Annotated in this window: 49 protein-coding genes and 1 tRNA gene (1 of these 50 running past the window's edge); 28 read left to right on the forward strand and 22 right to left on the reverse strand. The window is 55.3% G+C overall.

Features of this window, described 5'->3' with window-relative positions; all coding sequences use genetic code 11:
* Nucleotides 1–738: hypothetical protein (locus VNX88_24390; GenBank protein ID HWY71829.1), on the forward strand; the 738-nt coding region annotated here is incomplete at its 5' end.
* Nucleotides 739–998: 260 nt separating this feature from the next.
* On the opposite strand, the gene soxR is transcribed toward VNX88_24390, so the two are convergent.
* Nucleotides 999–1,463, reverse strand: a complete 465-nt coding sequence (soxR, locus tag VNX88_24395) for a redox-sensitive transcriptional activator SoxR (protein HWY71830.1) — start codon at nt 1,461–1,463, stop codon at nt 999–1,001.
* 95 nt (nt 1,464–1,558) lie between these two features.
* Here soxR and VNX88_24400 point away from each other — a divergent pair, with 95 nt between their 5' ends.
* From VNX88_24400 to VNX88_24415, 4 genes are all read left to right on the forward strand, one after another.
* Nucleotides 1,559–2,323 (forward strand): SDR family oxidoreductase, encoded by a 765-nt coding sequence (locus VNX88_24400; protein HWY71831.1) that lies wholly within the window; start codon nt 1,559–1,561, stop codon nt 2,321–2,323.
* Complete coding sequence (locus tag VNX88_24405) at nt 2,320–3,534, forward strand: S-adenosylmethionine:tRNA ribosyltransferase-isomerase (protein HWY71832.1); 1,215 nt, start codon at nt 2,320–2,322, stop codon at nt 3,532–3,534. The genes VNX88_24400 and VNX88_24405 overlap by 4 nt, the downstream gene beginning before the upstream one ends.
* Nucleotides 3,535–3,575: 41 nt before the next feature.
* Nucleotides 3,576–4,832 carry a hypothetical protein gene (locus tag VNX88_24410; GenBank protein HWY71833.1) on the forward strand — a complete coding sequence of 419 codons (1,257 nt, stop codon included), beginning with the start codon at nt 3,576–3,578 and terminating at the stop codon, nt 4,830–4,832.
* Nucleotides 4,833–5,031: 199 nt separating this feature from the next.
* Nucleotides 5,032–5,598 carry a hypothetical protein gene (locus VNX88_24415; protein HWY71834.1) on the forward strand — a complete coding sequence of 189 codons (567 nt, stop codon included), beginning with the start codon at nt 5,032–5,034 and terminating at the stop codon, nt 5,596–5,598.
* 48 nt (nt 5,599–5,646) lie between these two features.
* Here the strand turns inward: VNX88_24415 and VNX88_24420 are convergent.
* Nucleotides 5,647–5,721, reverse strand: a tRNA-Asn gene (locus VNX88_24420).
* A gap of 129 nt (nt 5,722–5,850) precedes the next feature.
* Here VNX88_24420 and VNX88_24425 point away from each other — a divergent pair.
* Nucleotides 5,851–7,965: a prolyl oligopeptidase family serine peptidase gene (locus VNX88_24425; GenBank protein HWY71835.1), complete on the forward strand. Its 2,115-nt coding sequence runs from the start codon at nt 5,851–5,853 to the stop codon at nt 7,963–7,965.
* Between the two features lie 164 nt (nt 7,966–8,129).
* On the opposite strand, the gene VNX88_24430 is transcribed toward VNX88_24425, so the two are convergent.
* Both VNX88_24430 and VNX88_24435 read right to left on the reverse strand, forming a co-directional pair.
* A complete protein-coding gene (locus tag VNX88_24430; protein HWY71836.1) occupies nt 8,130–9,491 on the reverse strand; it encodes a replication-associated recombination protein A in 1,362 nt (453 codons plus the stop codon).
* On the reverse strand, nt 9,488–10,345 hold the full coding sequence (locus VNX88_24435; protein HWY71837.1) for an RNA methyltransferase: 858 nt from the start codon (nt 10,343–10,345) through the stop codon (nt 9,488–9,490). The genes VNX88_24430 and VNX88_24435 overlap by 4 nt, the downstream gene beginning before the upstream one ends.
* A 112-nt stretch (nt 10,346–10,457) precedes the next feature.
* On the opposite strand from VNX88_24435, the gene VNX88_24440 reads away from it, so the two are divergent.
* Together VNX88_24440 and VNX88_24445 are read left to right on the forward strand one after the other, a co-directional pair.
* A complete protein-coding gene (locus VNX88_24440) occupies nt 10,458–11,102 on the forward strand; it encodes an L-threonylcarbamoyladenylate synthase (protein HWY71838.1) in 645 nt (214 codons plus the stop codon).
* Entirely contained in the window at nt 11,102–11,701 is a 600-nt protein-coding gene (locus VNX88_24445; GenBank protein HWY71839.1) for a YdcF family protein, read from the forward strand. The genes VNX88_24440 and VNX88_24445 overlap by 1 nt, the downstream gene beginning before the upstream one ends.
* Before the next feature lie 265 nt (nt 11,702–11,966).
* On the opposite strand, the gene VNX88_24450 is transcribed toward VNX88_24445, so the two are convergent.
* The 3 genes from VNX88_24450 to VNX88_24460 all read right to left on the reverse strand — a co-directional run bounded on the left by VNX88_24450 (nt 11,967) and on the right by VNX88_24460 (nt 15,525).
* Nucleotides 11,967–12,611, reverse strand: coding sequence for a cyclase family protein (locus VNX88_24450; GenBank protein HWY71840.1), 645 nt, complete (start codon nt 12,609–12,611; stop codon nt 11,967–11,969).
* 139 nt (nt 12,612–12,750) lie between these two features.
* Nucleotides 12,751–14,715, reverse strand: a complete 1,965-nt coding sequence (locus VNX88_24455; GenBank protein ID HWY71841.1) for an amidohydrolase family protein — start codon at nt 14,713–14,715, stop codon at nt 12,751–12,753.
* Nucleotides 14,716–14,766: 51 nt separating this feature from the next.
* Nucleotides 14,767–15,525, reverse strand: coding sequence for a DUF92 domain-containing protein (locus VNX88_24460; GenBank protein HWY71842.1), 759 nt, complete (start codon nt 15,523–15,525; stop codon nt 14,767–14,769).
* 201 nt (nt 15,526–15,726) lie between these two features.
* Between VNX88_24460 and VNX88_24465 the strand changes: the two genes are divergently transcribed.
* The gene (locus VNX88_24465; GenBank protein ID HWY71843.1) at nt 15,727–16,608 is read left to right on the forward strand and encodes a Ku protein; all 882 of its coding nucleotides are present in this window, start codon (nt 15,727–15,729) and stop codon (nt 16,606–16,608) included.
* Nucleotides 16,609–16,805: 197 nt separating this feature from the next.
* Nucleotides 16,806–17,912, forward strand: coding sequence for a tRNA 2-thiouridine(34) synthase MnmA (gene mnmA / locus VNX88_24470; protein ID HWY71844.1), 1,107 nt, complete (start codon nt 16,806–16,808; stop codon nt 17,910–17,912).
* A 269-nt stretch (nt 17,913–18,181) separates the two neighbouring features.
* Here mnmA and VNX88_24475 read toward each other — a convergent pair whose 3' ends face one another.
* From VNX88_24475 to uvrA, 8 genes are all read right to left on the reverse strand, one after another.
* Complete coding sequence (locus tag VNX88_24475; GenBank protein ID HWY71845.1) at nt 18,182–18,697, reverse strand: hypothetical protein; 516 nt, start codon at nt 18,695–18,697, stop codon at nt 18,182–18,184.
* A gap of 49 nt (nt 18,698–18,746) precedes the next feature.
* Complete coding sequence (locus VNX88_24480) at nt 18,747–19,040, reverse strand: YtxH domain-containing protein (protein ID HWY71846.1); 294 nt, start codon at nt 19,038–19,040, stop codon at nt 18,747–18,749.
* Nucleotides 19,041–19,185: 145 nt separating this feature from the next.
* Nucleotides 19,186–20,559 (reverse strand): dipeptidase, encoded by a 1,374-nt coding sequence (locus tag VNX88_24485; protein HWY71847.1) that lies wholly within the window; start codon nt 20,557–20,559, stop codon nt 19,186–19,188.
* A gap of 104 nt (nt 20,560–20,663) precedes the next feature.
* Nucleotides 20,664–21,215: a hypothetical protein gene (locus VNX88_24490; protein ID HWY71848.1), complete on the reverse strand. Its 552-nt coding sequence runs from the start codon at nt 21,213–21,215 to the stop codon at nt 20,664–20,666.
* 206 nt (nt 21,216–21,421) lie between these two features.
* Nucleotides 21,422–21,961 (reverse strand): hypothetical protein, encoded by a 540-nt coding sequence (locus VNX88_24495; protein HWY71849.1) that lies wholly within the window; start codon nt 21,959–21,961, stop codon nt 21,422–21,424.
* An 8-nt stretch (nt 21,962–21,969) separates the two neighbouring features.
* On the reverse strand, nt 21,970–22,422 hold the full coding sequence (locus VNX88_24500) for a hypothetical protein (GenBank protein ID HWY71850.1): 453 nt from the start codon (nt 22,420–22,422) through the stop codon (nt 21,970–21,972).
* Nucleotides 22,419–23,744, reverse strand: coding sequence for a tetratricopeptide repeat protein (locus tag VNX88_24505; protein HWY71851.1), 1,326 nt, complete (start codon nt 23,742–23,744; stop codon nt 22,419–22,421). The genes VNX88_24500 and VNX88_24505 overlap by 4 nt, the downstream gene beginning before the upstream one ends.
* The gene (uvrA, locus tag VNX88_24510; protein ID HWY71852.1) at nt 23,722–26,673 is read right to left on the reverse strand and encodes an excinuclease ABC subunit UvrA; all 2,952 of its coding nucleotides are present in this window, start codon (nt 26,671–26,673) and stop codon (nt 23,722–23,724) included. The genes VNX88_24505 and uvrA overlap by 23 nt, the downstream gene beginning before the upstream one ends.
* A gap of 445 nt (nt 26,674–27,118) precedes the next feature.
* On the opposite strand from uvrA, the gene VNX88_24515 reads away from it, so the two are divergent.
* From VNX88_24515 to VNX88_24580, 14 genes are all read left to right on the forward strand, one after another.
* Entirely contained in the window at nt 27,119–28,555 is a 1,437-nt protein-coding gene (locus VNX88_24515; protein ID HWY71853.1) for a sigma-54 dependent transcriptional regulator, read from the forward strand.
* Nucleotides 28,556–28,740: 185 nt separating this feature from the next.
* Complete coding sequence (locus VNX88_24520) at nt 28,741–29,580, forward strand: TIGR04290 family methyltransferase (protein ID HWY71854.1); 840 nt, start codon at nt 28,741–28,743, stop codon at nt 29,578–29,580.
* Between the two features lie 25 nt (nt 29,581–29,605).
* Nucleotides 29,606–30,556 carry a hypothetical protein gene (locus tag VNX88_24525; GenBank protein ID HWY71855.1) on the forward strand — a complete coding sequence of 317 codons (951 nt, stop codon included), beginning with the start codon at nt 29,606–29,608 and terminating at the stop codon, nt 30,554–30,556.
* A gap of 40 nt (nt 30,557–30,596) precedes the next feature.
* A complete protein-coding gene (locus VNX88_24530) occupies nt 30,597–31,718 on the forward strand; it encodes an NAD-dependent epimerase/dehydratase family protein (protein ID HWY71856.1) in 1,122 nt (373 codons plus the stop codon).
* Nucleotides 31,719–31,754: 36 nt separating this feature from the next.
* A complete protein-coding gene (locus VNX88_24535; protein HWY71857.1) occupies nt 31,755–32,864 on the forward strand; it encodes a GDP-mannose 4,6-dehydratase in 1,110 nt (369 codons plus the stop codon).
* Entirely contained in the window at nt 32,864–34,153 is a 1,290-nt protein-coding gene (locus VNX88_24540; protein ID HWY71858.1) for a TIGR04295 family B12-binding domain-containing radical SAM protein, read from the forward strand. The genes VNX88_24535 and VNX88_24540 overlap by 1 nt, the downstream gene beginning before the upstream one ends.
* The gene (locus VNX88_24545; protein HWY71859.1) at nt 34,153–35,247 is read left to right on the forward strand and encodes a glycosyltransferase family 4 protein; all 1,095 of its coding nucleotides are present in this window, start codon (nt 34,153–34,155) and stop codon (nt 35,245–35,247) included. Before VNX88_24540 ends, VNX88_24545 begins: the two co-directional genes overlap by 1 nt.
* Complete coding sequence (locus VNX88_24550) at nt 35,244–36,362, forward strand: glycosyltransferase (GenBank protein HWY71860.1); 1,119 nt, start codon at nt 35,244–35,246, stop codon at nt 36,360–36,362. Before VNX88_24545 ends, VNX88_24550 begins: the two co-directional genes overlap by 4 nt.
* Complete coding sequence (locus VNX88_24555) at nt 36,359–37,444, forward strand: glycosyltransferase (GenBank protein HWY71861.1); 1,086 nt, start codon at nt 36,359–36,361, stop codon at nt 37,442–37,444. The genes VNX88_24550 and VNX88_24555 overlap by 4 nt, the downstream gene beginning before the upstream one ends.
* Nucleotides 37,445–37,452: 8 nt before the next feature.
* On the forward strand, nt 37,453–38,580 hold the full coding sequence (locus tag VNX88_24560; protein HWY71862.1) for a glycosyltransferase: 1,128 nt from the start codon (nt 37,453–37,455) through the stop codon (nt 38,578–38,580).
* A 115-nt stretch (nt 38,581–38,695) separates the two neighbouring features.
* Nucleotides 38,696–39,772, forward strand: coding sequence for a glycosyltransferase family 4 protein (locus tag VNX88_24565; protein ID HWY71863.1), 1,077 nt, complete (start codon nt 38,696–38,698; stop codon nt 39,770–39,772).
* A complete protein-coding gene (locus tag VNX88_24570; protein ID HWY71864.1) occupies nt 39,769–41,982 on the forward strand; it encodes a glycogen debranching N-terminal domain-containing protein in 2,214 nt (737 codons plus the stop codon). The genes VNX88_24565 and VNX88_24570 overlap by 4 nt, the downstream gene beginning before the upstream one ends.
* Before the next feature lie 180 nt (nt 41,983–42,162).
* A complete protein-coding gene (locus VNX88_24575; GenBank protein ID HWY71865.1) occupies nt 42,163–42,408 on the forward strand; it encodes a CDGSH iron-sulfur domain-containing protein in 246 nt (81 codons plus the stop codon).
* Between the two features lie 520 nt (nt 42,409–42,928).
* Entirely contained in the window at nt 42,929–43,933 is a 1,005-nt protein-coding gene (locus VNX88_24580) for a radical SAM protein (protein ID HWY71866.1), read from the forward strand.
* A gap of 3 nt (nt 43,934–43,936) precedes the next feature.
* On the opposite strand, the gene VNX88_24585 is transcribed toward VNX88_24580, so the two are convergent.
* The 4 genes from VNX88_24585 to VNX88_24600 all read right to left on the reverse strand — a co-directional run bounded on the left by VNX88_24585 (nt 43,937) and on the right by VNX88_24600 (nt 47,696).
* The gene (locus VNX88_24585) at nt 43,937–45,244 is read right to left on the reverse strand and encodes an amidohydrolase family protein (GenBank protein ID HWY71867.1); all 1,308 of its coding nucleotides are present in this window, start codon (nt 45,242–45,244) and stop codon (nt 43,937–43,939) included.
* Between the two features lie 137 nt (nt 45,245–45,381).
* Entirely contained in the window at nt 45,382–46,029 is a 648-nt protein-coding gene (locus tag VNX88_24590; protein ID HWY71868.1) for a zf-HC2 domain-containing protein, read from the reverse strand.
* Nucleotides 46,029–46,736 carry a sigma-70 family RNA polymerase sigma factor gene (locus tag VNX88_24595; protein HWY71869.1) on the reverse strand — a complete coding sequence of 236 codons (708 nt, stop codon included), beginning with the start codon at nt 46,734–46,736 and terminating at the stop codon, nt 46,029–46,031. Before VNX88_24595 ends, VNX88_24590 begins: the two co-directional genes overlap by 1 nt.
* A 225-nt stretch (nt 46,737–46,961) precedes the next feature.
* Nucleotides 46,962–47,696, reverse strand: a complete 735-nt coding sequence (locus VNX88_24600) for a hypothetical protein (protein ID HWY71870.1) — start codon at nt 47,694–47,696, stop codon at nt 46,962–46,964.
* Nucleotides 47,697–48,784: 1,088 nt separating this feature from the next.
* Here VNX88_24600 and VNX88_24605 point away from each other — a divergent pair.
* Entirely contained in the window at nt 48,785–49,705 is a 921-nt protein-coding gene (locus tag VNX88_24605; GenBank protein ID HWY71871.1) for an OmpA family protein, read from the forward strand.
* Between the two features lie 241 nt (nt 49,706–49,946).
* Here VNX88_24605 and VNX88_24610 read toward each other — a convergent pair whose 3' ends face one another.
* Entirely contained in the window at nt 49,947–50,765 is an 819-nt protein-coding gene (locus VNX88_24610; protein ID HWY71872.1) for a hypothetical protein, read from the reverse strand.
* A gap of 592 nt (nt 50,766–51,357) precedes the next feature.
* Here VNX88_24610 and VNX88_24615 point away from each other — a divergent pair.
* Nucleotides 51,358–52,272 carry a hypothetical protein gene (locus VNX88_24615; protein ID HWY71873.1) on the forward strand — a complete coding sequence of 305 codons (915 nt, stop codon included), beginning with the start codon at nt 51,358–51,360 and terminating at the stop codon, nt 52,270–52,272.
* A 255-nt stretch (nt 52,273–52,527) separates the two neighbouring features.
* Here the strand turns inward: VNX88_24615 and VNX88_24620 are convergent, their stop codons facing one another.
* Nucleotides 52,528–53,214, reverse strand: coding sequence for a hypothetical protein (locus VNX88_24620; GenBank protein ID HWY71874.1), 687 nt, complete (start codon nt 53,212–53,214; stop codon nt 52,528–52,530).
* 539 nt (nt 53,215–53,753) lie between these two features.
* On the opposite strand from VNX88_24620, the gene VNX88_24625 reads away from it, so the two are divergent.
* Together VNX88_24625 and VNX88_24630 are read left to right on the forward strand one after the other, a co-directional pair.
* Nucleotides 53,754–54,812, forward strand: a complete 1,059-nt coding sequence (locus tag VNX88_24625; GenBank protein HWY71875.1) for a DUF481 domain-containing protein — start codon at nt 53,754–53,756, stop codon at nt 54,810–54,812.
* A 1-nt stretch (nt 54,813) separates the two neighbouring features.
* Nucleotides 54,814–57,015, forward strand: coding sequence for a patatin-like phospholipase family protein (locus VNX88_24630; GenBank protein HWY71876.1), 2,202 nt, complete (start codon nt 54,814–54,816; stop codon nt 57,013–57,015).
* A 266-nt stretch (nt 57,016–57,281) separates the two neighbouring features.
* On the opposite strand, the gene VNX88_24635 is transcribed toward VNX88_24630, so the two are convergent.
* On the reverse strand, nt 57,282–57,671 hold the end of the coding sequence (locus VNX88_24635; GenBank protein HWY71877.1) for a mechanosensitive ion channel domain-containing protein. It continues 1,218 nt past the right edge of the window; only the last 390 of its 1,608 coding nucleotides appear in the window; its start codon lies beyond the right edge, outside the window; its stop codon occupies nt 57,282–57,284.

The raw sequence follows: 57,671 nt of genomic DNA on the forward strand, positions 1-57,671 counted from the left end.
GGCTACACCTGGGGCAAATCGCTGGATGATGTCAGCGGCATTATCGGAGGAACAGGATCCACCGGGGCTGTGACGTTGTTTAGTCCGCAAAACCCGTTCGATACACGAGCGGAAAGAGGGCCGTCAAGCTTTGATGTGACGCACGCCTTCACGTTGAGCGCCGCCCAGGACTTGCATTTCGAGCGTTTGGGACTCCAGTCGGATCGAACCCAATTATTGACGAAAGGCTGGCAGTTGTTGAGCATCTCGACGATCACCGGTGGTTCGCCGTTTACCGTTTATTCGGGGATCCAGCAAACGGGCGCGGGAACGATTGGCGCGGACCGGCCCGACCAGATCGGAACGCCGGATCTCTCGAGCGCCGGCAGTTCAATGCGACCGCGCGACGACTATTTTGGGCGGGGGGCGCACAACGCGAGCTTCTTTTCCATTCCCACCGGGATCGCAGGCGGGACTGGACCAAACTCCGGGCGCTTTGGAGCGCTCGGCCGTAATACATTTCGCGGACCGGCATATTACGATTTCGATTTTGCGCTCATCAAGACGACTCCGATTGGCCACAGCGAAAGCGGTTCGGAGCGAGCGGACCTGCAATTCCGCGCAGAGATATTTAACCTGTTCAACATCGTCAACATGGGCCTACCCGCGAACCTCATCGAGGGTACAGGGTTTGGCATGATCAGCAAGACCGCGGGAACCTCACGGCAAATTCAATTTTCGCTAAAGCTCATCTATTGAGGCGCGTCCTGCAGCGACGCAACTCCGAGATCACGGGCAACCCGGAAGTCATTGCGGGCCATAAGTCGGCTTGTGGGAAGTTTCACCACATCGGTAACGATAAACGCGCTTGTGTTTACGAATATCGCGTCACCTCCCGGATGTCGGCAATCCGGAAGTCATCCAGCGTGTTCAGAGAACCCAACCTATGCCAGCAGAAGTTTGGGGTCTGAGCCTAACGGTCGACGGATTCTTCCGACCTTCTGATGCTCCTGGACCGCCTATCGCTCCGGATGCTGTTTGTTGTTTTTGCCGATCCAGTATCTCGGGCCAGAACCCAAACGAGAGACGCGATCTCCTGGATTCGCAAGCTGGCACTGTTCCAGTGACAGACATCCACATCCGATGCACTGGGTTATCCCTGCGCGCAGGCGCTCCAGCTCAGCAATTCGCTCGTCGATGCGACTGGTCCAGGTGCCGGATAGCTTCGCCCAATCCGCGCGCTCTGGAACATGGTTCTTCGGCAGCTTGGACAACTCTTTCGCGATTTCATCCAGAGTCAGGCCGACCTTTTGCGCAAATACGATAAAGGCGATTCGACGAAGCACGGCCCGCTGATAGCGACGATGGCCGGTCGATCCCGTTCGCTCCGAATCGATTAATCCTTTGTCTTCGTAAAACCGCAGGGCGGAGGACGCCACGCCGCTGCGCCGCGAGATCTCGGAAATTGTGAGCAGATCGGCCATGGGTCTCTAATCCCAAAACTTTTTGAATCTCAAGTTAACTTTAACTTGCATCTTGTGCAGTGTCAATGAACGACGGATATCGATTGGAGAGACCGGTGGCAAAGCACAAAGTGGAAGCATCAGAAAAGACAGCGGCTGACCCGACAAGCGTTTGGAACGACAGGCGGGTGGTGATTACAGGGGGAACCTCCGGTCTGGGCAAGGCGATGGCGGTTTCGCTGCATGACTCTGGAGCCAAGGTAGCTATTGTTGCCCGTAATCGAGCACACATCGAAGACCTGGTCCGCGAGACTCCGGCACTGCATGGAGTCGCCGGCGACGTTTCGTCTAAAGGCGATATTTATCCCATAACGATCCAGCTACTTGGCGCGCTGGGGGGAGTAGACGTCCTCATCAATAATGCCTCTGCGTTGGGCCCGGTCCCGCTCGTGCCTCTTGCCGATACGAACTGTGAAGACCTTGAACTCGCACTGCAGACTAATCTGCTCGGTCCGTTTCGCCTGACCAAGGCGTTGCTTGGATCTCTGGCTGCTTCCGCACGCGAGGGGCGTAGTCCGCTTGTTCTGAACATCTCCAGCGACGCTGCGATTAATCCTTATCCCAAATGGGGAGCCTATGGCGCGAGCAAGGCGGCACTGCATCACCTGAGCCAAATCTGGGATCAGGAACTTTCCCTGCAAGGCATCCGCGTTCTTTCTCTGGATCCCGGAGATATGGACACGCCGCTGCACACACTCGCGGTGCCGGACGCAGATCGCTCCACACTCAAGAGTCCCGCAACCTCAGCTCGAGAAGTGCTCGCAACCCTCCAGAATCTGCTTGTGACAACGGACAACGCTCAGCCGGAAGCACGCCAATGATCGCTGCTACGGTTCCGGTTCAGCGTCCTCCGGACGCAAAGCTTGTTGCGATCGATGCCGCGGGGCAAATCACGCACTTTCCACGATCGAACTTTCCCAACCTGCTGCGCGCAGGAGACGTTGTGATTGCAAACGACGCAGCCACTGTGCCTGCGAGCCTCTTCGGGATACACATTCGTACTGGAGCTACTATCGAAGTCCGCCTCGCCGGAAGACGGTCGCTCGAGCCTGAAGCTGTGAGACATTTTTCTGCAATTGTCTTTGGCGAGGGGAACTACCGCACGCCAACCGAACATCGTCAGAGTCCGCCCGAGCTGCGTCCCGGCGATGGTCTTCGGCTCGGCTCTCTTCGCGCGAGTGTGGTTTGCTTACTGGATCATCCTCGGCTCGTACTTCTTAGTTTCGAAGGCTCCTCGGAGGAGATCTGGCGTGGGATAGTTCGGCACGGCAGGCCCATCCAGTACGCCCATGTTCCCGTGCCACTTGAGATTTGGGACACATGGACTGCGATAGCAGGACCACTCGCCGCATATGAGCCGCCATCAGCGAGCTTCATCCTGAATTGGAGCACTCTCGATCTCATGATTCGTCGCGGAGTCTACTTCGGCACCGTGACTCATGCAGCCGGAATCTCATCGACCGGAGATCCGAAGCTCGACGCACGTCTTCCATTCGACGAGCCGTATCGGATTCCACAATCTACGACGAGGCTAGTCCAGGGGGCTAGGGAGCGTGGCGGACGCGTGATCGCTATTGGCACAACGGTAGTACGGGCTCTCGAGCAAGCTGTAGGAACCGACGGCGTGCTGCGAGCAGGCGAGGGACTGGCAACTCAGAGAATCAGTAGGGAAACGAGACTGCGAATTGTGGATGCGGTCTTTTCCGGAACGCATGAACCTGGGACCAGCCATTACGAACTCTTGCGTGCATTCGTCAGCAATGAGGTACTTGAAAACATGAATAAGGAGTTGGAGGAACACAGTTACCGCACTCACGAGTTCGGGGATTCGATTTTTTTCGAACGGATGAATTTAGCGGGAGCGAATGTTAATTCCAAGAAATCAGAAGGATGCGGCACTCTCGGACTCCCTACACAATTTGCGAACAACGGACGCAAATACCGTCGTTCTACCCTTCGTAAGTCATTGAATCCCCGTCAACTTTCCACAATATTTTCCTTTGACTCCGCTTACAGTCGCATGGTTCCATAATGGTCTGGGTATAGGCGAAGATAAGGAGAATACAGTCCGTTATGAATGAGCTTCATAAAGTCATGGTGCACACCGTTCAGGTTGGCGGGAAAGACATCAACCTCAAGATCGAAGAGGACTATGCGCCCGGAAACATGGACCAGCCGATCGCTGTTCGGGTGATTGGTCCGAATGGCCTTCAATCCACCAGCGTGGAAGGAATGCTCAAGCTGCTGGAGGTGGCTCCGCGATATCTGCTGTCCGAGGAGAGTGGGGAGCGCCCGGCGTCCACCACTTCTTCCGGGACGGCGTCTACTGGACAACTCTCGCTAGGCGATGCCACTCCGCTTCCCGAAACGGAACCGTCGCGGAGCAGCAAAGACGCATTTGATTCAAGGCAAAACTCTTCCACAGTCAAGCAGACCGACGACGAATGGCCATCGTATGTCCACGCAACCGTGAAGCATCGACGCTCAGTGCGGGTTGGCAAACAAGATGTCGAGATTTCCGAGTGCTGGTATTGGCCGCAAAAGGAAGGGCAGGGACGGCACTGGTTCGAGACGGCTAATGGAGTTAGGGCCGCCACATACCGCGAGATGTGTAAAAAGCTTGGCGGACGGTCCACGCCGCGCTTGCCAGAAGACGAGCATCGTCCAACTCAAGCTGTGGACGACAGCTCTCACGCGGTGGCGAGCGATGCCATTCCTGGATCGGGAATGTCAGGGCTTGCGGAAATTGGCTTCGATCTCGCCGACGCAAGTGGCGATGCGAAGTGTTCGGAGCGACGTCGCGATTGGGAGCCTTTCGATCCTGCGCAGGCAGTGAAAACAGATCCCTGGACTCTCGACGAAAGGAGCCTGGATGAACTCAGCGAAGACGAACTTACGATGCGCATGATCTGGGATGTCGAGCAGATCAAACAATCTGATCCGGAGCTGTACGAGGCGGCACTCGATTCTGGGAAGCGTCAGGCGTACCTGGATCAGCTCGAAAGAGAAGAGAAGCTCGCGGCCGACATGGCGCCACGCTGCCAATACATCAAGGCCGATGGTGAGCCGTGCGGTTCGCCGGCACTCAAAAAACGTCGGTATTGCTATTTCCACATCCGCACCAGCGAGGAACGCAAGAAGACAAAAGAGGTTCAGCTTCCAGTACTCGAAGACGACCTCGCGATTCAAATGGCGGTAACAAATGTGTGCCGCGGCCTGCTGAAAGGGAGTCTGGAACCAAAGTGTGCGTCCACGCTGCTGTATGGACTGCAGGTGGCTTCGGTAGCAGTGCGGAAAGTGGCTGTTGCCAGAGCGCGCGCCAGGGAGTGATCCGCAAGATGTTGCGGATCACGCATAGTTAATCCGGCACATCTTGCGGATCGAAAATGAAGAAGCAGGATCAAAGCGTGGCTAAGTTGTTTCATTCAGGGATTTTGACCGCAAGGTGCGCAGGGAGGGCGGAGGGTATAGCAGGGAACACGGTAACGCAGTAGATGATCGAGTAGAGTTAACGTCGCCGGAGATTCGAGTGAATGAAACGGAACGAAATTGGAAGCAAGGGATTGTGAACATGCGAAGATTCTTCCTGTTGTTTGAAATAGTTGCATTTCTGTGCATCGGAACAGGAGTTAACGCTCAATCCAATGAAGACAAACGACACCAATGCCGAATCCACGAACTCTTGAACTCAGACGGATGGGAGATTCCCGGGGCGTCAGAGATAGTTGTCAAACTTCATGCCCGTTACTCAGCGGAGGGCACACCCCCAAATGTATTCGTTGATGTGATCGAGTCCCATAAACCACAAGCAGTGTTTACATATGTTGGTCTTGAATCGTGCGACACCGCGCGTCTCGTTAGAAAATCCATTGACGTGGAAAAGATCGAAAGATTTGCGGTAAAAGGTCGGGTCTTCGGTTACCTCGTTACCGGCGTCCTTGCAGGCAATGACACGAAGGGACACCGAATCCATTTCGGAAGTGAGGAGCGGGCTTACTACTATGATCCAGATGCATCAGGCAAGTTCACCAGGATGCGCTACGACACCGGTGATCTCATCTTCAAAATCGTCGTCCCAGACTGGGTAGAACGATGAAACACCAAGAACCTAAGAAGGCTCGAAGTGAGCGATAGACATCAAAAATGGCTCCTCAGGTAGGACTCGAACCTACAACCCTCCGGTTAACAGCCGGATGCTCTGCCATTGAGCTACTGAGGAGTATCGTTTGCGGCCAGGACGGCCGACGGCGGTTAAGTTGTCTTTCCTTTATAGCATAGCCGGTCGCCGGCGGCTACTTGGTTGGGACGTGAGATTCGGGGAGCTGACGCTGCTTGTTAGGCTGAGCTTATGGAATTGATATCCGGTTTGATGAAGGCTCCAGTTTTGGAGGAACGGATTGTCGAAGAGACGATGCATGGGATCACGATTCGTGATCCCTTCCGTTACCTCGAAGATGCCGGCGATCCTCGAACGCAACGTTTTGTCGAGGAACAAAATGCGTGGACGCGAAGTTTGCTTGATCAGGTGCCTGGACGTGAGCACATTCGTCCACGTTTGGAGCAGTTGCTGAGTATCGGCAGCATCGGTGCGCCGCAGATTGGTGGTCCCTATTACTTCTATACAAAGCGCGAAGGCATGCAGAACCAGGCGGTGCTGTATGTGCGCGAGGGCCTTAAGGGCGCTGATTGGGCTTTGGTGGACGTGAATACCTGGGATGCCGCCGGGACGACGGCGCTCGACTGGTGGTATCCGAGTCACGATGGGAGGTACGTTTGTTTTGGAACATCGGAGAACGGATCAGAGATCAGTGATCTTCAGGTTGTTGAGACGGCTACTGGCAAATTGCTGCCCTTGAAGATCAGGCGCACTCGCGCTGCGAGCGTGGCGTGGAGGCACGATAACTCGGGATTCTTCTATACGCGATATCCCAATCCGGGAGAGGTGCCGCCGGGCGAAGAGGTTTACTACCGCAAAGTCTTCTATCACTCGCTAGGCGATGCGGACGATGGCTCGAAAGATAAGTTGATTTTCCTCTACGACAAGGATCCGCAAGGCTGGCCCAATATCACCATTGCTGATGATGACCGCTGGTTGCTCATGGCAGTGAGCCAGGGCTGGACGCGCGTGAACCTGTTTCTGCTGGATCTGCTCTCCGATACTCCTCCGATCGAGATCACCGAGGGCAAGAACTTTCTTTACGCTGGCGAGATCTATCGCGGATCCATCTACCTGACCAGCAATGAGGATGCGCCTCGCTTCCGCGTATTCAAAGTCGATGTCACCAGACCCGCACGTGAGCATTGGCGCGAGATTATTCCGCAGAGTCCTGGCGCGCGCGATGCAGTTCTGCAGGGCGCTCATGTGATCGGCGGAAAACTATTGGTGACCTTCGAAAAGGACGTTACCGCCGAGATCGAAGTATTCGATCTCGAAGGAAAGTTTCTGGGGAATGTCGCGATGCCCGGACTAGGCTCGCTTGCCGGCGTTGGAGGTAACTACGATAGCGAGGAAGCTTTCTTCGATTTCCAGTCGTTCACTGTACCCACGACTGTCTATCGAATCGACATGAAATCCCGAGGTGCGGATATCTCATTATGGGAATCATTGCGCGGAATCGCTGACTGCCAGCAATACGTCGTTACACAGGTGTTTTACCCGTCCAAAGATGGCACGCAGATTCCGATGTTCATTGTGCACGGCAAGAACGTGAAGTTCGATGGTCAAAATCCAACCTGGCTCAGCGGATATGGAGGCTTCAACGTCAGCAACTCTCCCACGTTTCGCGCTTCAGTGCTCTTGTGGCTGGAGCAGGGCGGGATCTTCGCGCTGGCCAACATTCGCGGTGGCTCGGAATACGGGGAAGAGTGGCATCGCGCCGGCATGCTCGAGCACAAGCAGAATGTTTTTGACGACTTCATTGCTGCCGCCGAGCATTTGATCGCTGAGAAGTGCACAAGCCCGAATCGACTGGCGATTCAGGGCGGCAGCAACGGCGGGCTACTGGTTGGTGCGGCTCTCACGCAGCGTCCGGATCTGTTTCGCGCCGTGATCTGCCAAGTGCCTCTGCTGGACATGCTGCGATATCAGAATTTCCAGATCGCGAAACTTTGGATTCCGGAATATGGATCGGCCGAAGATCCTGAGCAATTTCGCTGGCTCTACAAGTATTCGCCGTACCACCGTGTGAAAGCTGGCGCCGACTATCCGGCGGTCATGTTCATGACAGCGGATACTGATACGCGTGTTGATCCAATGCACGCGAAGAAGATGACTGCGCTATTGCAGACGCAGGCCGCAAATGGCCAGAGCCCGGAGCGTCCAATCCTGCTCCGACTTGATGTGAAGGCGGGACACGGAGCAGGGAAGCCAGTGTCGAAGCAAGTGGATGAGCTTACAGATATGTTTTCGTTTTTGTTTTGGCAGCTGGAAGTCAGAAAATCGGGTGATCGGGCCATCGGGTGAAGCAAAGACCACGGCTGTAGTTAAGGGCACTGTGGGAGCAGCCCTCGGCTGTGTCTCTGTTACGACCCGCATAGTGAACGCTTGCTTGAAGGTTTTCCGCCGGGAAAGCCAACCCGCTCGAGGGCGCGCGTCGCTCTTTCGAGTTGGACGTACTCGAATGATTGTCAGGACTCGGTGTCGGACTGTTTAGCTTGCGCCTTTGCGCGACCAATCTCTTCCATGCGCTTTCGTAGCTCGCGCTCGAAGCCTTCATCCGTTGGATGAAAGTAGCGGCGGTCGCGAAGATTGTCGGGCAGGCATTGCATGTCTGCGATTTTTGATTCGAGATCGTGGGCGTATTGATACCCCTTGCCGTAACCGAATGCTTTCATCAGTCGGGTGGGCGCGTTGCGCAGGGGCAGCGGGACAGGATCGGCAGCGGTTTTCTCGACATCTTCCTGGACCTCGCCGAACGCTTTGTAAATGGCGTTCGATTTTGGGGCGAGTGCCAGATACGCGACGGCCTGCGCCAGCGCGAGCTCGCCTTCCGGAGTGCCGAGAAAATCGTAGGCATCGCGAGCGGCGAGACTAATGCTGAGAGCCTGGGGAGACGCGAGTCCGATGTCTTCTACGGCCATGCGAACCACGCGGCGCGCGATGTAGAGCGGATCCTCGCCTGATGCGAGCATGCGTCCAAGCCAGTAGAGCGATGCGTCCACGTCGCTGTTTCGCACGCTTTTGTGCAGCGCGGAGATGAGGTTGAAGTGCTCTTCGCCAGACTTGTCGTAGAGCAGAATGCGCTTTTGCACGGCATCGGCAACGAGATCGGAAGTGATGATCGGAGCCTGTCCCGTTTTAGCTCGGTCTTGTGCGAGCTTAGCGGAGATCTCGAGCACGTTATATGCGGAGCGCGCGTCTCCACTGGAGTAGGCCGCGATTTTGGCAAGGGCATCATCGTCGATGGTCACTCCCATTTCTCCCAAGCCGCGTTCTTTGTCGGCAAGAGCGCGACGCAGGAGCGTGATGATGTGCTCCTCGGTAAGCGGTCTAAGCACATAAACGCGCGTGCGCGAGAGCAACGCGGAGATGATTTCGAAGGAAGGATTCTCGGTGGTTGCGCCAATCAGGCGAATGTTGCCCTTTTCTACGTGCGGAAGAAACGCGTCCTGCTGGGCTTTATTGAAGCGATGAATCTCGTCCACAAAGACGATCGTCCGTGTGCCGAAGTCACGAGCCTTCGCGGCGTCGGCCATAACCTGCTTGATTTCCTTGATCCCGCTCAGCACGGCGGAGAACTCAATGAAGTCCGCTTTCGTGACACTAGCGATAATCTGGGCAAGGGTGGTCTTTCCCACTCCGGGAGGACCCCAGAAGATGATCGAACCTGGATCGTCGCGCTCGATCTGCAAACGCAATGGCTTTCCGGGCGCGAGCAGGTGCTCTTGTCCGACGACTTCATCGAGAGATCGCGGGCGCATCCGCTCTGCGAGAGGAGTCGAGGCAGCCTTGGATATTTCCCGCTCCGGGAGAGAGGAGAAGAGACTCATCGTGCTGCGCTCCGCTGACGCTGAGCTTCGTACAGCGCAATCGAGGCCGCGACTCCCGCGTTTAGGGATTCGACTCGCGACTGCGGAATGGCGACAAACTGGTCCATATGAGTTAGCAGTTCGCGGGGCACTCCAGCGCCCTCGTTGCCGACGAACAGTGCGCAGGCGCCGGCGAGGTCTGCATCCGGTAATCGAAGAGGCGAGCGTGGGCTGCTGCCATCGCCGACGCTGGACTTACCTTCGCCATGCGGGGCAACTAAGGCTAGAGCTCTCACGCGTCGGTTTTGCACTTCAGCGAGCAATTCCGTAGCGGAGGTTTTGAGCACGGGCAAACGAAAGATCGATCCGGCGGACGCCCTGACGGTCTTCGGATTCCAGTGGTTCACAGTACCTTCGATGCCGACGACGCCGGTGGCACCGAAGGCTTCGGCGGAACGGACCAGGGTCCCGAAGTTGCCAGGATCCTGAATCGCCGCTGCGACGATTACCAGCGCAGGTGCTGCACCAAAAACCGATTGCAAGTCATGGTCAGCTACCTTTATTAGTGCGGCGATGCCTTGCGGATGTTCGGTGAGCACCGCGCTGTCGAAGACGCGATCGGGCAGGAGCACAGCATCGGCATGCTTCGTGAGCTGGTCCAGGATCCTTGGCGCCTTGGCCTGCGCGGATTCGCGCACGAACAATGTCTGAATCCTGAGGCGGCTGCGGATGGCTTCTTCAATCAACCGTACGCCTTCAACGGCGCACAGACCGTCAATGGCCTGTCCCTGGTTGAAGGCTTGCCGAAGCTCTTTCACGAGAGCGTTCTGGGCACTGGTTATTGGCCGGAGTCGGGTTGACGCAAGTGCTGGCATGCGCTCAGGCAATTGTATTCCGTGACTTTGGCTGCCCCCGCGGATGACGCTCTTGCAACGATGATTTATGCTTACCTTCGCGTTTTCACACTTCGTTCATAAGAGGGCACCTTTGCCGGCAGAACTTCTGAAGATCAACAGCAGCCAGCCGGAACAAAAGCTTGTAAGTTACGCTGCTGATCGCATTCGCCAGGGACAAGTGCTGGGGATGCCGACCGACACTTTTTATGGCCTTGCTGCCGATCCGGTGAACCTCCGCGCCGTCGAGCGGATCTACGAGATTAAGAGCCGCTCGCGTCACAAGCCACTGTCCCTGCTGGTAGAGAGCGTTGACCAGGCAGAAGAACTTTCGCGCAACCCGCCAGACGTGTTCCATCAGTTGGCGGACAAATATTGGCCTGGGCCGCTTACGATCATCGTCAAAGCCAGTTCGCGCTTGCCCCTGAAGGTGACCGCAAATACGGGCAACGTCGCGCTGCGGGTACCGTCGGCCGCGATTCCGGTTGCTATCATTCGCGAGATCGGATTTCCCATTACGGCTACTTCGGCAAATTTGCTCGGAGCGTCGGAGTGTACGACGGCAGAGTGTGTTCGCGACCAGATGGGCGATCGCATTTCGATCATCGTTAACGGCGGCCCCACTGAGCGTGACACACCGACGACCATCGTCGACTTGAGTGGCGATATGACGCAGTGGCAGATCATCCGGGAGGGCGCAATTCCGGCAGAAGAGATTTCGCAGATCCTCTGGCACTGATGTCGCGTACTCGTCGGCCTCGAATCTGGTGGCGGCTCCTTCTCGCTCTCTTTGCGGGAGCTCTGGCTTGGGTGGTGGCGATCTTTTGGCTCATCAGTCGCCAAGCTGGTCGCGATGAATCTCGCAAGGCAGATGCCATCGTTGTCTTTGGCGCTGCGGAGTACGCTGGTCGTCCATCGCCTATCTATCGGGCACGCCTCGATCACGCATATACGTTGTTCAGGAGCGGATTCGCTCCGCTGATCATTACCAGCGGGGGAGCGGCCGATGATCCGAACTTCACCGAGGGAGGAGTTGGCAGAGATTACCTTGTCTCGCGCGGCGTGCCGGATGGTGCAGTAATCGCTGAGACACAAAGTGGAGACACCAGCGAATCGGCCGCGCGCATTGCCAATATTTTCCGGACAAATCGGCTGCATACCTGCCTCGCAGTGAGTGACGGCTATCACATGTTTCGCGTGAAGCGGATGCTGGAACGCGAAGGCCTGACCGCATACGCATCGCCACGGCCGGATTCTCGTTCATCCAGTCACTGGCAGCGGACCAAAGTGAAGCTGCGGGAGGTTATGAGCTATACAGCGTGGAAGTTGGGTTTTTGAGGAACGGCCAAAAATCCGGGAGCCAACCAAGAACTGGGGAAAAAACAGGGAGATTTTCGGATCGATGCCGGAAATCGTCAAATTCTGCCCAAAATACGCGAAATTCTCGCAAAACCAGGGAATTAACAGGGAATTCTGTGGATTTCTCTGCAAGCCTCGAGTTACGAAACAATTAGAGCTATTTGCGCGAGGATTCAAAAAAAGAACAGGGAATTATCAGGGATTGAACATCGCCTAAGGACGCTTCCGCAGACTGTTTGCCCGGCTATCTGACCAAAGCCATCAGCCGGACAGGTCCTTCCTCGGCTCCATCGATCTTTTCCGGGGCTGCAATCGCTATGCCTCCCGACTGAGGTACCAGGGAGAGATTCGCTACATTCTCCAGCTCGTAGATGCCCCGATTGGCAAGGTATGGCTTCTCGCTAGCTGGAGCCGCCGCTGTACCGGCACTCCCAATTCCAACGATGTTGCGGGCCTCGGCCAGAAAGTGCAGTGCGTCCTCGCTGAACTGCGGCGTGTGTTGTTTCTTTGACGTCAGGAGGACGATCGCTCCTTGCGGCACAGCGCCGTGATCGCGCTCATAGTCAGCTACGTCATTCATCGTGACCAGGGATTCCGAATCAGGAAAGTTCTTGCGTTGTGCTTCGATCACGGCGAGCGGCGCAACCAGACGTGTTGCGGGAAGGGTATCGACCGTCCAGACTCCTCCGCTCTTCGCCGGAGCTACCAGAATCGTATTACGCGACGAACTCAGATCGACTCTAAGCGTTGTCGACGCGGTGAGGTCCACCACCGCCCGAAACTGCGGTCCTGTTCCAAGGCTATGTGTTTGGGCTGCAAACAGCAGGATCGCGATGGAAAGCGTTGCTGCCACTACGCAAGCCTGAATCTTTAACACTCTCAAATTCATGAACTACTCTCAAAACCTAGTACGTAAGTCCAGCGTCTGGAGTTGCACGCCAGCGACTCATCTTATGAGATGCATGTAGTTACCATCCGTTGCAGCAGCTCAGGTTAAAAATCTGTGATGGACTGCCTGCAACTTGGGCCTAATTGGTTCTTTCTAGCGCAAAGCCAAACCACAGCGGATTCGATCCGTTGTAGTTGAGGGTGCGCTTCTGCGACGTGAACCCCATGCGAGCCGCGCTGAGTGCACAGTTCTCACATGACTGCTCCAACGGGATTTCGTATTTGCCTTCTCGTCCTGAAGTCGCGCTCCCGACCTCCCTACCCGAGGTATCGGTCAGGACAATTTTTGTACGAGGCAAGGGCCAACCGTCGGTATCGCTTACGAATCCTCTGACGCTGCCACGCGGCGCGAGTCCTTCGGGAGCGATTGCTCTCGCCTGGTAAGCAGGCCCGCGTAGAGGACGGCCGCCATACTCTCCAGTCACCTTCTCGTGCTCGAGCGCGAGCGTTCCGTTTACGAACACATACTCGATTCCCACACTGGGACGATTCGGCAATTCGAACGTCGCAACATCGAGTACTTTCGCCGGATTGAAGATGGTGATGTCGGCAAAGTAGTCCTCGCGTAGAAGGCCGCGATGGTCGAGGCGCACACGCTGGGCGGGAAGGGAAGTGAACTTGCGAATCGCATCTTCCAGCCGGAGTAAATGTTCCTCGCGAACATATTTGCCGAGGATTCGAGCGAAACTTCCGTAGGCTCGCGGATGCGACTTCGACTCACCGAGAAGGCCATCGGGCGCTACCTCGCCGTAATCGGTGCCGACGCTTACCCAGGGCTGCTGCATTGCGAGGCGGACATCGTTTTCCTGCATGCTGAAGTAGGCTGCGCCGATGCCATCTTTGCTCTGGATCAGGAGATCGCAAATGGCATCGAACGGCTGCTTGTTCTGCGTGCGAGCCACGTCCGCGACGGTGCGTCCTTCATATTGTTTCAGTTCGGGAACAATGGTGGAGACGAGCATGACGCCTTCCGGTCCGCCAACTCCGCGCCACATGTTTTCGTAACCCTTGCCTCCCTCAAGCTCCTGGCGGATGGCTTCTTTTGTCTTCGGGTCCTTCAACCGCGCGACCAGTGCTTCTGATCCACCTTCGTGATACTTCGGGGGAATGAGGGCGCCAAGCGATGTGGCGGAGGCGGTATAGGGATACTGATCAGCAGTAACGTCAATGCCATTGGTACGAGCGTCTTCAATCTTGGAGACGACCTGCGGCATCTTCCCCCAGTTCTGTTTTCCCGAAACCTTCAAGTGGAAAATCTCAACCGGAATATTCGCTTCGCGCGAGATTCGGAAGGCTTCATCGAGTGCCTGCATCTCCTCGTCGCCTTCGTTACGCATGTGGGTGACGTAGATTCCGCCGTACTTTGAGGCGATCTTCGCAAGCGCGATCAGCTCATCGGTTTGGGCATAGTTCGAGGGCGCGTAGATCAATGCCGTCGAGATTCCCATCGCTCCGTCGAGCATGGCGTCGCCCACGAACTCTTCCATATCTTTTAACTCGTCGGGAGTTGGTGCGCGATTTACCTGACCTAGAACCTTCTTGCGGACTTGACCGGCTCCAACGTACGTGCCTAGATTGATGGCCGAACCTTGCTTGGCCAGCCGGTTGAAATACTGGTCGAGACTCTCCCAGTCGACGGTCAGATGAAAGTGCTCGAGGAAGTCCTTCTGTTCTACCAAGTCGGATTTCGCAAACGGAGCGACGGACTCCCCTTCGCCCGTGATTTCGGTGGTAATGCCTTGTGTCAGCTTGCTAATCGCGCGTTTGTCGATCAGCAGGTTCGTCTCCGATTGCCCAAGCATGTCGATAAAGCCAGGGGCAACGGCCAGTCCGGTAGCATCGACTGTGCGCTTAGCCTTCACATCGGTGGCGGCGTGTCCGATAAACGCGATGCGGTCGCCGATGATCCCCACGTCTCCGTAGAACCAGGGATTGCCGCTGCCGTCAACGATCTTGCCGTTGCGAATGAGGGTGTCGTACTGCTGGGAGAAGGCTGATGCCGTGAAGATTCCGGAGAGGAAAATCAGCAGAATTCTAGTTTTCATGAGCGATGGACGGTGAGCTCCGTGGGTGTCGGACTAAAAGTGTGTACTGGTTTACCACGCAACAATCGTCGCAAGCAAAGCGGCTGCAAATGTGGAGAGGAGATTTACTGTGTTGTTGCTCAGCCGGCCGCGTCGCTCTAGCGTTGCGCCAAGCAGGCTATCCAGAAGCATTCCGACGATTGCCGCCATGGCGACCACGACAGCGCGACGCAGATCCAGTATGCCAGTGAGGAGTGCTTCCAGTGCGACCAAAGCAGCCGCGACCGCTCCCAGCAGCGTTCCCGGAATGCTGATAGCTCCGTCGGTTCCCGCCGGCACGATCCTTCCTGAACTGACTAGCCGCGCCTCAACTGCCAGCGCTTTGCCGGTCTCACTCGAAACCGTGTCGCAGGCTGCCTCAGCAAGGGCGGCGAGGCTTCCGACGATCAGAGGCAAACGATAAGGAGCAATTGCAGACAGAGCTGCGAACATTGCAGAGATTCCGACATTCGCCAGCACCTGTGCTCCATCGCGTCCACCGGCACGTTCGGCTATGGTCAATAGTTGCTTCCGCGTTCTTCCGAACTTAGTGGCTGCCAGCGTGAGGACAAAAACCAGAAGCACGGCAACGAAAATTGCCGGTCCACAGGAGAGGAATAGCAGCCCGGTAACCAGAAAGCCCGCGGCCGCGCCGGACCGGGTCACTCCGCGTAAGCTCGTGGCCACTAGAGCAAAGCCAAGCGTAATCAGGAGGGCTGGCAAGAGTCGCGTGCGGAAAGGAACCCTCAGGGCAATAACAGCGACCAGACCTAGCAGGACGAGTGCAAACACTATCCAGGCGCTCACTTTGCTGGTGCGAAGTGGTGCGGAAGCGTGAGAGACCGCGCCCGTGGATGGTGGTGGCAAGGACGGCACCTGCTGGGGGTACCTGCATCGTAACAAACGCGACCGTTTGTAATCTTGAATTTACGAGCTCCGAAGGTAGAATTACGCTCCTACGCTGTTGGGCCCTGTTGAGACAAAGGAATAACTATGGCTGCCTCCGTTTGGACTGGATATCTGACGTTTGGCCTTATCTCGATGCCCGTGCGGTTGTTTTCTGGCGCTCGCCCTAATCATGTCTCTTTTCACATGTTGCATCGCGACGATCATGTGCGGGTGAAGCAGCAGCTCATCTGCCCGGAAGAGGACAAAGTGATCGGCCGCGACGAGATCGTGAAGGGATACGAGTTCCGCAAGGGCGAGTACGTGATCATCGAGCCCGAAGAGCTCAAGAGGATCGAGCCGAAGACGGCAAAGACGATGGAGATTCTGGAGTTCGTCAAGGCCGAAGAGATTGATCCAATCTATTTCGAGTCGTCTTACTACCTCATGCCGGAAGAAGCAGGTAAGCGTCCGTACGCACTGTTGCAGAAGGCCCTTGAGGATAGCAAACATGTGGCGGTGGCGAAGCTCGCGATGCACAACCGCGAGTACACGGTGTTTTTACGGCCATATACCGGCGGCATGATGCTGCACACCATGTACTACCAGGACGAAATCCGCGAGGTTGAGAATTTCGGCAAGAGCGATGTTGAGATCAAAGATGCTGAGTTAAAGGTCGCGCATCAACTTGTGCAGGCGCTCGCCGCGGACTGGGATCCGAAGAAGTATTACGACACTTTCGAAACCAACGTTAAAGAGCTAATCAAGGCGCATCTCGAAGGCAAGCACGTGGTCGGCGTGGAGAAACCGAAAAAAGCCGCGCCAGTTGTCGATTTGATGGACGCGCTTAAGCAAAGCCTGGCACAGATGGAAGGCAAGAAGAAAGGTCCGCAGCGGGCGATCGAGTATCAGCGCGAGAATCAGGTGCGCATCAGCGACGAACCACAGGCTGTCGCGAAGAAAGTGGCCAAGAAGAAAAAGAGCGCGTAGAGCAAACACCCCAGTAGAGACGCAGCATGCTGCGTCTCCTCCATTGCGGCATAGGCTTCCACAAGATTGTCTTCCACCATGGTGCATCGTGAAGACGCAGCGTGCTGCGTCTCTACCTGATAAACCTCATATAATTGGATTGTCAGTCCCTCCTTAAGCCTCCCTGGCTTGCTGTTGTGACTGCATCCAGCTCATTTATGACCAAGCCAACCATCGCCGTAGCCATGTCTGGAGGAGTGGACTCCTCCACCGTCGCGGCCATGCTGCGGGCGGATGGCCATTCCGTGGTCGGGTTGACAATGCAGCTTTGGAATCAGCGACGACTGGCTGGGCGCGAGGGAATGCCGGAGCAGGTGCAAGGGCGATGCTGCTCGATCGAGGACGTTTACGATGCACGCCACGTCGCCGAACATCTTGAGATTCCGTACTACGTAGTTAACCATCAAGATCGCTTCGAGAGAGATGTAGTGCGACCGTTCGTTGACGAGTATCTCTCTGGCCGCACACCGATTCCGTGCAGTCTCTGCAACAATCATTTGAAGTTTGATCAGCTGCTGATCACCGCCCAGCAGATCGGTGCTGACCTACTTGCGACTGGACATTACGCGCGCGTTGAATATTCCCAGGAGCGCGGTCGATGGTTTCTGCTGCGGGGCCGCGATCTGAGTAAGGACCAAAGCTACTTCCTCTTTGGACTTACGCAGGAGCAACTGAGCCGCACGTTGTTTCCTTTAGGGAATATGTCAAAGCCAGAGGTTCGCGATTTGGCACACCAGCACGGTCTGGCGCTGGCAGAGAAGCCCGACTCGCAGGAGATTTGTTTCGTTCCCGGCGGGGATTACAAGCGGTTCATCGATGCATACCTTGATGAGCAGGGCGAACAACTGCCTGATACGTCGGGCGAACTGGTAACGACTTCCGGCGAAGTCGTCGGCACCCACGCCGGCATTCACAATTTCACTGTGGGACAGCGAAAGGGACTGGGAATTGCGACTGGATCTCCCCTTTACGTGATCGAGTTGCGCGGCGACAAGCGACAAGTGGTCGTTGGAGCAGGCGATGATTTGCGTTCGCAAACGCTGCGAGCGCATCGTCTGAACTGGATCGCTTTCGAGAATCTCGATCGGCCAGTGCGTGTGAAGGCCAAGATTCGCCATCGTCATGAGCCGGCAGATGCGGAAGTCAGAATGGACGGCGATTACGCGCTGGTTACTTTTGACGAGCCACAGAGGGCGATCACGCCTGGACAGGCGGTTGTGTTTTACGACAGGGACATTGTGGTGGGCGGCGGTTGGATCTGCTGATCTCTGAGCCCCATGGAAGCGATTCCAAAACGAATCCCCCTACTGGGCTGTCATCCTGAGCCCATCTTTTGGGCGAAGGATCTCCCGAGATGCGTCAGGCTCAAATGCATAGTCGCGGCTCTTTCACGAGACTCTTGGCCAAAGAGCCGACAAATTAATCCGATCATATCGCGGGAGATCCTTCGGCCAACATCGGGCCTCAGGATGACAGCGTGTAAGGATGGCGGCGGAGCAATGTAGGAATAATCGCTTTGGTGTGCCGCCCTGCCCTAGACGAACATTCCTTCATCATTCGTGCTGCGCTTACGCTCTTCGCGGACCTCGCGCTTCTGGTTCAGGAAGGCTCCGATTCCCACGCTGATTCCCTGAAGGATGCCGTTCACGCGGCGAACCGGCAAGAGAACCGAATCGTGCACTGCTCCGGTGGTCCTCTCTACACGTTCGAGCGTTCGCGTCATCATGTCATCAGCCAGCATGACTTTGTTTTTGGCGCGGAGGGCCATCTCTACCGCCGTGTCTCCGAGTGTAGCTGCCTGCTTCTTCAGCGTTGCCGACGCCTCGGTGAGATTCAAAGTAATCTCCTTCACCTTGGGCGTGGCGTCGGCCAGGATATCCCTTGCATTTTCTATCAAGGGCGTCGTTCGACGCTGAAAGTCGAGCGCGATGCCATGCGCTTGCGAACTAGTTCGGCGCACCTCGAGGTAGATGCCGAGAAGAATCAGCATCTGTAGCACTATAGCCACAGAGGTGATTGCAATGAAGGCGGTCAGTAGGTTGGAGTTCATGGGCATGCTCTCGGTCCACCGCTCTGAGCGATGGACCGGAGTAGCTGTTTTAGGCTTTGGGTTCGACCGCGTCGCGATAGGCTTGACGTCCGGCTTCAACCGCCGAAGTGATCTGATCTTTGGACCGGTTCAGAGTCTCTTTGCCCTTCTGGACGTACTGGTTAACCTGACCCTTGAATTCCTGGCTGCGGTTATTGAGGTATTCGCGACCCTCGTTTGCGGATTGCAGAATAGTATCGCGAGTCTCTTTTCCCGATTTTGGAGCGTAAAGCACCCCGACGAGCGCGCCGAGGCCCAACCCGGCGAGGAACCATCCAATGCTGCTGCTGTCGTTGTCTGCCATAACCTATGTGCCTCCCAGCAAAGATTGCTAAGAAGGCGATGTTAGCACAAGGGGCTTCTAAGCTGCTTAGCTCCTAAGCTGCTGAACTTTCGAAGCATTTGTTTGAAAAATTTTGCCCGGCACTCAAAGTCGGCGATGCAGGAGCTTAGCGGCTTAGAAGCTGGAAGAACCTGATTATCGACTCAATCCCGCGATAAAAATTTGGAATGTGGAATTTCTCGTTGGGAGCGTGGAGGTTGTCGTCAGGTAGTCCGAATCCCATCATCACTGAGGGAATGTGAAGATGCTTCTCGAAGTCGGCTACAACGGGAATCGATCCGCCACTACGAATAAAGACTGTGTCCTTGCCGAAGACTTCTTTCATCGCGTCTTTTGCGGCCTGCACGTAGTGATTATCGGTTCGGATCAGCATGGGATCGGCGCCGCTGAGCAGGCGAATGCTGATCTGAATGCCGCGAGGTGTGATCGACTTCACGTAATCTAAGTAGAGTTTGAATATTTCCTCGGGGTTCTGATTCGGGACGAGGCGCATCGAGATCTTCGCCGATGCTTTGGAAGGTATCACCGTCTTGGCTCCGGCGCCGATGAACCCCCCGGGCATGCCGTGAACGTCCATGCTTGGACGTGCCCAGGTTCGCTCAGCTACGGAATATCCTGATTCACCCGTAAGTTCAGTGCTGCCGACTTCATGCTCCAGATAATCCTTTTCGTCAAAGGGGAGCGATTTCCAACTGCGCAATTCGTCCGTGGAAGGCGTAGTGACGCGGTCGTAGAATCCCGGAATGAGAATGCGGCCATTCTCGTCTTTTAGTTTCGCAATGATCTGTGCCAGCGCGACGAACGGATTCGGAGCTGCTCCGCCGTACATTCCCGAGTGCAGATCAACCTTCGCCCCGCGAGCCTCGACCTCGGTGTAAACCAAACCGCGGAGCCCCACGCATAGCGTGGGCAAGTCGGGCGCATACATCTCCGTGTCAGAGACCAGAGCAAAGTCGGCCTTGAGTTTCTGAGGATTCTCTTTTACGTACTTGGCAATCGCTTCACCGCCGACTTCTTCTTCTCCTTCAAGCAACAGGCGGACGTTGATAGGGAGTTTGGAGCCTCCGCTCTTCATCAGCGACTCGAGCGCTTTGAGGTGCATGAACATCTGGCCTTTGTCGTCGACTGCGCCGCGTGCATAGAGGTTTTGGTTACGTTCAGTCGGTTCAAAGGGCGGAGTTGTCCATTCGTTCAACGGATCAGGAGGTTGTACGTCGTAGTGTCCGTAGCAAAGCGCCGTGGGCTTGCCTGTGGCATGTAGCCAGTCCGCATAGACGAGAGGATGGCCGGCGGTCTTGATGACCTCAACATGCTCAAGGCCGATTGCGCGCATTTGAGCCGCAAGAAAGTCGGCGGCGCGTTCGATGTCGCTCTTGTGCTGGGGAAGAGTGCTGACGCTGGGAATGCGGAGCAGGTCTTTCAGCTCTGCAAGGAAACGCGGCTGGTTCTGGCGCGCGTATTCAACAGCCGGAGAAGACATGTCAGCAACCTCCTTCTTCGAGCAGATTGTCGCGGCGAAACAATTCAGTATAGCAGCGGTAACTGATGAGGTTTTCTAAAACGGACCGCCGGGCGCTCTGTTGCTTACAAGCGCTTCAGTAGCTCCTTCGCTTGCTCCAACTCCGGAAAGAGCCGTTCCTCTTCCTGGAAGGCTTTCGGATGCACACAGCGACGGCTACCGTTTAGTTTCACTGGGTGCTTCAGGTGAAGCATCTCGTGATACACGAGATATTCCACTGCATATCTCGGCATGTCTGCGCGATCGAATACCCGGCTGATCACGATCGTATTGTGCGCAGGATCGTAATGACCGAGGCTTTGCCGCGAGGCATTGCGGCTCCAGGTCATCAATGGTCTGGCGAGTAATCCGTGGAAGAAGCGCCGATTTAGATCCTCAAATATTATTTCCAGGTCGTAGTGCCTGCCCTGAGGTGATAGCAGCACCTTTCGCCCTCGCTGCTGTCGTAGTAAGTGCGCTTTGCCGGACACATCTCTCCGTCCGAGGTATCGCCGATATCTCGTCGCATGCCGTCTCTCAATTTCCTTGCGGTAGAGCTTAGCCAGCAGAATGTGCGCGATCGCGTGCAGTACGTCTCTAGGTGCACCCGAGAGCAAGTCAGAGATTCGTACTAACACTCTTCCTTCGCGGAGCCGGATGGTGTTGTTGATGTTGGAAAAAGGGAAAAACTGGACATGGAACTCAGGGAAGGGAGCTCGTGGACGTAATTCGCGATACGCCTCCGAAAAAATTTCCTGGAGCTTCGGGGTCACCTAAATCGAATTTAGCACGCTAGTGCAACCGAGACGCAGCATGCTGCGCCTTTGTATCATTCAGCTTGAAGCTACGACTTCTTCTTTTTCGCAAATTTGACGTTCTGTTCCTCGAGCAATTTGCGTGTGGCATCGGCGCTTCGGTTTACGGAGTCAATCGCATCTTCCAGAGAAAATTTGTAGTCGGCGGCCTCGTCCACATGCTTGGGGTCCGCGGATGCGATCTTTAACTCCCGTAGCTTGCCTTGGAACTCGCTGTCCATCTCCACAACTTGCTTAAGGGGCTTGCGCAAATCCGCGCTGCGCTCGTTATAGTTCTGCACGTTGTCATCCACTTCATCTACGAGACTGGCAATGTCCTCCAGCAGATCATGAATCTTCTGACCGCGGTCCTTGGCCATTTTGGGATCAGAACGCACTTGCTCGATGGCTACCATGCGTGCCTTGGTGAAGTCCACCATCAGCTTTAGGCGCTTTTCCGGCTCAATAGCGGTTTCGCGCAGTTGATCCACCTCTTTTTCAGTGAGGGGATCGCGATCTCGAACTTGTGCGCGCAGAGGAAGAGCGACCAGCAACGTGAGAACGAAATAGATGAGAGGACGAGTGCGCATAACTCTACCTAATGCTTGAAAAGTTGGTTCAGGATCTCATCGTCCGCGGCCTCGATGCGCTTCACGATCTCCATGATTGCAGCACGATTCTCTACAGCCGTGGATTGAGCAATATCGGCCAGGCGGCGCGATGCCTTATGCAGAGTTAGCTCGGCTTGCTTCAGTTTGTGCTTCGTGTTTTTAGAGCCATCACGTGCTTTGTCTGCGTAGGTGCCGATGTCGGTGAGAGCTTGCTGCGCCGGTTCCAATTTGCTGGCATTCATTTGCGTATCGAACTGCTCAACCAATTCACGGACCAATTCCGCAGCATCGATGCACAAGTCGCGCTCCGAATCGCGAGCGACTCTTTGCTTTAATTCCTCGATCCTCGCGGAGGCTTGCTGTTCCGGAATGTCCTTCTTGTCGGCAGCGAAACCGAATGAAACCGAGCATAACAACGGAATGAGGAACAGTCGTTTCACTTCAGCTTTTCGATCGCGATTAGTCGGTGCCGCGCCTTCCATTCCTCATCGGGATACTTGCCACTGGCCGTCGCCAGGAACTGTTTGTAATTCTGCGTGGCTTCAGGATAGCGTCGCAGGTGGTCCAAGGCGGTTGCCCTTAGGAAGTATGTTCCCGGATTGTCGCCTAGTAGCTTAGTGCGGATGTCGAGTGCCTTCAAGACCAAGTCGTAATGTTGATTCTGGTTGGCAGCTATGGCCACGTCGCCATATGCACTTGCCAGGTTGGGATTAAGCTTTACCGCAGCCAACAGTTGCCCTTCAGCTTCTGGCCATTGGTGCTGACGCATCAACAACAAGCCATACTGGTAACGAAGCTGGGAGTCATTTGCGTTCTCCTCCACGAGCTGTTTATAGACGGGCAGAGCCTCGGCGTCTCGGCTTACTGCCATCAACAATCCTGCCTTCTCTCGCAAAACCTGAGGATTGTTGTCGTTGCTGGCTCCGCTGAGTTGCGCGAGGGCCTCTTCGTTCTTTCCCTGTGCTGCTAACAGGCGGCCTAGCAGAAGGCGAGCTTGAGCGTCCGCAGGGTTGGTCGCGAGATACTCACGAACGCTCTTCTCCGCTTCGCCATATTGCTTGGACGCGACGGAAACATTCACTAATCCGCGAAGTGCTTGCGCACGAGCTTCGCCCTGGGTTCCAGCGAGTGCCCTCTGATACTCAGTGCTCGCCGCGCCGAACTTGCCGGAGCTTTCGTAAAGTTCACCGAGCAGTAGGTGTGGCTCAGGATCCGCGGGAACAAGCTTCGCAGCTTCAGCAAGGGCCAGTTCGGCCTCCGCAGGTTTGCTCGCGAGTTGGAGTTTGCCGAGAGCAAGCCAGGCGTCCTCCTTCGATCGCTCGGGATGGCTGGCCGGTTGAAGTTGGGTTGCGGCCTGAAGATAACGGATCGCTTGATCGGGCTGTCCGGAATTTGCCAGAAGCAGGCCGAGGTTCAGATTTGTCTCGAAGATATTCGGGTTAATCTCTAGCGACTTCCCGTATGCAGTCAAGGCTTCAGCATCGTGATTCAGTGCTTGCTGGCAATACCCGAGGTCGTACCAGGCCTGATAGCTTTTGGGATCCTTTGCAGTCGTTTGCTGAAGCAACGGCAGGGCCGCAAGGTGGTTGCCTTTGGCAAGCAGTGCTTCCGCTTGATCGAGCAAAGTAGATGCGGGCGAAGGAGCCGATTCGGCAGCGGGATGGTGGCGAACAGTTCGATGTGTATCCTGAGCGAGGGCGGCGCTCAGGCTAACGAAGAGAACAGTGCCACAGAAACATTTATTGAAGTGCAGAGCCCTCATTGGATTGCGAATTCCCGTTTTTGGACAAGATGCGTGATAGCCATTGTCCCGTGTAGGACTTGTTGTTCCTTGCGATTGCCTCCGGAGTACCCACGGAAACTACCTCTCCGCCGCCCGCCCCACCCTCTGGGCCCAGATCAATTACCCAATCAGCGGCTTTTACTACGTCCAAATTGTGCTCAATCACAATGAGAGAGCCGCCCGCCTCGATTAATCGCCGAAAGGCCGCTAGCAGTTTGCTTACGTCGTCGAAGTGAAGGCCAGTGGTCGGTTCGTCAAATATGTATAACGTTCGCAGTGGCGACGATTTGCGCAACGTTCTGCCGCCGTTGTTGCCCTCCTGCTGTGGCGCGCGTTCGTCGCGTGAACGCGGAGTCAAGTGCGCTGCCAGCTTCATGCGCTGAGCTTCGCCGCCACTCAAGGTGGTCGCCGATTGCCCAAGGCGGAGATATCCCAGTCCGACTTCTTCGAGAACGCGCAACTTGTCAGTGATTTTGGGCACGCCGGAGAAGAAATGCAGAGCTTCTTTGACGGTTAGATTTAGCACATCGTGGATGTTCTTACCCTTGTAACGGACATCGAGAACAGATGCCTTGTAGCGCGTGCCTCGGCACTCTTCACAGATGAGTTCCACGTCGGCGAGGAACTGCATTTCAACCGTTACCGTTCCATCACCCTGGCAGGCTTCACAACGGCCTCCGGGAACATTGAACGAGAAGTGCCCGGCGGCATAGCCGCGCTTCTGCGCCTCCGGCAAGGAGGCAAAGAGCTCACGAATGGCATCGAAAGCCTTGATGTAGGTAACCGGATTCGAGCGTGGTGTTCGGCCAATCGGAGATTGGTCGACCAGAATTACCTCTTTGATCTGCTCACCGCCCTCAAGCCGCTGGAATAATCCTGCGGCACTGCCGGCGTCAGTGCTGCCAGTCGTGGCGGCCACCGCCTTGTAGAGAACGTCATGAACAAGCGTGGATTTGCCTGATCCAGAAACGCCCGTAATCACCGCCAGCACGCCCAGAGGAATGGTGACGTTCACATTCTTGAGGTTATTGGCTCGTGCCCCGATTAGGCGCAACTCGCCCCGAGCTTTGCGACGCGCAGAAGGGATCGGAATTGCCAGATTATGGCTAAGATATCGGCCGGTCAATGAGTGGGCGTTGCGCGAGATCTCGTCGTAAGTTCCGGTCGCAACTATTTTCCCCCCAAGTTCGCCCGCACCGGGGCCAAGATCGACGATGTGATCTGAAGCGGCCATGACTTCCGAGTCGTGCTCCACTACCAGGATTGTGTTTCCGAGGTCACGGAGTTCGTGCAGTATCCGGACCAGGCGGTCCGTATCGCGGCTATGAAGGCCGATCGATGGCTCATCCAGCACATACAAAGCGCCTACTAGACGTGAGCCTAACGATGTAGCCAATTGAATCCTTTGGGATTCCCCTCCTGAGAGGGTTGAAGCAGTGCGATCGAGAGTCAAGTATTCGAGCCCCACGCTGTTTAAGAACCCGAGCCGGTCGCGAACCTCTTCCAGAATCTTCTCGGCAATTGCAGCCTGTTGCGGGGTCAACTCTACCTCGGCGATGAATCGAGCTGCCTGTTCGACTGTCATCGCTGTGATCTCGCAGATGTTTTTGCCTTGAATCTTTACAGTGCGGGCCTCGGCCCTGAGCCTCTGGCCCTGACAGTCCTGGCACGTGGCATATCCACGATAGCGGCTCAGGAACACGCGGACGTGCAGCTTGTACTTCTTTCGTTCGAGCAGAGCAAAAAACCCCGTAATGCCCGGAAATTTGCCGTCGCCTTGGAGAATTAGGGCACGCTGATCACTTTCAAGGTCGCACCACGGCACGTTCATGGGAATGCCATGCACCTTGGCAAAACGCTTCAGTTCGGCCTGAAAAGCCTTGTACTTGGGCTTTGTCCAGGGCTCAATTGCCCCTTCGTTGAGAGTCAACAGCGGATTTGGAACCACCAGGTTTATGTCGAAATCGATGGTGTTCCCGAATCCCTGGCAGCGCTGGCAGGCTCCATAAGGATTATTGAACGAGAAAAGCCGCGGTTCCGGCTCCTCATATTTGCGTCCGCAGTTCTTGCACTCGAAACGCTGGGAAAAACGAAGCTGCCGCCACGGCGAGTCGTCGCGAGGCACAATTTCAAAAACTGCCTCCCCGGACTCGCGGTATCCGATCTCGAGCGCGTCCACAATCCGTGCGCGCTGGTCTGGCGCGAAGGCTATCCGATCAACCAGCACAAACAGAGGCTGTGCGAAGTTGATCTCCAGTAAGGACTCAGGCGTAGAAAACTCGTAGATGTTTCCGTTCTGATACAGCCGGTTAAAGCCCCGGCGGCGGAGTTCTCCGAGACGCTCTTTCAGTAGATCGCTTAACTCTGATTTTTGAGGAGCCGATGTTTTGACCCTGCCGCGGGCCTTCTTCGTCTGCGCCGCCTGGGAAGCAGTGGCTGAGACGGGAAACAGAACATTCAATCGAGTGCCTTCCGGCAGTTGACTTAGGGCCGCAAAGACTTCGTCAACTGTGTCTTTCTTCACCTCGATACCGCAATTCACGCAATAGGTGCGGCCAATGCGGGCGAAAAGGAGACGCAGATAGTCATAAATCTCGGTGGCCGTGGCGACCGTCGAGCGGGGATTGCGCGTACTGTTCTTCTGACGAATCGCTATGGCAGGTGATATGCCATCAATCAGGTCTACGTCCGGTTTCTCAATTCTTTCCAGAAACTGGCGGGCATAGGCTGATAAAGACTCCACATAGCGCCGCTGGCCCTCAGCATAGATGGTGTCGAACGCCAGGGAAGACTTGCCCGAACCGGAGACTCCGGTGACCACAGTCAGGGTATTGTGAGGGATCTCAAAGTCCACATTCTTCAGGTTGTGAACCCGCGCACCCCGTACAACAATGCTCTCGTTTGACATCCCAGGCAGACAGTCCCAGCCGCTCAGAAGGCTCTCGGTGAGGTTCAGAAGGAGCTGCGGAATCCTTCATTATAGCTGAATGGAAAGAACCCTCGCCGGACTCGACAAAGCTGGGAATCTGAGGGGCAAGTCTGATCGACGTCGAATCTTCCCTAAATGGGAATCAGATCCAAATCAGGAGCCGAATGGATCGTTTAGCTTTCACTAAGAGAATCTGCTACATGCATTGCATCTCCCCTTGATTCTGCAAGCGCTCTGTCCCAAAAAGGTCAGAATTCGAAAAGAACGTGGCCAAAACGGAACCTGCATGTTTGTAATCACTTAAGCCTAAATCTAGTTTTGGAAGAGCGTCTGCAGTGTGCGGATAAGTGCTCCTCGTCGCCTCCCAAGACATTCTCAAGCAAGTCCTTCATTCAGGGACTCAGGGACTGCGGGCGAACGGCTGATGAAAGCCGGAGGGAGCTCCCCGCCTGTATCTGAACTGCTGGTCGCAGACTCTGACCCTCAATCAGCGGAGTTGAGCCGGGACATAGCCGTTGCTGCCAGTCTCACGCTTCGTACCACTCAAGACTCTGAAACCACGCTCGACCTGTTGGAGTCAGGGTTGGTGGATGTCCTCCTACTCAGTGAGCAGCTTCCAGGAGGATCGGATCTTGAACTATTGAGGCACATTCACTATTGGTATCCCGAGACTCAAGTGATCATGCTTTCTGAGAGTCCGAGCTATGCCTCGGCGGTCCAAGCAATCAAATTGGGGGCATTTGACTATCTGCCTAAGCCCTTGGATAGCCAGGTTCTTGAAGCTACAATCGAGCGCGCTATGGAGCACCGCCGGACGGAGATGGGTCGTGCCGCTTTGCGGGAGCCAACAGATGCCGAGACAGCCTACGGCATCGTGGGTACAACAGCTGTGATGTGGAAGCTCTACAAAGTCATCGGGAAAGTCTCAGCAAACATCCATCCTGTCCTCATTCTGGGCGAGAGTGGCACAGGCAAGGAGCTTGTCGCCCGAGCGATTCACTTTAGCGGCACACGGAGAGAGCGGCCATTCATTCCCGTAGATTGCGGCGCGCTGGTTCCCACCCTGATGGAAAGCGAGTTGTTTGGTCACGAACGAGGATCATTCACCGGAGCGGAACGGTCGAAGGAGGGACTACTAAGAATTGCCGAAGGTGGGACAGTCTTTCTCGACGAGATTGGCGAACTTCCAGTAGAAGTTCAAGGAAAGCTTCTGCGAGCCGTGCAAGAGAAGGAGATCCGCCCTGTTGGAAGCACCAAGCGCATTCGTATCGATGTTCGCGTAATTGCGGCTACAAATCGGAACTTGGAGAAGGAGATCAGCGAGGGTCGTTTTCGCAAGGATCTCTACTTTCGCCTGAATGTCGTCACGATTAAGGCCCCGCCTCTGCGTGACCGGATAGACGATATCGAACCCTTGGTCAATGCGTTCCTCGACAGGATTGCGAGAAATACTGGACAGCCCAGAAGGAAGATCTCTCGCGAAGCAGTGCGGATGCTAAAGACGTATTCGTGGCCGGGAAACGTCCGCGAATTGGAAAACTTTATCGAGCGCGCCGTAGCGCTGGGCAGCCGAGACACGTTGGAACCAATCGACTTCCCCAGTCAGCTTAGCGCTCACATGAAGCTACCTCAATTCTCCACGAGCGAACCCGCGCGACGTTTGGGCCGCGTGCTTCCCATCGCCGAAGTCGAACGTCACGCAATCCTGAATGCGGTTGCTGAAGCTAAGGGAGACAAATTGCTGGCAGCTCGTATGCTGGGAATTGGTAAGACCACTCTCTACCGAAAGCTCCGCCAATACGAGAGTCAAGGATCACAATTCCTGCTGTCGTCGAGCTCCCCGACAACTACTGCATCCTAAAACGGATTCATCTCGCTGATAGCAAAGAATTTCTGGCGCGCTTTGACGCAGTGACATAGGCATCCTAAGTGGTGCGCCTTTGTTCTAACTGCTCACCCGCTTGTTGCTGGTTCCCATTAAGCCAAAACCATCGTGGTTCGGAACGCACCCAAGGGTGCCGGCAGTCGAGAAAGAGGAGATCAGCGTTGCAAGGTGACGAAGGCAACCTGCTAATGGATGCGAACAGTGCAGTTCGGTCCCACAATGGACGCCCAGCCGGAGATCACGAAGATCCTACGCAAGCTCAACTAACAGAACAAATATTCACGCTAGGAGATTGGTTTCACAACATTAATATCAACGGAGTTTGGACCGCTCCAAATCATTTCCTGGGTGACTTTCCCAACGTCAAGTGGAAGCAAATCTCGAAGGCCTTTCCGGAGGATCTCCGGGGAGCTTCTGTCCTGGACATTGGCTGCAACGGAGGCTTTTACTCGATTGCCCTGAAACAGCGCGGTGCGAGTAGGGTACTGGGCGTAGATGTCGACGACAGGTACTTGAGTCAGGCCCGCTTCGCCGCTGACACCCTTGGACTAAATATCGAGTTCCAGAAACGGTCCGTTTACGATGTCGATCAGATTCTCGGCCAATTCGACTACGTCCTCTTTCTGGGAGTCTTCTACCATCTGCGCTATCCGCTGTTCGCCCTCGACAAGATCGTTAAGAAGGTCGGAGGAAAGCTCTTCTTCCAAAGCATGATCCGTGGATCTAAGGAAGAACGAACATGGAAAGAGGATTACGAATTCTGGGACATGAAACCATTTCAGGATCCTGATTTCCCACGCATGTATTTCGTCGAAAACCGGTACGCGAATGATTACACCAACTGGTGGATCCCCAATCGCGGGGCCGTTGAGGGGATGCTGCGCAGTTCAGGCCTGGAAATCGTTGCACATCCAGAGGATGAAACTTACGTGTGTGAGCCGCGCCGAGTGCAACGCGACGGCAAATACTTGCTTGACCTTGAACTGTCAGGGACGTTGTAAACCTAAACGACAGAGGAACTCACGAATGGTTGAAGCAGTAATGCTGTGGAACGAACCGAACAATCTTTCCCATTGGGATTTCAAAATTGATCCTGAGTGGAAGATGTTCGCCCAAATGACGATTGCTGCAGCCAACGCCATCCGCAAAGTCAATTCGGAGTTACCGATTGTACTCGGCGGGATTTCGCCTATTGATCCTAACTTCATTCAGCTCATGGGCTCACACGGTGTGCTCGACGCGGTGGATGTCGTTGCTATCCATGGTTTTCCGCTGGATTGGAATCACTGGAATGTGAATGATTGGCCGGCAAAGGTCGAAGAAATTAGAGCGGTGACCAGGCTGCCGGTCTGGATTTCGGAAGTCGGCGCCTCGTCCTTTGGTGCGGAAGAGGTACAGTCCTTTGGCCTGCAAAGGATGTCGGAGATGCTGCTGGGGAACGTGGAAAGAATTCACTGGTACAGCCTGTTTGACCTGCCGGCTTCTTGGACTGCTACGACTCGCCACAAGGAAGCGGAAGGCAGCGCCTACTACCGTCATTACTACATGGGACTGCTGCGTGAGGATGGAACTCCGAAGATGGCCGCTGCCGAATTTCCCAAGGGGCTGGGAATTTGTCAGTGGTTCCACTACGAGGATCATCGCCTCGATCCGGCGGTTGAATGGTTTCGCAGGCTCAAAGTTCGCTACGTACGCACCGGCATGAGCTGGGCAGATAGTTTTCGTGAGAACGCCGAGGCCTGGTTCGATCGTCAGATGAGCGCTCTGGAACCCTTCGACACGACACTCACACTGTGCTTCACTCCTGAGCATCTTGGAATTGCTTCCCACTACACGAGTCCACCGAAAGATCCGAATACCTTTGCGGAGTTCGCGGAATGGGCAGTGAAGAGATATGCGGCGCCCAGAGCCAGGAATCTACTAGAGGTTCCAGACGCGGCCCAGCAACAAGTTCTTGAACCTTCGGTAGTCCGGTGACACGCAGCAAGAAAAAGAACTGGAAAGTGGATTGAGGCAGATGACTAGAAAGAAAGTCTTGATTACCGGCGGCGCTGGGTTTGTAGGTTCGCACTTGGCGGATGCCCTGATCAGCGTGGGCAGCGACGTTCGAGTCTTCGACAACCTGTCCCCGCAGATACACGGAAACGGAGCTCCGTCCTATCTCGCCGCCGATGTCGAATTCATGTTGGGAGACATGCGTGATCCCGCCGCCGTCAGCAAGGCGATCGAGGGAGTCGACGTGATCTTTCACCTAGCCGCCGCCGTAGGTGTGGGGCAATCGATGTACCAGATTTATGACTACATGGGCGTAAACACTCAGGGAACTGCCGTGCTCCTGCAAGCTTTGCTCGACCGCAGAGCACAAGTGGAGAAGCTCGTGGTGGCGTCCTCAATGTCGATTTATGGAGAGGGACAGTACTTATGCGCTAATTGCGGCGATTGCGCCCCAGGGCCCCGACCTTCCGAGCAGTTGGCGGGGAAACGGTGGGAGGTCTTGTGTCCGGATTGTGGCGCAGAGCTTACCCCGGTTCCCACTGCGGAGAGCAAGCCGTTACAATGCACCTCCGTTTACGCCCTCTCAAAAAAAGATCAGGAAGAAATCTGCTTACTCTATGGGCGGACCTATGGTTTGCCTGTAGTTGCCCTCCGGTATTTCAATATCTACGGAACAAGACAGGCGCTCTCGAACCCTTACACCGGAGTTGCTGCGATCTTTGCATCACGCCTGCTGCATCTGAAGGCCCCTCTTGTTTTCGAAGACGGATGCCAGATGCGCGACTTCGTCAGCGTGCACGATGTGGTCAGTGCAAACCTGCTGGCCATGGAGTCAAAGAGAGCCGACGGTCGCGCAATCAATATTGGCTCAGGCATGCCGATTTCAATTCGGGAAGTCGCTTCAGCACTTTCCCGCGCCCTGGGCTTGCAGGTTTTCTGTGAAATCACCGGTAAGTATCGAGCTGGTGACATTCGCCATTGCTTCGGGGACATTTCCAAGGCTCGGGAACTAGTTGGATATGAACCACGAGTGCGGTTTGAGGATGGCGTCGCAGAGTTGGTCGAGTGGTTGCGAGAGCAGAGCCCTGAGGACAAGGCAGAACGCATGGTTGCCGAGTTACAGACGTTTGGGCTTACGGCATAGAGGAATTTTTAAATCTAGGACACGAGACGGATAGTCATGGACAGTAAACGTTCAGAGAAGCGATCGGCGTTAATTTTTGGGGGTGCTGGCTTCATAGGTGCGAACCTTGCGCGCCATCTGCTGATTGAGACTGATGCAAGTGTGCATGTCTTCGACAATCTTTCCCGTCGCAGTGTGCAGCATAACTTGGCGCTGCTGAAAAGAGCAGCAGGATCATCGGGAAGACTGCGGGTCACGATTGGTGACGTGCGGAATGCATCGGCGGTTGAGCGGGCCTGCATAGACGCGACCGAAATCTATCAATTCGCGGCTCAAGTTGCGGTTACAGGCTCAACTACTGATCCGAGATATGACTTCGAGACAAATGCGATGGGGACTTTCAACGTCCTCGAAGGTGCCCGCAGTTCCGGCAATCAACCCTTCGTGCTATTTACCTCGACGAATAAGGTCTACGGAGAGATGATCAATGAGCCGCTCCAGCTTCGTGGCCGACGTTACGCATACGTGAATCGGGAGTGCGTTTCTGAAGAACAGCCACTCGACTTCCACTCTCCCTATGGCTGCTCCAAGGGCGCAGCGGATCAATACGTTCGAGAGTATTCCCGAATGTATGGACTACCAACGGTAGTGTTCCGCATGTCCTGTATTGCTGGCGAAATGCAATACGGCAATGAAGATCAGGGCTGGTTAGCTCACTTCCTTTACAGCACATTGCGGCGCGATCCGCTCGTAATCTACGGAGACGGCTGTCAAGTTCGCGATGTGCTTCATGTAGGTGATCTCGTGCGCGCCTTTGCTGCGGTCAGAGCATCGCTCCCCAGATCGTCGGGTCAGATTTACAACGTGGGCGGCGGCTCGGAGAACGCGATTTCTCTTTTGGAACTGATGGACGAGATCGAAGGTCTGACAGGCGAGCGCATCCGGTACACAACCAGTTCGCGTCGACCCGGAGACCAGCTCATATACGTAAGCGACTACTCCAAGTTCGCAAGTCACACCGGGTGGAAACCGCGCTCGTCGGTTCGCGAGACATTAGCAGCTATTTACTCATTCTGGCAAGATCACCGCGAGCTATTTGGCGGAGTTCCCGCTCACCACAAGATCGAGCAGCCATTACCGGCTGCCCTGCTTGAGAGCGCGGCATAATGAGGTACGCGTTTGTTAACCCAAATTGGGACTTCGGCGGTTCCACATATTTCGGCTGCCAGGAGCCACACTACCCGTTAGAGCTGTTGTTCGCCTTTGATCAAGTAGTCGCGGCAGGGGGCGAAGCCTTATTACTCGACGCTCAGGTCGAGAATTTCAGCACAACTGACGTTGCGCCCCGTGTTCGCGACTTCCGGCCTGACTTCCTGGTAATTCCGACGGCGCCATCGTACTTGTTCTGGCGCTGCCCGCCCCCGGAACTTCGTGTCCCGCAGGAGTGGTTCGCAGCCCTGCAACGGTCTGGCGTAACAGTGGCGATCGGTCCTCACCCTTCCGCAACACCAAGCGCCACCATGCGCAAGACGAAATGCGAAGTGGCCTTGCGCGGAGAACCAGATCAGACTTTGCCGCAGCTTGCTGTTAAACCTTGGCACGAGATCTCAGGGTGTTGCTGGCGTGATAGCAAGGGCGAACATATTAGTTCCGACCTGGGGGTAACAGACATGAAGGCTCTTGGTGCGCTGGACTTCCACAATTACCCAGTGGAACTCCATGCCCATCGCCATCATGTTTTCAGCGGCCATGGACGTGGAGCCGAGCTGGAATTCGCGCGCGGATGTCCGTGGTCCTGTACCTTCTGCAATAAGACGCTATTCCGCGACAAGTTCCGTGAGCGCTCGGTTGAGGTCGTTCTGGCGGAGATCGATTGCTTGATCTCCCGTGGCGTGGATTACATCTATTTCATCGACGAAATATTTGGGGTAGGGAAGGACGTTTTGCGTTTACTCGAAGGTATCGCAGAACGACATGTGAAGATTGGCTTCCAATCCCGAATCGATCTCTGGACCGAGGAGACGCTGGACCTTCTCGGCCGCGCGCATTGCATCTCCATGGAGTGCGGGATTGAATCGATTACTGAACAGGGCAGGGAAGGGCTGAAAAAGAATTGCCGAATCGATACGCGCCGGATTGGCGAGCTATTAATCTATGCGCGCCAACGAATCCCATGGGTACAGGCAAATCTAATTTTGACGCAGCACGATAACAAGGCTCAAATTCGTCAGTGGCAGGATCAGCTGAAATCGCATGATGTATGGGTTAGCGAACCTGTCCCGATGTTCCCGTTTCCTGGCAGTCCACTGTTTGTGCAAACGTTTGGTGAGTCGCCCGACGATAATGCATGGGAGCGAGCGCACCACTTCTACATGTCGCAATTTCAGGACAAGGGCTTCAGCGATATTCAGGAGCAGCAGCCGGCCGCTATCGAGGATCTCGAATGCATGTATTGATGACTGCAGATACGATCGGAGGGGTCTGGACCTATACCCGCGAACTGGTCACGCAGCTTTCTCGCCTTGGCCTCAGGATCACGTTGGTGAGCTTTGGGGAGATCCCATCGGCAGAGCAATCAGAGTGGCTGGAGGACCTTCCGGCGGTGTCGTACTACCCGACTGCATTCCGTCTGGAATGGATGCAGGACGCGCAATCCGATCTAGAGCAGTCGGCCGAATTCCTCAGATCTCTTGTCGCTGAAACTAAGCCCGATTTACTGCACTTCAACCAGTTCTATTATGGGACACTCGATTGCGAGCAACCGCGAGTTGTTGTAGCGCACAGCGATGTCGTCAGCTGGTGGGTTGCCGTGCACGGCGTCGAGCCGCCGGCAAACGATTGGATTCGGCATTACCGCGAGAATGTGATTCGCGGCCTAAACCGAGCCGACCTCGTTGTTGCTCCTACGCGATGGATGCTGGACCAGGTCTGTCTCCATTACAGTGAACCCCTGAAGGCTGCGGTCGTGTACAACGGCCGTGACCCGCGACTGTTTGACTCCGATATCACAAAGCAGAATTACATCCTTTCAATCGGACGCCTTTGGGACGCGGGCAAGCAAGCTACGTTGTTGTTGCGAGATGATCTGCCGTGGCAGACGATCTTGGTGGGCTCCGAGCAAAGTCCTGAAGGAGCCATAGCCTCGGCACAATCCATGGGACGCCTAGCCAAACTTCGCGCAATCGGGCAGCAATCTGAGAAGCAACTTCGGCAATTACTTGCAGGCGCTTCGATGTATCTGGCCACCTCTCGGTACGAGCCGTTTGGACTCGCGCCTCTGGAAGCCGCGTTCTCCGGCTGTCCGATTGTCGCAAACGACCTTGCTAGCTTCCGGGAAATATGGGGGGAGGACGCCATCTATTTTGAGCGCAACAATCCTCAGAGCCTGGTATTCACAATTCAGGAACTTGCATCTAACCCCTTGCGGCGTTCGGAATATGGACAACGTGTCCTCCACCGAGCGCGCACGAAGTTCAGGTCCGAAAAGATGGCAGAGAATTATCTAACCCATTACCGTCGCCTAATTCATTCGGAGGTTGCAGCCGCTTGAATGGCAAGCTGCGAATTGGGATCTTCGCGCATTCGCTCGTATCTGACTGGAACCATGGCAACGCGCATTTCCTCCGTGGTTTATCGCGAGCATTGGTGCGTCTTGGTCATCGGGTTCGCTCATTTGAAGAGCTTGGAGCATGGTCACTTGCCAATCTGATCCGCCATGAGGGTGAAACAGCGATTGAGGCGGTCGACGATTTCCGACGGATCTATCCAGAACTCGACATCCACTTCTATAGAAACGACACGACACTGGGTGGCTATCTGGAAGAGGAGCTCAAGGACGTGGATCTGGTTCTCATCCACGAGTGGAACGAGCCCTCCGTTGCGAATAAGGTTCTTGCGCTCAAGGAGAAGTACGGGTTCAGAGCTCTGTTTCACGACACACATCACCGTGCGTACACGCGTCCCGGAGAGATCTTGAGATTCCACTTGCACAAGGTCGATGGCGTACTGGCTTTCGGCGAAGCGATTCGGCGCATCTACGCCGAAGGCTTTGGTGTAACGCGTGTGTGGACGTTTCACGAAGCTGCAGACACCGATGTGTTTGCCCCGCAACTCGCCAAGCGAGATATCGATGTCCTGTGGATTGGGAATTGGGGTGACGATGAGCGCACCCGAGAGCTAACCGAATTTTTCTTGGGACCGGCCAGCACATTGCAGGGGCGACGTATTGTGGCATATGGAGTCCGTTATCCGGAAAGCGTTCTCGAACATTTGCGCCAGTCTGGAGTCGAATATCGCGGATACCTGCCAAATCTAAAGGCTCCGGCGGCCTATAGTAAGAGCGCTCTTACACTGCACATTCCCCGACGTCAATACGCGAATGGCCTGAGCGGGATTCCGACGATCCGCGTCTTTGAGGCACTTGCCTGTGGCACCCCGCTGCTTTGTTCCCCATGGGCAGACACTGAGAACATGTTTCGGCCCGGACAGGATTTCCTGTGCGTGCCTGATGGTCGAAGGATGTGCGCGGCGATCCAGGACCTTCTCAAAGATGCTGGCGCCCGTGATCAGCTCGGGGCAAATGGGCGTGACACGGTTCAGAAGCGCCATACCTGTACGCATCGCGCCGAGCAGTTGATCGGTATCTACGAGGAGAGTCTGCGGTGAAGATCTTCGTCTTCGGTTCCAGCATCACGTCTTCGTACTGGAACGGAGCCGCGACCTACTACCGCGGAATTTATAGCAATCTTGCCCGCCTCGGACACGAGATCACCTTTGCTGAGCCGGATGCGTACGACCGGCAGCAGCACCGCGATTCTGGCGACTACAGTTATGTTGAAAGCGTTGTCTATTCGAGCCCGTCAGATCTTCCCCAGCTATTCAGACAAGCTGCCCAGGCGGATCTCATCGTCAAGCACAGCGGCGTGGGTGCTGACGATGCTGAGCTTGAGCTTGCAGTAGTTCGAACAATCGAGAGCCACGCGATCCGCGTCTTCTGGGACGTCGATGCCCCCGCTACACTGGCGCGTGTTGAGCATGATCGAAGCGATCCATTTCGGTCGCTGATTCCTGAGTACGACCTCATCCTTACATACGGGGGAGGGCCACCCGTCGTCGACCATTACTGCCGATTAGGGGCTCGTGATTGTTTTCCCATCTATAACGGCCTCGATCCGGAGGCTCACTTTCCGGTAGCAAAAGACCATTGCGTGGAATGCGATCTTGTCCTTGTTGCCAATCGTCTTCCAGACCGGGAACGCCGAGTGGCCGACTTCTTTATTGGGGCAGCCGAACTCGCTCCAGATCTACATTTCATTTTGGGGGGCGAAGGTTGGGAAGGGAAACGTCTGCCTCGAAACATTCGCTGGATTGGACACGTCGGCACTGCGGATCACAACCGCGTAAATTGCTCGGCGCGCGTGGTTCTAAATCTAAATCGCGATTCCATGGCCAGCGTTGGTTTCTCTCCTCCGACGCGAATCTTCGAAGCCGCTGGGGCAGGGGCGTGTCTTATCACGGACGCATGGACGGGAATTGAAATGTTCTTCGAACCCGGCGAGGAAATCTTGTTGGCATCGTCGGCTGGTGAAATCGTAACTTTGCTCCGAGACACCGGCAGCCAGCGGGCCGGGCAAATTGGAAGCGCCATGCGCCAGCGCGCTTTGCATGGCCACACCTATGCGCAACGTGCGGCGCAGGTATCGGAACTGCTGGTTCGAGTCGGAAACCAGCAGAGTGCCGTAGCATAGGATTGTCCATGAAAATCGTCGTTTTTGGTTTGTCGATTACCTCCGCCTGGGGCAATGGTCACGCAACTACTTTCCGCGCCCTTCTTAAGGCCCTTCACAACCGCAAACACGAAATCGTGTTCTTCGAAAGAGAAACTGACTGGTACTCCGATAATCGCGATCTTCCCGATCCTCGTTACTGCAAATTGGTGCTTTACGGGCTCTGGTCAGAGGCTCTCCCTAGAGCGCGAAAAGAGCTCGACAGTGCCGATGTGGGCATGGTTGGCTCATACTTTCCCGACGGAATCACAGCCGTGGACGAATTACTGAACAGCAGGGCGACAGTAAAAACGTTCTATGACATCGATACACCGATCACAATCGCAGCGCTGCGCGAGAAGGGGAAAGCCGAATATTTGAAGGCGGAGCAGGTGCCAGGACTCGATGTGTACTTCAGTTTCACGGGTGGACCCTTGCTTCGGGAAATCGAAGATCGGTTTGGAGCAAAACTCGGGTTCCCTTTGTACTGCTCAGTCGACCCGGCCGAGTACTGTCGCTTCGCAACGAACAAACGCTTCGCCTGCGATCTCAGCTATATGGGGACTTACGCCCCGGACCGTCAAGCCAAACTTGAAGACTTGCTGGTAGGTGCCGCCGTGATGTTGCCGAAGAAAACTTTTATAGTGGCTGGGTCACAATATCCGAAGAGGATTCGCTGGCCAAAGAACATTCGAAGGATCAGCCATCTGAATCCAAAATGGCATGCTCTTTTCTATTCATCTTCGCGACTGACTTTGAACGTCACTCGCCGCGAGATGGTAATTGCGGGCTATTCGCCTTCTGTGCGATTGTTCGAAGCTGCAGCTTGTGGAGCGCCGATCGTCTCTGATGATTGGTCGGGCCTCGATTCGTTCTTTCGCGCAGGACGTGAGATTCTACTGCCTGTCGATGCACAAGATATCGTTCAATATCTCTCCTTGCCGGAATCGCAACTCCGGACTATTGGTGAGGCAGCTCAGACTCGGGTCCTTTCCGAGCACACTAGCGAGATCCGCGCAAAACAATTTGAAGACGCGATTTCAGTTGCAAAACAGGGCCGTGAAAAGCCTATTTCTGCCATTCAGCTGGATGAGGTCGCCGCTCTACCGGTTTCTTAGGCGTGCCATTAGTGCACGTTATCTTGCGCCAACGTCCTCCCCAACTTCCGGCATCTAAATAGTTTGCACCGTTTCCAATTAACTGCCGAGCCAGTCCGGCCCTAAAAGGAGTTCAATGAGAATCGCCCTGATCGCTCCCCCTTTCATCCCAGTTCCCCCCGTAAAGTACGGAGGGACGGAGCTTTTTGTGGGCTGCCTCGCCGAGGGCCTGAAACAAAAGGGAATTGACGTTGTTGTGTACGCGACAGGCGATTCCAAAGTTGGCACCGAGGTCCGCTCGCTTTATCCGCAATCAGAGTGGCCGCTGCAGGACGAGATGTTTTCGAACTTGAAGGACGTTAACCACACCTTCTGGGCGGTGTCAGACGCGATGCACGACTGCGACATCATCCACTTGAACAACGCTCCCGGCCTCTCCGCCTCCAGCTTCGTGAGCACTCCGTTTGTTTGCACCATCCACCACCCACGCCAGACGACTTTGAGCGATTTTTATTCTTTTTACCCTGACGTTAACTACGTCACCATTAGCGACGCTCAGAAGTCGCTCGAAGCGATGCCAAAGATGACGACGATACATCATGGCATCTCGATTCCGGACTATCCCTTTCAGCGAGAGAAGCGGACGTATCTAAGCTTCATCGGCCGGCTCGCGCCGGTAAAGGGGACGCACCTCGCAATCGCTGTGGCACAAAAGACCGGAATTCCGCTTAAAATCGCCGGAGAGGTACAGCCGATCTTTAGGAGTTATTTTGAAGAACAGATCAAGCCACATATCGATGGCAAGCTGATTGAATACATCGGCGAGGCCGACATGCAGATGAAGAACGAACTCCTCTCCAATTCGATGGCGATGCTCTTTCCCATTCAGTGGAACGAGCCCTTCGGATTGGTGATGATCGAGGCCATGGCTTGTGGTACGCCAGTGATAGCTTTGCCCGGCGGCTCGGTGCAAGAGGTTGTTCGCGACGGCATCTCTGGGTACGTATGCAACAGCGTAGATCAGATGGTGGAGCGGGTTCGGAATCTGTCCATCTCGCCCACCATGATTCGTCGTTACGCACAAGAGAATTTCTCCGTGGACGTGATGGTGAAGAACTACATCAGCCTCTATGAATCATTGATCGGCGACGAGGGAGCACTTGCCGAGGACGAGACAGTTTCTCTGTCGCTGGAGCCCGGGGCAGCGGCATGAGCACGGCAACTCGAATTCCCCTCGAGGAACTCGAAGAGGTACCTTCTCCGTATCCTGAGCCACAATTGGGGTTTCTGGTTTACGAACCGAGAAAAGTCAACAATCTCACGCTCATCGATGGCAAGACTTTTCTCTCCACCACGGTTTCTGGCGATATCACACCCCCAGGAGCTCCGGACGTCGGTTTTTTTCACGACGATACGCGCTTCCTCAGCCGTCTGGAGCTAAGGGTTGGCGGACAGAGGACGGTCGTGCTCTCATCCAGCACAGAGAACACTTTTGCTTCGAAGATAGAGCTCACGACCAGCACTCTCGCGCAAATCAATTCATTCGATCTGCCGGAGAACACGATTCACATTCGACGCCAGCAACTGCTGGCGTCCGATGTACTCTACGACTCGATTACGGTTTCAAATTTCAATCAGTCGGAAGCCGAACTGCTGATCGAAATCGCCGTGGAAGCAGACTTCGTTGATGTCTTCCAGGTTCGGGGGTGCGCCCGTCACAAGTCCGGCCACTACTACCGTCCGATAGCGCGAGGAGATTCACTGATCTTTTCCTATCTCGGGTTGGACAACGTGAGCCGCGAAACGATTCTCTGTTTTCAGACCACGCCAGACGAAATTGACAACAACGTACTGCGATGGAAGTTGAAAGTCCCGGCGACCGGGTTCCGCGAGCTTTTGAACACGGTCACCTGCCACGTTGCAGGCCGGACCCCGCGGTCGAAGGGAAAAAGCGTCGTGCTGGGATTTCGAGAAAGACGCGACGCGTACCGGCGATGGGAGCAGGAATCTACCAGCTTCAAGAGCAGCAACGACATCTTTGACGAGGCCCTGCGTACCTGCACCGCCGATTTTCACGCACTCCAGATTCCGGATGGCGATCAGCACGTTGTGGCTGCGGGCGTCCCCTGGTTCGCGACCATGTTCGGGCGCGATTCGCTGATAGCTGCCTATCAGTCGCTGCTGCTCAATCCACGCCTCGCCTGCGAGACGCTGCGCGTTCTCGCCAGATACCAGGGAAAACGCTCCGACGATTGGCTCGACGAGGAGCCCGGAAAGATTCCGCACGAGTACCGCAGCGGTGAGATGACGCGCGCCGGCGAAATGCCCTTCGGTCCTTACTACGGATCGGTGGACGCAACCCCCCTCTTTCTGATGTTGCTGAGCGAGACGTTCAATTGGACCGGTGACGCTGACTTAGTCGAAGAACTGCTTCCGGCAGCTCACGCTGCACTCGAGTGGATCGAGAACTATGGTGACCTGGATGGCGACGGCTTCATCGAGTACAAGCGCCGCTCCCCCAAGGGTCTGACGAACCAAGGTTGGAAAGATTCCTGGGATGCCAACATGCATCGCGACGGCAGCGTGGCCAATCCTCCGATCGCGCTGGTAGAGGTGCAGGGATACTGTCATGAGGCCCAGTACCGCATGGCTCAGCTTTTGCGCCTGTTCGGCGACACCTCGCGCGCAGATAAGCTGCGAAAATCCTCCGCAGAGTTGGCAAAGCGGATCGAAAAGAGCTTTTGGCTGCCGAATGAGGGGTTTTATGCCATGGGCCTGGATAGCGCGAAAAGGCCGCTTGAAGTTATCTCGTCGAACCCCGGGCATTTGCTCTTCACTCGAAGCATTGCAAAGGACCGTGCACGCCTAGTAGTGCAGCGCTTCATGCACGACGACATGCAGTCTGGCTGGGGATGGCGAACGCTGGCGCGCTCCGAACGCGTGTTCAATCCGCTCAGCTATCATCGCGGATCGGTTTGGCCTCATGACAACTCGCTGGTTGCGCATGGGATGGCGCTTTATGGCTTCAGGGATGAAGTCAAAGAGATCTTTACATCGCTCTATCAGGCGTCGCTGAATTTTCGCGACTACCGTCTACCTGAGCTCTTCTGCGGAGTGCAGCGCCACGAGAATGACGAGCCGGTTCACTACCCCGTTTCATGCTCTCCGCAGGCGTGGGCGTCGGGCGCCTTCTTCCTCCTGCTTACATCGCTGCTCGGCATTCGACCTTCGGCGCCGCGTAAAGAATTGAATATCGTGAATCCAATGCTGCCGGATTGGCTTGACTACTTACGCATCCGCAATCTGAGCATCGGGAAGAGTCGCGTTTCTCTGGACTTCAGCCGCAGCGGAGAACGCACATTTTGTAACGTTGTAGACGTGAGTGGCGAGAAGTTGCTGATTAATGTTGCTTTCAGAAAGTAAGAGTGCGCCAATCCAGCGAACCTTCTCATGCGGCTCAGGTGTCACCTCATCCTGGTTCAATAATGGAAGGTCTATCAAGTTACAGTGGGATGCGCAATCGAGTTGATTAGCTTCAAGTGAAGGCCGCCACGCGCTACGGCGGAGCTCAATTACACTTGAATTCAGAAAGCGAGGCCGATTATGACGGAAGTGAAGATCACCGTAAAACCCAACGGACCGTATCGAGTAGAAGGACCAGTGAAGCTCGTGGATGCCGAAGGTCGAGAGTGGGACCTCAGCGGGAAACCAGCATTCTCACTCTGTCGGTGCGGTGGATCAGTGAACAAGCCCTTCTGCGACGGTACGCACAGCAAACTCGGTTTCCAGGCTGCCGAGGCAGCAGTACGCAGCGAGACAGAGCAAAGTACAGCCCAGACCAAAATCTAAGCTCCGCAACGGCTCTCAACAAGTGTCGTCGCAAGCAGCGTCAATGCAATATACGGGTGACGCTAGAAAGGGCATGGGCAAACCGGAATCGGTAGTACATTGCATCGAGAATGTGGGCACAACAGAGGAACGTGTTGGTGTGACAGTTACACGGATACGGCGTATTGTGGATATAGTGTCGTCCCGGGTCAGAACGCTCATTCTACTGCTTGTTGTCTCTGCCATTCTCTACGTGCTGATCTCCCCGCTTCCGGAGATGACGGCTACGAAATCCGTACGGCCGTTTGTTCTTGTCTTAGCTTTCCTCGTTGTAATCGTAATCGCCGATTTCATGGCAGCCTCTCTCCTGAACGACACACAGTCAACGTTCGAGGACTGTTGCGACTTTCAGGCCGTGCTCTGCAGCAGATTATGTTAGTCACGTAACAGCGCAGAGAACGATCTCACCTTAGTATCGGGTTGCCCGTTTCGGGACACCTGCCACTGAACCAACTCACAAGGCACTTGTAAAAGAGGAAATGTGAAGACAAACGAAGTAATTCAGGCATGGGGAAGGATACTCGCCGGTTACAAGCCGTCGTTGTCGATTGAGATTACCAAGGAGTGTCCGCTGCGTTGTCCTGGCTGTTATGCGTATGCCGAGGGCCACGTGGCGCCCGGAACCAACCTCCGCGACCTTTCCGACCAGCGCGGAGACACTTTGGTTAAAAACGTCCTCGCCTTGGTGGACGAGTATCGTCCGCTGCATCTCTCCCTCGTGGGTGGCGATCCACTGGTGCGATTCCGGGAATTAGACGCCCTATTGCCGGAGCTGGAGAAGCGCGGGATCTTCGTACAAATTGTCACTAGTGCCTTTCGGCCGCTACCGCTCGAGTGGGCACGCATGAAGCGCGTGGGAATCGTTGTCTCCATCGACGGCTTGCAGCCGGAGCACGATGCCCGCCGCAAGCCCGCCACCTACGAACGCATTCTGAAGAATATTGCCGGACATCGGATCACCGTGCACTGCACCATTACCGCGCAGATGATGGATCGTCCCAGGTACCTGGAAGAGTTTCTCCAGTTTTGGGCGGCGAAGGAAGAGGTTGGCAAAGTGTGGATGAGCATGTTCACACCGCAGCGTGGAGAGGTGGCCGCCGAGATTCTTTCGCCGGTACAGCGCACGCAGGCTATCGAGGAACTGCTGCGGCTGCGAACGACTCACCAGAAGCTGGACATGTTCAAGGCGCAGGTGATGGAATTCGCACATCCTCCCGCTTCCCCGAAGGAGTGCGTCTTCGCGCAGACCACGACGATAATCTCCGCCGACTTAAAGACGCAAGTCACGCCTTGTCAGTATGGCGGTGATCCAGACTGTTCGCAGTGCGGTTGTGTAGCCTCCATGGGTCTTGCCGCCGTAGGAAAGCATCACCTCGCATTAGGACTCACAGCGGGAAGGGTTTTCGAGGTGTCTAACAGGGCGGGGATGCAGATCCGAAAGTGGCGAATGCGCAAACGGCAGCGTGGGCAGCAGAAGGTCGCATGAGGTTCACTGGCTGCGAGCGGCAAAGTCATTCCTGTAAACTTCGCCGCCCTTGATCACGAGTTTCACCTTCCCCATTACGTTGATGTCTGCTAATGGGTCGCCATCGACAGCGATAATGTCGGCAAAATGGTCTTTCTCAATCGTGCCCACTTTGTCCGACCAGCCCATGATGTCGGCTCCGTTCAGCGTGGCGGCGCGAATGGCGTCGATTGGCTTCATCCCCCACTCGACCATTTTGGGAAACTGCTTCCAGTTGTCGCCGTGCGGATAGACTCCGGCATCCGTAGCGAATCCCATGAGCGTTCCTGCTTGAAATGCCTTACGGAAGTTCTCGCGTTGTAACCTTCCGACTCCTTTTTCTTTCTCGATCGATTCGGGAAGCATGCCGTGCTTGGCTCCCTCGGCGAGGATGTAATCGTCGTTATAGATATCGAAGTCAAGGTAGGTGTGGTGCTGCTTGGCCATGGCGATGCCTTCGATGTCAATAAGGCTCGAGTGCTCAATGGTGTCGATGCCGGCGAGGATTGCTTCTTTGATGGATTGCGTGCCGTGTGCATGGGCCGCAACTTTGCGTCCGAGCTTGTGCGCCTCGTCCGCGATTGCCTTCAATTCTTCGGGTGTGTACTGTGGCGCTCCCGGCGTATCGCCCTTGGAGAGTACTCCGCCGGAGGCCAGCACCTTGATAAGGTCGGCGCCAAACTTGACGTTCTCGCGCACCTTCTCGCGCACAGCCCACGGGCCATTGGCAACGCCCTGACCAGAGTGGTGATACTCGTATGGAAGAAGGTTATCGTCGCCGTGTCCGCCGGTAATGGTGAGCGCCGGGCCCGAAACCTGCATACGCGGTCCCGGGATGTCGCCGGCGTTGATGCCATCGCGCAGAGCGACATCGGCGTAGCCTCTTGCTCCCACATTGCGGACACTGGTGAATCCAGACATCAACGTCTTGCGCGCGTTCTTAGCGCCAAAGATTGTCTCTCGCGGAACAGAGTTCCCGAGTTCGGCGTATCCAAATCCGCCTTCTTCCGGATCGCTAGTGAGGTGAACGTGGACATCGATCAATCCCGGCAGGCAGGTGCCCGGAGCATCGATGATCCGCGGTACACCAGGAGACGGCACGTTTCCAGACTCTACGGAAACGATCTTGCCGTTCTCGATGCGCACCGTGGCATTCGTGATGTAAATGCCCTGGCGCACATCAAGCAGCTTGCTGCAGCGCAACACGGTGACATTCCGCGCCGCAGTCTGCGCGAAGGCTGAACATGATGTAAGAAAGAAAGCTAACAACGAAACGCAAATGCGGATTCGCATCCGATCCTCGCCCAGAGTTTGAATTGAACAAGCGGACAATGTATCAGAAGAGAATGGAGCGTGAGGCGCCCTGGCCGGCGGTGGCGGAAAACGCCGGGCGAAGACACCCGGCGTTTGTTGTCTTCTGTAACTAGTAGCTATCCCTTCACATTCACAGTCGAGAACGCCAACACCACATGACCACTGGCGGGTTGTCCGAAGGCACGGGCGGGTTCGAAGGTGGTGAAGATCAGGGCGTTGTCGATTTTTACGCGCACCGCGTCGGAGTCGTGGCCCGAGAGGATGCGGTACTCGAGGACGCGCCCGCTGGCATCGACGTTAGCTTCGATCAGCACGGGCCCATCGATTCCCTGAATCTCATAGGGTCCGGCCGAGAGCCGTGGAGGCGTATAGAGCGAAGTCGGAATATCGTTTCCTATTTCGGGACGAGCGAAGAAGCCGATGAGTACGCCGAACATGATCACGGCGGTTACCAGACCGGCGGTTGCGGGCAACATAAACGTATTGATCGCGTGTTCGATTCTGAGCCCGATGTTTTGCAGAGTACGAGCCGCGCTGCGCGAGCGCTCCTGCTGAATCGCGATCTTCAATCTAAGCGGAAGATCGCTGGGCGCCTTGCGCGTCCCAATCGATGACAGCAGGGCCTGCGCGCGCTGCAGGGAGAGATAACTCGTGTGGCAAGGGCCGCAGTTTTCCAGGTGCGCGGAAATCGCGCGCATCTCATGACCGCTCACGGCCCCGTCTAGATAAGTAGAGAACTTCGACTTGGCTTGTTTGCAGTCCATCACTCGCTTCCAACCTCCAGTGACGCCACTTGCGCGCCGTGGCATGCAACCTTGAGGCCCAGATCGCGGCCCGCTTGTCTGGCATAATTCTCCAGACGCTTCTTTAGCGCGAACCGCCCGCGCATTAATCTCGACTTCACCGTGCCCAGCGAAACTTGCAGGATCTCGGCGACCTCTTCATACGACAGTCCTTCGATATCGCGCAAGACCACGGTTGTGCGATACGGTTCGGGCACCTGAGCCAGCTCCTGCTCGACCCTCGTACGAACTTCTTCGTGCGCTGCGCAATCGAAGGGCGAGTCATGCTCATCGACCAGGGTCTCTTTAAGCGCGAATCCCTGACCCTCGTCTTCGCCGGTCGGCGCTTCCATTGTGGTCTCGCGGCGTTTGTGCCGGAACCACCAGCGGCGTTGATTCGACGCCTCGTGCAGCGCGATGCGGTAAATCCAGGTCTTCAAGCTGGCTTCACCATGGAAGCGCTTGATCCCGCGGAAGACCTTAAGAAAAACTTCCTGAGTTGTATCCGCCGCGTCGGCAGGATCATTCAGGATGCGATAGACCAGTCCATATACCGGCTGGTGGTAGTGTGCGATCAGCCATTCATAGGCCTCTTCCGAGCCAGCTTTCAGTTCGGCGATAATCGACGCCTCCGCGGCTCGTACCGAAATCGCACTTGCGAGGTTTGCCAACGTAGTAACTCCCGCCATGCTTCTCACGGCGTTACCCATAAATTAGCAGGTCTCCCCGTCTTCTGCGATAGACAACCTCTACAGGGATAGACCCCAGGGTCCTAAGGAAAGTTCCCGGAATGGCTGGTGCTTTTCCCATTCCGAGGGGGCGCCCGGCACGCCTCCACGAGGCGGCAGGAACTCTCCAAACTCTGCTGTTATAGAGAACCGTATTCAACGGGTGGTTGCAAGCTTACTTTAGTTTCACTTTGGCGTGGAAGTTCCTGAGGCTGAACTGGCTGCGGCGGAACCAGTTACGGTATTTTTCTTCGCTGTCTTTTTCTTCTTTGCAGGCGGAGTCGGCTCGTTGTCGTCAACGACGATCTTCTTAGGAGGAGCCTGTTGCTGGGCGGCAATGGCAGCGGCCTGCGCTCGTTCGGCTGCGGCGAGACGGTCGTCAGCGGTGGTGGTCACCTGCTGCAGATACTCTCCATAGTTGCGCCGGTCCGCATCCAGGGCTGCGGCATGGGGGGACATCAAGTCATATTCCTCGCGCCTACCAAACGCGCCTGTGGATTCACTGACCGAAGCGACCACATCGTACAGTGCATTCAGATTGCGGTAAAGCTTGAAGTTGGCGGCCAGACTTTGCGGCGCTGCGCGCACAGCGGTGATGAGCCCTGGCAGAGCTCCGGTTATATTGCGTTGAATGGAGCCTATGTTCTCCGAGGCCTGACGCTTGGTCGTGGAGTCAATCTTCCACTTCTCCACTCGGAGCTTTCCGACATCAGCGTTGAGCCCAGCCGTTTCCTGCTCGATCCGCTGCAGCATGGTGGCGAGATCGCCTGGGTTCGACGGAACTATAGCATTTGCGGCAGTTGCAGCCGGTGGCTGTGAAGCAGGTTGAGAAGAAGTGGGTGGATTGCCAGGTGGATAGGAAGTTTGAGCTGACGCAAGCACCGATATTGCAATCGTCACCAAAAGAAAGCAGAGCTTCATCACATTAAAGAGGATACTCCCGGCTAGCAGAATTTGGCTCGCGAGCGGGAAGTATTCGTGCCCGCAACACTTTTTTAGAGGTCTTCGAGCGGGTCCGCCGGCAATATCAATTTGACGTGATCGGGTTAGTGGTGATGCCAGAGCATATTCATCTATTGATCAGCGAACCGGAAAAAGGGGATCCATCGATTGTCATGCAGGCGCTCAAGCAAGCGGTTGCCCGGCGTCCGCTGCGCAAAGCTCGAAAGAAATCTGCGTCGCAAATCGCACTGTGGGAAGATCGTCAGGAACCGTTTGGCAAGGACGCTTTTATGATTTCAATGTGTTCTCGGAAGGACGGGTGGCCGGCTTCTTACCGTTTAGGCTCTTGTGTCCGTTCCAACCAACTGGGTGGACGGGTGGCCCAGCCTTTCCCATTGTGGTTCTTGTGTCCAATTCCAACCAGCAGGGTGCCCCGTTCTCGCGCGGTGTTGAGGTGAGAGCAGGGAGGTAAGAGCCGGCAACTTCCTAGGATCTCATTATGTCGAAATAAGTTCCAGATTGTTCACCTTAATTGTTTGTGAAGTTGCCACAATGGGAATTACATGTACGGGACTCTTTGCACTTAGCGGAGTGCTTAGATTTCTTAGTACTGAAATACAAGAGTTTTTGGGGCCTGGAGAGTGCTGTTCTGAAACAAGCGGGGTGCCCCGCTTTTGATCGAGGAATTCCTGATCTTTTCTGCTGAAGAACCAAAGAAGTGGGTGCCCTCCCGCGGGACCGCCCGCAGTTCTCTATCTGGACGACATTGAAGAAATTGTCAGCATCCTCCGTGAGGCACATACCCGAGAGGGAAACTAAAACGGCACGATTTTGTACGCATCTGGGCGCTTTCTCGCGCCGCAGCCTATCCACCGACCTGCTTAGGCAAAGTCAAGATCGTGTACTGCTAGTTCCTACAGTAGCGTTCCGGGCGATCTGGATGCACTCTCAGTGTAGGTCCCTTTCGTCTCGGCGTCCGTTCACGGGTGCCTCCATGAAATTGGAGTGCCCAGGCCACACGGTCCGGTGAGTTGGGGAGCCCAACAGCATTCAGATATGGAGAAACTATGTACAAAAGATTCATCGTTGCGGTTGTAGGTTCGTTCTTGGTGTTATGCCTGGGTGCGTTTGCCGATGACGTCAATGGCATTATCAAGACGCGCACGGGAGAAACATTGATCGTGCAGACAGATGCGGGAAAAGAAGTCACCGTGGTTGTCACGGAAGACACTAAAACTGCAGACAAAAAAGGCCTCTTCGGCCTTCGGAAAGACCAATTGGGCAGCACCGTCCTGATACCCGGTTTGAAGGTGTCGGTTGAAGGAGCCCCCGATGACCAGGGCCGCGTCGTAGCCACACAAATAATTACCGACGGCGACGATCTGGAAACGGCTGAGATGATTCAGGCCGGCTTGCATCCCACAGCGGAACAGGTTGCAAAAAACGTGGACACCCTCGCTACCCACAATGCACGACTGGGAGTCCACGATGAACAGCTCGGGGTGAACACGCAAAACATCTCTGCCAATCAACAACAGACCGGTGCCAATCGACAACAGATCCAGCAGAACCTCAGCACGATCGAGGAACACACGCGGCGTTTCAACGCCCTAACAGACTTCGAATTGAAAGGCGAGGCTACGGTTAACTTCGCAGTCGGCAGCACCGAGGTCTCGAAGGAGGACGCTGGGAAACTCGATCAGCTGGCGCAAACTGCCAAGGGACTGACTGGTTACATAGTCGAGGTGGTCGGCTATGCCGACTCGACGGGCAGCGCAGCCATGAACACAAAACTCAGTGAAGATCGCGCCAAGCAAGTCGTGACCTGGTTGATGCAGCAGGGAGGGATTCCAGTGCGGCACATCATCGCTCCCGGCGCGATGGGCGAGTACGGAGGGCGGGCTCCCAACGAGACGAAGGCGGGGCGGGCCGAAAATCGTCGGGTCGAGGTAAAGGTTCTGGTTAACAAAGGAGTCGCTGGGAGCTAGAACCTGCTGCTCGTGGTGCCAGCAGACCAGTAAACTCACGCGCAGTTTGGGGGCTGTGCCACCTGCGCGTGAGCTATTACAACCATTCAGTTGTAGGATGCCCCGCGCGCCCTGGATCTACTTCGTTCCGACCTTCGCCGGAGTCGCTGAAGCTGAGAGATCCAAATGGGCGGATGGCGCACCCTCTTGCGGCTAGGCAGAGCCTTTGCATAAGAGTCTTCAAGACTTCGATTTCCTGCGTTTAATCATGATTATCGGGCGCTCGAGCCACTGGTTGCGGTGAGCGAAAGGGCAGCTTAAATTTCCGGCTAACTTCGGGCCAGAACTCTCGTAGCAGGTTGAAGCCTGCGTCTGTTCCGAGGGTGATGGCCATCTGGCCGGCCGACGGTCCGAAGCCTCGGCGATTCCCAGGATGGTACACGTTGCTCAGCGCTGTGGTGGACACTACTGTGAGCCATTCCGAGTAATTAAACATGCTTGTTCCGGAGTCGCTCTGCGTGACGAATATGTGGGCCAGCGCATGCCCCATACGTTGCTTGGTTCCACCCTCCTGCACGCGATAGTAACGAGGATCCTGCCGGAAGATGACCGGAAAAAGAAATGTGCCGAAGAACTCTCCGGCAGTATTGTCGGCCAGCGCAGCTCCAAAGCGCTGTCCGTACCCGGATGCGCCCTGCCCAAACTGCGAATCGTAATCTGCGGCTTGCGAGATTCCTGCGCTGAATCCTGCAACGATGAAGGTGACTGGTTCGACACTGTTTCGCGCAGCGAGAGTGAACTTTTGCCGAAGTGTTAACGGACAAATTCTCATTCCTCCAGTCTGCGGATTCATGGCCGTTTGGCTTTCCACCCTGCGCACCAGAGATGAAGCGACTCTCTTGAATGGTCCGTTGTAATCCTCAATCGCAAACAGCCGCACCGGCTTGAGGCAGCCACCAACCTGATTTTCTGTCCTCACGGCCTGTTGCGAACTCGCCGCGTTTGGGAGGGGTGTTTGACTGAGAGCGAAGGGCGCTCGAAGGGTGGCCAGCCAGGTTACGGTAAGGATTAAACCCTTCATTCTCCCACTCGGATCTTAGAAGCTCTCCGCGAACAAAGGGTTTTCGCGCTCACATCGTCTGTAACAGAATCGGAGTTTTTCCAAGAGTCAGACTTTTGGGAACGGGCAGTGAGCAACAACAAGAGGTTCAAAGAACATACACAGCAATCTTGACAGCACTGGCGCGGTCTCGAAACTCTCATTTCTGCCAGTCTCCGCACTTGATCAGTACTCGACGGTGTAGTTCAGCGCGGACATCGGATACAGAATTGCGGCGCTGCCGTCGATTACCGCGATGATTCGGTCTCCATCCGGCTTGGACCCGTAGACCCAGGCGTTACGATTTCCTTCTGCTTCCCGTGTACCCCACGTTTCATTTCGGCACTCTGTGACTTTGTTTCTTGCTGACCAACCATGAGCTGGCGATCACGGCATGAAGTTCCCAAAATGAGAGCTGGGCGCTGTTACAAGTTACAGTTATCGCTAAGCTATCCAAGCACTATGGTGCGTCGTGAGTGCCATAAGGCTCGCGATCGACATTCGGATTCATGCTGAACCCTGCGGAGCCCTCAACGACGCCCGAGAAATCCTTGGCGAAGAGGCAACCAAGTAGATGAGAATCAGACTAAGAATAGTCGGGACCATTGCTGCGGTGGTTTGTTCTCTGTTATTGGGTGGCAATCCTGGCTGGGCGCAAGAACAAGCGGCTGCGGGCGAAACGGCAGACTTGCAGAAGGCAACTCAGAACCCGGTAGCCAGTCTCATCAGCGTTCCGATTCAGAACAATAGCAACTTCGGTATTGGTCCGTTTGATCGCACACAGAATGTACTGAATATCCAGCCGGTCATTCCAATAGAGGCGAGTCAGAACTGGAACCTGATAATCCGCTGGATCGCCCCTATCATCTGGCAACCTGCCCCGGGTACGACCAACCTGGAAGTGTTCGGCATCGAGGCAAACACGCCTGCGTACTTTGCAGCTCAAAACGTGCAGAGCAACGTAGGCGTGTTCGGCTTTGGGGACATGACTCCAACTTTCTTCTTCTCGCCCTCCAAGCCACACAAGCTGATCTGGGGCGCAGGTCCGGTATTCGTTTTGCCCACAGCCACCAGTAAGGTGTTGGGGCAAGGAAAGCTCAGTATGGGACCTTCGGTTGTTGCTCTCGTGCAACCCGGTGCGTGGACCGTTGGAGCGCTGGTGAATAACGCGTGGTCAGTGGCTGGTCCTTCAGATCGCGCCTCAGTCAATCAGATGACTCTCCAGTACTTCATCAACTACAACTTAAAAAAGGGTTGGTACCTCTCGTGTGCACCGATCGTCACCGCGAACTGGCAGGCTGCCAGCGGCAATGTATGGATCGTGCCTGTCGGGGGTGGCGTGGGGCGAGTATTCCGGCTCGGGTTCCAGCCCGTTAATGTCGCGGCCCAGTTGTATGGAAATGCTGTCCACCCGGTTGGTGGTTCTTCATGGAGCCTGAGGATGCAGATTGCATTTCTTTTCCCTAAATCGCCCGCAAAGAAAAGCTAATCATTCCTTGGTTTTCTCGTTAAAGGAGTGTCACGACATGGTGACACAACAACCTGAATAGACAACAACTCGGACGCCACGCCAGCTCAGGGGAGACTTACGAAATTGGAAGTGAGACGTATGTCTACTCTTATCCTCTGGTGACAATGGAGGTGACTCGATACCAAATGACAAGCGGGCAAGATGTGTCGACTGTTGACATCGCCTTTCTTATAGAACCCGCCCGGCCCTGCGTCAACGAACAATCGGAAATCCTCAATGGCAAGACGCGTTGTCCTGATATTGGCCTCCAGTCAGCATCGTGCCGAGGAATTGATTACAGCTTACGATTTTCTGGTATTCCGAATCCTTCTCGAGAGCATCTGGAGTGAGCGAGTAATTTGCTGAGCTCATGGACTTGCGCGCATCCACGAGTTTGCGTTTCCACTGGTCGACCTGATTAAAGTTATTGGTCAACAACTGCAGGGCCTGCCGGTCTGAGTGACTGGAGGCGTCCACGCTGGCTAGCCGAAGCCCTTCGGCTGCGCGATCATGCAGAACTACAATCCGGCTGCCGTCTCCAGGTATGCCTCGTTGAATGGCGTAGGCCAACTTGGTGTGCCAATCCTTGATGAGAGCCAAGTCTTGAACAGCCGAACTCATGAACGGCCGCGTCATTCCTTCGTGAGGCAGTGTGCTGTCAGGAACAGCCGCGGCGGCAGACGAAGGGAGTGTCAGAATGATCTGATCTCCGTGAAAGCTCACTGAACCGTTGCCGATGCGGGCAAGCGACTCGAGGTCAATGAAGGATTGGTTATTGATTCGGTAAATCACAGCTTTCCCGCTCTGGCCGTTTATCACCAACGTGCGCGTCTGCAGTTCGGACTGCGCGACCACAACCGGCAGCAGCGCCATAACTGCGGTGGCGGAAATCAACGCGCTTCGATTGTGAACGCAACTCATCAACGCACCTCCTGCCGTTGCCGCACCCCGACACCAACAAACGCCGCGACAGCAACTACATCGGATGAATCGAAGTCTGTGAACTGGCAAAAAAGGTAGGCCTCCGGATCCTTTAAAAGGCGGAGTCAACCACAAAAGACTGCCGTAGGTGCGAGCTTCGACCGAGACTGCGACCATTCCCAATTACCAGTGTGGTTCTGTCGTTCTGAAGCCCACAAGCCGTTGTGGACGCGCCTGCAGCGATGTTCCAACTGGCTGCACGACATGCTGGCTGGCGCCCGTGCTGAGTTCTACCAGAGCGTGTGCAGTGTCTGCAGTTTAGTTGCTATGCATCTCAGCTGGACTGGTCACCGCTCAAGAATCCTAAACACTGGCAAAGTTGCCAGTATCTGCCCTGCGCTTTTGCCACTAAATCTGAACTGGGAAGTTGAAGCAGTTGCTTCAGTCCAACTCGTCTACTCGGCAACCTATGCACTTCTTCGCGGGAAGGAAGTTGTCATGAATACCGTCTCATACACAGGAACACTTGGAGCATGCAAATGAGGCAATACACTCCGCGCAGGGCGATTCGATTTCCTCCCCTGTTGCTGCTTCTTCTCTCTTGTCTTCCGGCGCAGGCCAAGCGACACGACATCGTCGTGATGAAGAACGGAGATCGAATTACCGGAGAGGTAAAGAGGCTCGAGCAAGGAGTTTTGTATATCGAACCTGAATATGTTTCCGATGCGTTTGGAGTGGATTGGAACGAGGTAGCAACGATTCGGAGCGCTGCTGGCTATCAAATAACTCTCGAGAATGGTGATCGTCTCGCCGGAACCATCGAGAAGGTCCCTTCCGACGGCTCCCCGGGCGCAGATTTCAAGATTCGCACCGCCGATCAGGAAGTGAGCACTCACGCCGCGAATGTCGTCAATATTGAGTCGAAAAAGAAGAACTTCTGGGACCAGCTCGCGGGCGCGATTGATCTCGGCTACAACTTCACCAGCGGCAATGATCAAACGCAAGTCAGCAGTAGTGCCAACGCTGATTACCTGAGCACGAAATGGAATACTGGGGTTGCACTCACTACTTCCTTCAGCGGTCAATCAGGGGCTTCCAAGACAAATTTGTGGCAAGGGACAACCTATGGTGAACGTTTTCTCAGTAGAAATTCGTCTTTGATAGGATTGGCCGACTTCCTCCATAGCTCCCAACAGCAGTTGAACCTTCGCACCACTCTCGGCGGTGGCTTTGGCCGCTACTGGGTTCGAACAAACCGGCAACGGTTTCAAAGTATCTTCGGTCTTGTTTTCACGAATGAGACGTTTGAGTCGACGATTAGCAATCCCACGAACAAGAACATAGAAGCACTACTCGGGATGAAGTATCAACTGTTTCGTTTTTCGCGCTACTCACTGCTCTCGCAGCTTTACGGTTTCCCGGGACTCTCCGATACTGGCCGCATCCGCGCGAGTACAAAGACAACGTTTTCCGTAAAGCTGGTCAACAATTTTCACACTGATTTCTCATTTTGGGACAACTTTGACTCTCGTCCTCCTATAAGCACGTCGAAGAAAAATGAACTCGGCATAACCAATTCCCTGGGATGGACGTTCTAATATGAGGCGTCTCTTCCCACAGCTGATGCTCTTGGCAATTGCGGGCTTCTGCGTCGCCCAGGAACCCGCTGCGCCCGGCAGTGCGGCGTTGGGGAATCGTCCTAAGATCGGCTTGGTTCTCGAAGGCGGATCGGCGCTAGGACTGGCCCATATGGGCGTAATTTCCTGGCTGGAAGAGCATCACATTCCTGTGAGCTACGTTGCCGGAACCAGCATGGGCGGACTGGTTGGAGGCATGTACGCCGCCGGGAAGTCGCCTGCGGAGATGCACGAGCTGGTGGATAACATTCACTGGAGAGAGGTGTTGCGCGGAGAGACTCCCTTCAGCGATCTCGACTATCGAAGGAAGGAAGACAAGCGGGATTATCCCAACAGCCTGGAATTCGGGCTGAAACACGGGGTTCGTTTTCCCGAAGGCTTCAATGCCGGACACGACGTTGGGCTCATTCTGGATCGCATCGCTCTTCCCTATTCGGGAGTAAAGAGCTTTGACGAACTTCCTATCCCCTTTGCTTGTGTTGCCACTGATCTCCGCTCGGGCAAAGAGCACGTTTTTCGCAGGGGATCTCTGGCGACTGCGCTGCGCTCCACGATGTCCCTCCCCGGAGTATTCAGCCCGGTTCGAAGCGACGATCACGTCTTCGCCGACGGCGGAATCCTGAATAACCTGCCCACCGACGTTGCCAAAGCTATGGGCGCAGACATTGTGATCGCTGTCCATTTGCAGGTGAGAAAGCTTGATCCTGCGGAATCCTTGTCATCCATCGGCGTGCTTAGCCGGAGCCTCTCTGTAGTAGTTGCCAGAACCGAGCTGCGCGGAATGGAAAGGGCCGACATTCTGATCACCGTCGATTTGTCAGGCTACAGCTCACTCGATTACGAGAAGGGCGCGGAGATCAGCAAGGTTGGGTATCAAGCCACGCAAGCCAAGGGCGCGATACTACGGACCCTGAGTGTGGATGACGAAACCTGGGAGCGTTACGTGACTGAACGCCAGAGTCGAGTGCGCACTGCTCCGGTTCCAGAGTTCGTTGAAGTAACTGGAACAAAACCGGAAGCTGCCCGGGAAATCGAGATTGCTCTCGCATCGGAGGTGAACAAGCCAGTCGACAGCAATACGATCGATCGCAAGCTCACGAACCTCACGGGAGTCGGACGCTACTCGCGGCTTGCCTACTCCATGAAGGAAAGAGATAACCAGCCGGGACTACTTATTCGGGCCGACGAGAAACAGTATGGTCCACCCTTCGTCCAGCCACTGATCGTTATCGATGGAGCGGAGTACAACAACGTTCGCTTTACCATGGGCGCACGGATTACCTTTTTTGATGTTGGCAGTTTTCGCTCGGAATGGCGCAACGATGTCAGCCTTGGGTTCGTTAATTTAATTCGATCAGAGTATTACCATCCCTTGACCTCTACGTCTCATTGGTTCGTCGCGCCTCTGGGCTTTGCCGATTCGTCACTATTCGACATCTATTCCAGGGATACGCAACTTGCTGAGTATCGCCACCGCCAGGCAGGTGGCGCTCTTGATTTTGGCCGCCAAATCAACCGTAGCTCCGAAATTCGATTGGGCTATCAAGGTTCGACGCAGAGATACTCGCCCCAGGTGGGAAATCCTAATCTTCTTCCTACCGTCAGGGGCCGCCAAGGCGTAACCAGCATTCGGTACTCGCTGATTGGAGTCGATAATCCAACGGTACCGCGGAGTGGCGTGCAGGCAAATTTCCGTACTGCATGGTTTGACGCAAATCCTGGAGCAACTTCCGGTTTCCCGCTGTCGGAATTGCAGATTGCCGTTTTCAAGCGGCTCAGTAAGCCCTCTTCCTTATTCTTTACGGCTGCAGGCGGCACGACCTTCAACGACAGTCGCACCGGCGTTCCTCCGTTCGCACTAGGAGGAATTCGAGATTTGGCCGCTTACGGCACCAATGAATTAATAACCCATCAGTATTTTCTCTTCCGGACGGGTTACATCCGTCGGTTGGCGCAGCTTTCCCCCTTCTTTGGAAAAGATATCGACTTGATTGGGGCTTATGAGATCGGAAAGGCGTACGGACTACCCAATGCATCGCGCCTTCCCACCGACGGCGTTGCGGGCATCGTGATCAACAGCATCTTCGGGCCATTGACGGTGGGAGGAGCCTATGGCGACACCGGCCATCACAAAGTCTTCTTTAACCTCGGGCGGATCTTCTAAAGCCTCTCTAACTTCGGCGCTTTGGCGGCCGAGCCTCCCTGATAACTCCCTGTTATTTTTTTGAATCCTGCGCCAAATAACAGTAAGTATCTTGTTGGTCGTTGCTTACAAAGAAATCCACAGAACTCCCTGTTAATTCCCTGGTTTTCGAAGAAAGTCGCGGATTCTGGGCAGAATTCGAGGATTGTGAGATCAAATTCGAAATTCCCCTCTTATTGTCCCTGTTCTTGGCTTCGGCAACTCGTTTGTGAGACTTAGTTCCCCGATCAACTCGCCCGCTGAGCCTTTGCCTCCGCCTCTTCTTTCGTTCCTGTCGATCGCTCCGGCGGATATGCGATGGTCCCCCGCAGCCGTGCCAGCGTCTGCGGGGAAACGTCGGGAAAGGGACTCTCGCCGTCGCTTTGCCAAGTTTGAACCAGATGCTCGGCTTCCGCCTCTTTCTTGGCATCAATCGCTTGTTTTTTCGAGAGAAACGTCAATCGCGATGGAATCGCCCAAACCGCGCCTTCTGCTTCAGCAATGTCAGCGATGCGAAAAAAGACGTCCTCCCGGATCGCGGCCATCTCAGCTCCATCAGTAGTCTGCACAAATGCGAATAGCTCCACTTCGTATCCGACAGACGTCATGCTCGCGAGGCGAAACCTTGCGCTCTCCTG

The organism is Terriglobales bacterium (assembly GCA_035567895.1).
In the GTDB taxonomy this organism is placed as follows: Bacteria; Acidobacteriota; Terriglobia; order Terriglobales; family Acidobacteriaceae; genus Gp1-AA112.

Excerpts from the sequence above, each read along its gene's own strand:
- VNX88_24540 (HWY71858.1), top strand. The coding sequence starts at position 32,864 with ATGAGGTACGCGTTTGTTAACCCAAATTGGGACTTCGGCGGTTCCACA.
- VNX88_24565 (HWY71863.1), top strand. The coding sequence starts at position 38,696 with ATGAGAATCGCCCTGATCGCTCCCCCTTTCATCCCAGTTCCCCCCGTA.
- VNX88_24435 (HWY71837.1), bottom strand. The coding sequence starts at position 10,345 with ATGCCAGCACTTGCGTCAACCCGACTCCGGCCAATAACCAGTGCCCAG.
- VNX88_24600 (HWY71870.1), bottom strand. The coding sequence starts at position 47,696 with ATGAAGCTCTGCTTTCTTTTGGTGACGATTGCAATATCGGTGCTTGCG.
- VNX88_24590 (HWY71868.1), bottom strand. The coding sequence starts at position 46,029 with ATGGACTGCAAACAAGCCAAGTCGAAGTTCTCTACTTATCTAGACGGG.
- VNX88_24595 (HWY71869.1), bottom strand. The coding sequence starts at position 46,736 with ATGGCGGGAGTTACTACGTTGGCAAACCTCGCAAGTGCGATTTCGGTA.
- VNX88_24425 (HWY71835.1), top strand. The coding sequence starts at position 5,851 with ATGGAATTGATATCCGGTTTGATGAAGGCTCCAGTTTTGGAGGAACGG.
- VNX88_24495 (HWY71849.1), bottom strand. The coding sequence starts at position 21,961 with ATGCGCACTCGTCCTCTCATCTATTTCGTTCTCACGTTGCTGGTCGCT.
- VNX88_24630 (HWY71876.1), top strand. The coding sequence starts at position 54,814 with ATGAGGCGTCTCTTCCCACAGCTGATGCTCTTGGCAATTGCGGGCTTC.
- VNX88_24545 (HWY71859.1), top strand. The coding sequence starts at position 34,153 with ATGACTGCAGATACGATCGGAGGGGTCTGGACCTATACCCGCGAACTG.
- VNX88_24505 (HWY71851.1), bottom strand. The coding sequence starts at position 23,744 with ATGAGGGCTCTGCACTTCAATAAATGTTTCTGTGGCACTGTTCTCTTC.
- VNX88_24410 (HWY71833.1), top strand. The coding sequence starts at position 3,576 with ATGAATGAGCTTCATAAAGTCATGGTGCACACCGTTCAGGTTGGCGGG.
- VNX88_24515 (HWY71853.1), top strand. The coding sequence starts at position 27,119 with ATGAAAGCCGGAGGGAGCTCCCCGCCTGTATCTGAACTGCTGGTCGCA.
- VNX88_24405 (HWY71832.1), top strand. The coding sequence starts at position 2,320 with ATGATCGCTGCTACGGTTCCGGTTCAGCGTCCTCCGGACGCAAAGCTT.
- VNX88_24480 (HWY71846.1), bottom strand. The coding sequence starts at position 19,040 with ATGGCAGACAACGACAGCAGCAGCATTGGATGGTTCCTCGCCGGGTTG.
- mnmA (HWY71844.1), top strand. The coding sequence starts at position 16,806 with ATGACCAAGCCAACCATCGCCGTAGCCATGTCTGGAGGAGTGGACTCC.
- VNX88_24530 (HWY71856.1), top strand. The coding sequence starts at position 30,597 with ATGACTAGAAAGAAAGTCTTGATTACCGGCGGCGCTGGGTTTGTAGGT.
- VNX88_24620 (HWY71874.1), bottom strand. The coding sequence starts at position 53,214 with ATGAGTTGCGTTCACAATCGAAGCGCGTTGATTTCCGCCACCGCAGTT.
- uvrA (HWY71852.1), bottom strand. The coding sequence starts at position 26,673 with ATGTCAAACGAGAGCATTGTTGTACGGGGTGCGCGGGTTCACAACCTG.
- VNX88_24585 (HWY71867.1), bottom strand. The coding sequence starts at position 45,244 with ATGCGAATCCGCATTTGCGTTTCGTTGTTAGCTTTCTTTCTTACATCA.
- VNX88_24535 (HWY71857.1), top strand. The coding sequence starts at position 31,755 with ATGGACAGTAAACGTTCAGAGAAGCGATCGGCGTTAATTTTTGGGGGT.
- VNX88_24525 (HWY71855.1), top strand. The coding sequence starts at position 29,606 with ATGGTTGAAGCAGTAATGCTGTGGAACGAACCGAACAATCTTTCCCAT.
- soxR (HWY71830.1), bottom strand. The coding sequence starts at position 1,463 with ATGGCCGATCTGCTCACAATTTCCGAGATCTCGCGGCGCAGCGGCGTG.
- VNX88_24570 (HWY71864.1), top strand. The coding sequence starts at position 39,769 with ATGAGCACGGCAACTCGAATTCCCCTCGAGGAACTCGAAGAGGTACCT.
- VNX88_24575 (HWY71865.1), top strand. The coding sequence starts at position 42,163 with ATGACGGAAGTGAAGATCACCGTAAAACCCAACGGACCGTATCGAGTA.
- VNX88_24465 (HWY71843.1), top strand. The coding sequence starts at position 15,727 with ATGGCTGCCTCCGTTTGGACTGGATATCTGACGTTTGGCCTTATCTCG.
- VNX88_24610 (HWY71872.1), bottom strand. The coding sequence starts at position 50,765 with ATGAAGGGTTTAATCCTTACCGTAACCTGGCTGGCCACCCTTCGAGCG.
- VNX88_24455 (HWY71841.1), bottom strand. The coding sequence starts at position 14,715 with ATGAAAACTAGAATTCTGCTGATTTTCCTCTCCGGAATCTTCACGGCA.
- VNX88_24560 (HWY71862.1), top strand. The coding sequence starts at position 37,453 with ATGAAAATCGTCGTTTTTGGTTTGTCGATTACCTCCGCCTGGGGCAAT.
- VNX88_24430 (HWY71836.1), bottom strand. The coding sequence starts at position 9,491 with ATGAGTCTCTTCTCCTCTCTCCCGGAGCGGGAAATATCCAAGGCTGCC.
- VNX88_24625 (HWY71875.1), top strand. The coding sequence starts at position 53,754 with ATGAGGCAATACACTCCGCGCAGGGCGATTCGATTTCCTCCCCTGTTG.
- VNX88_24450 (HWY71840.1), bottom strand. The coding sequence starts at position 12,611 with ATGAATTTGAGAGTGTTAAAGATTCAGGCTTGCGTAGTGGCAGCAACG.
- VNX88_24615 (HWY71873.1), top strand. The coding sequence starts at position 51,358 with ATGAGAATCAGACTAAGAATAGTCGGGACCATTGCTGCGGTGGTTTGT.
- VNX88_24475 (HWY71845.1), bottom strand. The coding sequence starts at position 18,697 with ATGAACTCCAACCTACTGACCGCCTTCATTGCAATCACCTCTGTGGCT.
- VNX88_24485 (HWY71847.1), bottom strand. The coding sequence starts at position 20,559 with ATGTCTTCTCCGGCTGTTGAATACGCGCGCCAGAACCAGCCGCGTTTC.
- VNX88_24445 (HWY71839.1), top strand. The coding sequence starts at position 11,102 with ATGTCGCGTACTCGTCGGCCTCGAATCTGGTGGCGGCTCCTTCTCGCT.
- VNX88_24605 (HWY71871.1), top strand. The coding sequence starts at position 48,785 with ATGTACAAAAGATTCATCGTTGCGGTTGTAGGTTCGTTCTTGGTGTTA.